Consider the following 57671-nt stretch of genomic DNA (forward strand, 5'->3'; position numbering starts at 1 on the left):
AGGGTGTGTTCGGGGCGAGGTTCGGGCATGCGGGGCCTCCGGGAGGGGAGCTGGGGCATCGGTCAGCCCTTGACGGCGCCGGCGGCGAAGCCGGAGGTGACATGGCGCTGGAGCAGCAGGAAGACCACCAGCGCGGGCAGGGCGAACAGGGTGGAGGCGGCCATCGTGGCGCCCCAGTCGGTGCCGAAGGTGTTCTGGAACGAGGACAGCCAGACCGGCAGGGTGCGGCTGTCCTGGTGCTTGATGATCAGGAAGTTGGCGTACGCGAACTCGTTCCAGGCGGTGATGAAGCCGAACAGCGAGGTGGCCATCAGACCCGGCGCGAGCAGCGGCAGCGCCACCTTCCGGAAGGCGCTGGTCCTGGTGCAGCCGTCGACCTGCGCGGCCTCCTCCAGCTCCGGCGGGATCGTCCCGATGAAGCCGCGCAGCACGATCACCGAGAACGGCAGCGTCACCATGAAGTAGACGAGGGTCAGGGTGGGCAGCCGGTCCAGCATGTCCGTGTCGCGGGAGATGATGTAGATGGGAATGATCAGCGACTCCCAGGGCGCCATCTGCGCGATGAACACCATGAGCATGAACTGCCGCCGCCCCTTCCAGCGCAGCCGGGCCACCGCGTACGCCGAGGCCAGCGCGACCACCAGGGCCAGCAGGATCGAACTCACTGTCACCAGAAGGCTGTTGCGCCAGAACATCCCGAAGCCGTCGGCCTGTACGGCGGTACGGAAGTGGTCGAGGGTCCAGGTGTGCGGGAAGAGCTGCGGGTCGGTCGACTGGATGTCCTTGGACGGCTTGAACGCGGTCGAGATCATCCAGTACACGGGGAACAGACAGACCAGGACGGTCAGCGTGGCGGCGGCGTTCAGCGGCAGCCGCCGCAGACGCGCGGTACGGGCACGGCTCATCGGATCTCGTCCTCCTGGCGGAGCATCTGGCGGAAGTAGAGGACGAGCACCCCGGACATCAGGACCACGGTGACCATCGAGGCGGCCGAGCCCAGGTCGTAACGCTGGCCGGCGAGCGCGGTCTGCACCGCGTACACGGGCAGGATCGTGGTGGCGTCACCGGGGCCGCCCCGGGTCATCACCCAGATCTGGACGAACGCCTTGAACGTCCAGATCACCTCCAGCGAGAACACCAGCAGGAAGATCGGCCGGAGCACCGGGAGGGTCACCGAGCGGAAGATCCGGGCCGCGCTCGCCCCGTCCAGCCGCGCCGACTCGTACAGCTCGGCCGGGACCGTGGTCAGCGCGGAGTAGATCGTGATCGCCGCGAACGGCACCGACTGCCACACGACCAGCAGCACCAGGATGGAGAAGGCGGCGGTGCCGTGCGCGAACCACGGATAGCGGTCGAACGAGGAGAAGCCCGCACCGGTCAGCAGATGGTTGACGATGCCGAACTCGGAGTGGAACAGCCACTGGAAGACCGTGGTGGCCGCGATCACCGGCATGGCCCAGGCCAGCACCAGCGAACTGAGCACCACCGTCCGGGCGATCTTGCCCAGCCGCTCGGTCATCAGGGCGACCAGCGTCGCGATCGCCATGATCAGGACCACGTTGACCGCCATGAACAGAAAGGTGCGCCGGACCACCTCCCAGAACCGCGGATCGGTCAGCAGCGTGCGGTAGTTGCGCAGCCCGACGAACTCCGCATCCCCCGTGATCAGCTGCCGCAGCCGGAAGTCCTGGAGCGAGATCAGGACCGCCCGCAGCAGCGGATAGACCAGCAGGTAGAGCATGCCGCCGACCGCCGGAGCGATCAGGGCGTACGGCCACAGGCCGCGCGGTTCCCCGGACCGCCGCCGGCGGGGCGGCGGTCCGGACGTGCCGGGAACGGCCCGGCGCTTGGGACTGGGGGGTGCGGTCCGTTCCCGGATGACCGACACGGCACGCCTCCTCTCGGGGGTCTGGACGGATGAGCGGATGGGGGGATCAGGAACCGGAGTTCATGGCCCGGGTGATGTCGGCGGACGCCTTGGCGGCCTCCTTCGCCGGGTCGCCACCCGTGAGGACGGCGGTCATGTAGTCCTTGATCGGGTTCTCCGCCTCGACCGCCGCCCAGCTCGGGGTGTTGGGCGTGGCGTGGCCGTTCGCGGCGCCGACCGCCATCGCGGCCGCGCCCGGGTCGCCGGCCACCGCGGAGGCGAGAGTGGTCCGGTTCGGCACGTAGCTCATGGCGACGGCGAGCTTCTTCTGCCAGGCGTCACCGGTGAGTTCCTTGATGAAGGTGAGCGCGGCGTCCTGCTTGCCGGACGCGGTGGGGATCACCAGATCGGAGCCGCCGGTGAAGACGGCTCCCGGGGTGTCCGCCGTCTTGCCGGGGATCGGGAAGAAGCCGAGCTTCCCCTTGAGGTCCGGGTTCTTCTCGATGACCACGTTGGCGCCGCCCGGGGTGGAGATGACCTGGGCGACCTTGCCCTGGGCCATCACATCGGCCTGCGGCGGGTCGGCCTCGTCGGCGTCCTTGGGGCCCTTGCCGAGCGCCTGGAGCTTCCCGTAGAACTCCATCCCGCGCAGCGCCTCCGGGGTGTCCAGGGCGCCCTTCCACTTCTCCCCGGACTCGGTCGCGAGGTCGCCGCCCTCGTCCCAGACGAAGCCGGCCAGGGCGTACCAGGTCTGGCCCGGCAGGTAGATGCCCTGGTTGCCGCCCTTGTTGAGCTTCTCGGTGGCGGCGATCCACTGGTCGCGGGTCTTGATGGTCTTCGCGTCGATACCGGCCTTCTCGAAGAGGTCGGTGCGGTAGATGACCACGCGGTTGGCCGCGTAGTACGGGATGCCGTACTGCTTGCCCTCGTACGCGCCCGGCTCGGCGAGGCCCTTGAGCCAGTCCTTGCCGTTCAGCTCGTCGACCTTGTCGCTGAGGTCGAGCAGCCCGCCGCTCTCGGCGAACTGGGCCACCTGGGTGTTGCCGCTCTCGATGACGTCGGGGGCGTCGTTGCTGGCGAGCGCGGCGGTGATCTTCTCGCCGATGCCGTCCCACTCCTGGATCTGGACCCGGGCCCGGATGTCGGGGTGCGCCTTCTCGAAGCCCTGGACGAACTCCTTCTGGAACTGCGCCGAGACGCTGTCGCGCATCAGCCAGACGTCGATGCTGGTCCGGCCGTCACCGGACGCGTCGGACGAGTCGTCGGACGAGCCACAGGCGCTGAGGACGGCGGCCAGCACGAGCGCGGACCCACCGGCAAGCAAGCGGTACTTCACGGTTCACCTCTGGGAGAACAGGACCTGACCACCTGACCAGTGAAGGCCGCTGGACAGCTCACCTCTTGTTGGTGGATGAAGGTGGCATAGACCTTTGGGAGCGTCAACCCCCTTGGTATCAAGGGATTTTTGCGATCTTCCGGAAAGACTGCTTGGAACCCGGAGTGCGATTGCGGTTACAATCCACCTGACCAGTGGCCAAGTTGGTTCGCCCGATCGGGCAAGTGGTCAAGGAATCAGGACGTCAGGAGGGGGCAGCACATGGACGCCGACGCATCGGGGACGGTGCTCAAACGGGAGCGGGCCCGTGACGCCATCCTGGAACTGATCGAGTCCCGGCGCCCCGGTGACGCCATCCCCTCGGAGCGGTCCCTGTGCGCCACGCTCGGCGTCTCCCGCCCCACGCTGCGCGCCGCCGTCGACGAGCTGGTGGCCGCCGGGCTGCTGGTGCGCGAGCACGGCCGGGGCATGTTCGTCGCGCCCGAGAAGATCACCCAGGAGCTGATATCGGCCGACCTCGCCCTGTCGGTCCCGCAGGCGGCCGGGGCCTGGTCGAGCCGGCTGCTGGAGTTCACCACGCTCCAGGCCGGCGCCCGGGTCGGCCGCAAGCTGCGCATGTCACCGGCCGCCGACATCGTGTACGTCGCCCGGCTGCGCCTCGTCGACGGCGCCCCCATGGCCATCGAGCATCTGCACATCCGTGCGGAACTGGTGCCCGGACTCTCCGCCGAGGAGCTGGAGAACGGCGACCTGTACGAGCACCTGCGCGAGCGGCACGACGTGCACGTCCACGAAGCGGTCCAGGCCATCGAGCCGACCGTGGTGACCCGGGCCGAGGCCCGTCTCCTGGACGTGCCGGAACTCTCCCCGGCCCTGCTCTTCGAGCGGCTGACCTCGGACACCACGGGCCGCCCCGTCGAGTACGTGCACTCGCTCTACCGGGGCGACCGCTACCGCATCGTCTCCCGGCTGGCGCTCGGCCCGGCCGCGGCCGTGGAGCCGGTGGAGGGCGGCCACCATCCGGGCATCCCGCCGGGCGACTTCGCGCAGCGCGAGCCGATCACGTCCTCGACGCGGGGGGACATCCAGTCCGGGGACTGAGGGGGAGGGCGGGGCGGTGGCCCGCCGTGCGCAGAGCCTCGCCGCCCAGGGGCGCCATCGCGTTGCGCCCTGTGCAATGACCGGTGCACCTCTTGCGGTGGCCCCCGGGGAGGGCCACTGTGGCTGACACATCCGACGCTACCGACCCCACGAGGTGCCTCGCATGACGTCCCCCACCAGCCGCCGCACCCTGCTCGGCGCCCTCCTCGCGGGCGGCGCCCTCGCCGCCGCCCCCAGCCTCCCGCGCCTGCCCTACGACGACCCCGCCACCTACCTCTCCCACCAGCTCTCCTGGCAGACCTGGCCCTACCAGGCCACCGTCACCCTCCACGAACCCGCCGACGCCGTCGCCGAGCGCCTCTGGCCCGGCATGGGCGTCCTGGAGGCCATCGACCCACACACCTGCCTCCTGCGCCTCGGCGCCGACACCATCCCCACCCTGGTCTGGATGATCACCTCCGTGGACGCCGACTTCACGCTCACCCACGGCCCACCGGAACTCGCCGACGCCCTGCACACCCAGGCCACCCGCTGCCTGAACGCCGTCCAAGGGCCCCCGCACACCACCTGACAACCTGAGCACGGCCCATGCCGAGGTGCTCGGAGTGCCGCGACCGCACGAAGAAGGGCCGGCACCCCTCACCCGCCACCGTCATGCGGATGCTGCGCGTGCCCTGTCCGTAGCCAAGGCACGGACCGGGGCTTGCCGCGTACTGCGGCGAGTTCGGCCTCGAGCGGGTTCGGGGGTACCACGAGGACGGGGCAGACCGCGTGGGTCAGGCAGTAGCGGGCCGCCGGCGCTCTCAGCCCGGGGAGCCATCTGCCGCGTGTGCCCGTACCCACGACCAAGAGGTCGTCGGTCGACTCGGCGGCTTCGACGAGTACTGCTCCCGGTTCGCCGCGCATGGCGAGCGCGGACAGGGGGACGCAGGGCTTCGCGACGGCGAACGCACCGCTGAGAACTGCACACAGCTCTCCGACAGCAGCCTCCTCGCACTCCCGGAGCAGGTCGGGGCCATGGACCGTGCGGCTGCCCAGTCCACCGCCGGGCAGTTGCCAGGCCAGCACGGCGCACAGGGCGGCGTCGCGTTCCTGAGCCTCGATGACGGCTCGGTGCAGGGCTGCCAGGCTTCCGGTGGAGCCGCTCACACCGACCACGATTCTCTGCCGCATTGTCCAGTCCCCCCATCGGTTCACTGTTCCGGATTTCATTGAACGGTGGCCGTCGTGCCGTGGGTGTCAGCGATCCGTATGGACTCGTCCCCCGCCGTCAGAGTCGCGTCAGGCGACAGGGCGGTGCGAGCCGTGACGGGCATAGCTTCGACGTCAGGCGCCGGGCAGTTGCCCGGCGCGGGCGCCTTGGAGGAATGCCATGTGTCTCTTCTCGTACGACGATGATCCCGACCCCGATGAACAGGCCCTGGCCGGGCTGCTCCTGTACGTGCCCGTCCGGCCGGAGGGCGCGGGCTCCGTGCTGAGACTGTTCCGTACACCGCTGGGGGAGCGCACCGCCGTCGGGTTCACCCGCCGGGACCTGATGATCGCGACGCTGGGTCCGGGCCAGCAGGCGATGGTGCTCGCCGAGCCGGCCCTGCGCGCGTTGACGGTGCCCCTGGGGGTCGGCCGGCTTGTCGTCGACCCCGTCCTCTCGGCTCGGGCGGTCACCGCGGAGTCGGTGGACGTGCCCGTCCGCGCGCTGTGACCGCGCTCCTTCCCACGCCTGCCCAGGAGTCCCGCCATGTCCGCACCCCTTCTCGCCCGCCTTTCCGCCGGTCCGGACGATCTGACCGTCTGGCCGGCCTCCACCGCCCGCCTTCCACAGGGCCACGTGAGCGTCGGCGGGGTGTCCCTCGCCGACGTGGCCGACTGCTTCGGCACCCCCGCCTACGTCGTGGACGAGGGTGAGATACGCGGACGGTGCCGGATGTACCGGGCGGCCTTTCCGCAGGCTGACGTGGTGTACGCGGCCAAGGCATTCCTGTCCCGGGCCATGGTCCGGTGGATCGACGAGGAGGGGCTGGGGCTGGACGTCTGTTCCGCCGGCGAGCTCGAACTCGCCCACCTCGCCGGGTTCCCGCCGGAGCGGATGGTGCTGCACGGCAACGCCAAGTCACCGCACGACATCGAGACGGCCCTGCGCGTCGGCGTCGGGCGGATCGTCGTCGACAGCCCGTCGGAGATTGCGAGGATCGCCGCGCTGGTGGGTCCCGCCGGGAGGCAGAAGGTGATGGTACGGGTGGTGCCCGGGGTGTCGGCCGGGGGGCACGAGAAAATACGTACGGGTACGGACCGGCAGAAGTTCGGCCTGTCTCTCACCGATGGGTCCGCCCAGCATGCCATCGCCCGGGTGCTCGGCCAGTCACAGCTTCAACTCACGGGTCTGCACTGCCACATAGGCTCCCAGATCACCGACATCAAGCCGTACCTGGTGTCCGTGCGGCGCATGGTCGGCCTGATGGCCCGAATCAAGGACAGTCACGGCGTCACCCTCCCCGAACTCGATCTGGGCGGCGGGCACGGGGTCGCCTACCGGCCGGGAGATCCCGCGCTCGACCCGACCGCCCTCGCTCGCCGTCTGAACGCGGACCTCGCCGCGAGCTGCGCGGTGGCCGGGCTGCCTGTGCCCAGGCTGGCCATCGAGCCGGGGAGGGCGATCGCGGGCCCTGCCGGGGTGGCGCTGTACCGCGTCCTCGCCGTCAAGCACACCGGCCCGAACATGTTCGTGGCTGTCGACGGTGGCATGAGCGACAACCCCCGGCCCGCCCTGTACGGCGCCCGTTACGCACCCCGTCTGACCGGCCGTGTCAGCGGCGCCGAGCCTGTGACGGCCATGGTCGTGGGGCGGCACTGCGAGGCCGGTGACGTGATCGCGAGCGATGTCCTCCTGCCCGGGGACACACGTTCCGGCGATCTCATCGCCGTGCCCGTGGCGGGTGCCTATCAGGTGTCCATGGCCTCCGCCTACAACCTCGTCGGCCGCCCGCCGGTCGTCGCGGTGCACGGGGGAGTGGCGCGCCTCCTGATACGGCGAGAGACGCAGGAGGACTTCCAGCGGCGCGATGTCGGCGCATAGGCTCGAAGGGAGGGCAGGACGCTCCGCGGTCGATGGTCAAAGGTGTGGGAGGCCTTCCAGCCGGGGCTGCTCGCCGGGCAGCATCCGAGTGTTCCGCCTACGGCACCGGTTGCCTCACGGGTCCTGCGTCCGGGCTGCTGATCACGTAGTTTCCGGGGCCGGGCCCACCCTCAGTCCCGGTTCGCCGTGCCCACAGGTCACAATGGAAGGGCTTCCATAAATTGCTGCGAGGGAAGGCCCACGACCATGGCTGAGGAACTGGCGCATCGGCACGCCACGCTTGACGAGGTGGCCGCGCTGGCCGGTGTGTCGCGGTCGGTGGCTTCCCGGGTGATCAACAATGCTCCCCATGTCAGCCGGGTCAAGCGTGAGTCCGTCGAGAGGGCGATCAGGAAACTCGGCTACGTTCCCAACCCGAAGGCGCGTGCTCTGGCCACGCGCCAGGCGGGGGCGGCCGCGCTCGTCATCTCGCGGGACGACCCGGAGGTCTTGACCGACCCGTTCTTCGCGCAGGTCATCGCCGGGGTGGCGGGCGGCCTGGAGGAAGCCGACCTGCACATGATGCTCTGCGTGGCTGCTACGGCGCGCGGCCGGGAGCGGGTGGAACAGCTCGTGCGCTCCCGTGTCGTCGACGGGGTGATGCTGATGGCGTTGCACGAGGGCGACCCCTTGGCCCGGATCGCCCAGGAGAGCCGGCTGCCGGTCGTCTTCGGCGGGCGCCCGGTGGACTTCGAACCGCGCTGGTACGTCGACATCGACAACGTCGGCGGCGCGCGGGATGCGACGGATCACCTGCTCGCGCGTGGGCGGACGCGGGTCGCCACGATCTGCGGTCCGCTGGACACCGAGGTGGGTGATTCCCGGCACCGTGGCTACCGGGAGGCCATGATGCTCGCCGGCCTGACACCTCTTCCGCCGGAGGAAGGGGACTTCTCCGAAGCCGATGGGGCTGCCGCCATGGCGCGGCTGCTGGAGGCGCATCCGGATCTGGACGGGGTGTTCGCGGCCAATGACAACATGGCGGCGGGCGCGTTGCGCGCCCTGCGTGCAGCCGGCCGGCCGGTGCCTGGGGATGTGGCCGTGGTGGGGTTCGACGACCTCGCCGTCGCGCGGATCGCCGATCCCGCACTCACCACGATCCGTCAGCCCATTCGGGATCTCGGGCGCGAGATGGCCCGGATGCTTGCCGGGCTCATCGCGGGCCGTACCGCCAGCCCGCTGATCCTGCCCACCCAGTTGGTGAAGCGTTCCAGCACCTGAGGGGCCTTACGAGCCGTCCTCCGGGAAGCGGCAGTGGGATGTGAACGGGGTGTGAGTGGCGCGCGGCCGGCAACCGCCGGCCGCCGGAGGCGGCCGTGGCGGGGAGTGAGTGTCGGCTGCCTGCCCGGAGGCGGGCCGCGCGCCACCGTTCATGGGTGATCGCCAGGATTCGGCTTCCGGGCCGGATCACCTGTTGTGCGGCCCGGTGAGGGCCCGTTCATCCCTTGACTGCGCCGTGCATGATGCCCCCGACGATCTGCCGTCCGAGCAGGCCGAAGACGACCAGGACGGGCAGGGTGCCCAGGAGGGTGCCCGCCATGACCACGGACTGGTCCTGGACGTAGCCGCCGCCGAGTTGGCGCAGGGCGACCTGCACGGTGGGTTCCTGGGAGGAGAGCGCGATGATCGGCCAGAAGAAGTCGTTCCAGGCCGTCATGAAGGTGAGCAGTCCGAGGACGGCCATCGCGGGGCGTGCGATGGGCACGACGATCCTCCAGAAGATCCGCGCGGTGGAGGCGCCGTCGACGCGGGCGGCCTCGATGAGTTCGTCGGGCAGCGACTGAGCGATGTACTGCCGCATGAAGAACACCCCGAAGGCGGAGACGAGGCTCGGAAGGATCACCGCCTGGAGCTGATTGGCCCACTCCAGCTTCGCGATCACCATGAACAGGGGGATCACACCGAGCTGCGGCGGAATCATCATGGTGCCGACGGTGAACGCGAGCAGCCCGTTGCGTCCCTTGAAAGGCAGCTTGGCGAAGGCGAACCCCGCGAGGGTCGAGCACAGCACGGTACCGACGGTGATGGAGCCCGACACGATCAGGGAGTTGAAGAGGGCCTTGCCGATATCCGCCTGTTCCAGGGCCAGTTGGAAGTTCTTCAGCAGATTCGGCCCGGGGATCAGCGTCGGTGGGGTCTTCGCGATGTCCGCGTTGGAGCGGCTGGCCGCCACGATCGTGTAGTAGAAGGGGAAGGACGAGACCAGCACGGCGAGGATCAGGAAGCCATAGGTGGGGCGGCTGCCGTGCATGGTGCGTCCGGCGCCGCGCTTGCGCCCTGCGGGCCGGGACCCGGTGGACGCGGACGGCCGCGTGGGGTTCGCTGATTTCGGATCGGCGAAGGTGGTCATCGGCCGGCCTCCTTCGCAAGGCGTCGGCGCGCGAGCAGGGCGTTGGCCCCGACGAGCAGCAGGATGAGCAGGAACATCACCCAGGCGATGGCAGCGGCCCGGCCCAGGTGGAAGAAGGACCAGCCCTGCTCGTACATGTACAGGCCCAGAGTCTGGTACTGGTGCGTGATGCCGCCGCCGGGATTGCCCTCGAACAGGAGCGGCTCGCCGAAGAGCTGGGTGGCGCCGATGGTCGACATGATGACCGAGAAGACGATGGTGGGCCGCAGCCCCGGCAGCGTCACGTGCAGGAACTGCCGCCAGCGGGAGGCGCCGTCCATTTCGGCCGCCTCGTACAGATCGCTCGGGATGGACTGCATGCCCGCGAGGAAGATCAGTGCGTTGTAGCCCGTCCAGCGCCAGACGACGATGCACGAGATGGCGATCTGGGAGGCGATGGTCCCCGTCTGCCAGTCGACCGGACTCACACCGACGAGCCCGATGACGTAGTTGATCAGCCCGAAGTCGTGGCCGAAGAGCTGGGCGAAGACCAGTGTCGCGGCGGCCACCGAGGTGGCGTACGGCATCAGCATCATGGTGCGGAAGAAGGTGCGTCCGCGCAGCTTGTAGTTGAGCAGGTGCGCAAGGCCCAGCGCGATCATGAGCTGGGGGACGGTGGACAGCACACCCAGGGTGAAGGTGTTGCGCAGGGCGCCCCAGAAGAACGGGTCGGTGAAGATCGCGGTGTAGTTGCCGAAGCCGCGCCACTCCATGTCGCCCGGCGTCTGCAGCTCGATCCGGTACAGCGAGATGAACGCGGTGTAGATCAGCGGGAAGAGACCAAAGGCTCCGAACAGCAGGAAGAACGGGGCTATGTAGGTGTACGGCGACAGGGCGCGCCAAGCGCGGCGCCCGGGTGGAAGGTGTGGGTTGCGCGCCTGCCGCGCCCTGTGCAGTGCCGGGACGGGCGCGGCAGGCGAAAGGCGTGAAGCCGGGGGCCGGGCCGGGTCAGGCACGGCCCGGCCCCCGGGGCTCGGTCAGCCGATGGCGTTGTCGATGCCCTTCTCGGCGTGCTCCCAGGCCGTGTCCGGCGACGTGCCCTTCTTCTCGACCTCGAACAGCGCTGCGGCGAACTGCTCCTGGATGTCCATGTCGTGCACTCCGAGCACCTGCACCGGAGCTTCCTTGGCGGCGTCACCGAAGATCTTCCCGATCGGCGCGCCCGAGAAGTACGGGTCCTTGGTGCCCGCGACCTTGGCGATGGCCGGGACGCTGGAGGGGAAGTTTCCGATCTTGTTGAACAGCTTGGCCTGCTGCTCGGGCGCGGTCAGCCACTCGATGAGCTCGTAGGCTTCCTTCTTGTGCTTGGCCGCCTTGGGGATCGACAGATAGGAGCCGCCCCAGTTGCCCGCGACGCCGGGCATCTTCGCGATGTCCCACTTGCCCTTACCGGCGTCGCCCGCCTGGCCCTTGATGTAGCCGAGCATCCAGGCCGGGCACGGCAGAGTGGCGAACGAGCCCGCGGCGAACGCCTGGTTCCACGGCGGCGTCCACTGGGCCAGCTTGGCGCTCAGGCCCTCTTGTTCGGCCTTGACCGAGAGGTCCCAGGCTTCCTTGACCGCCGGGCTCCTGTCGTAGATGAGCTCGCCGGAGGAGTCGTAGTAGCGCTCCTTGTACTGGCCGGCCACGTTGGTGTAGATGCTGCGGACGCTGTCGATCCAGGCGGTCTTGGCGGGAGCGTTCTTCATGTACTGCTGACCGAGGTCAAGGTAGCCGTCCCAGGTGGACCACTTCTTGGCGAGTTCCTCGCGGTCGGTGGGCAGTCCGGCCTTCTTGAGCAGGTCGGTGCGATAGCAGATGGCGCCGGGCCCGTTGTCCGTGCCCAGGCCCATGATCTGGCCGCTCTTGCTGGTCGCGGCGCCCCACTTGGCGTCGGTGAAGTTCTTCTTGAGCTTGTCCGCCCCGTACTGGGTGAGGTCCTCGAACTTGTCGCTCTGCTGCTGGGCGACCGAGGCGATGCGCCCGACCTCGATGCCCTGGACGTCGGCGAGGCCGCCGCCACCGGCGAGGCGGGTCTGCAGCGCCTTCCAGTAGTTGCGCTCCTCCTGGGTGTCGCTCTGCTTGATGGTGATGTTCGGGTGGCTCTTCTCGTACTCCTTGTAGAGCCCGGCCTCCTTGAAGCCGAACGTGCCGAACAGGTCGACGGTCAGGGTGACCTTGCCGTCGCCGGCCTGGTCACCGGTCGAGCCCGATCCGCAGGCGGCAAGCAGTGTGCCTGCCACTGCGACAGCGCCCAGGCGGACGAGGGTCCTTCTCGCGGCTCTTGCTATGGACATGGGAAGCCTCCTAGGACTTCGTCTCGGGTGGGTGTGGAAGCGCTCCCAAACGCTGGTGCACTCAAGACGTGATGAAGATGCGGGTGGGGTGGAGGAGATCTAGCGCCCGCGGTGGGCGTTCGCGGCGTCCCGCAGCCACAGCGCACTCTGCTTGGGAGTGCGGCGCTGGGTCGCGAAGTCGACGTGGACGATGCCGAAGCGCTTGTCGTAGCCGTAGGCCCACTCGAAGTTGTCCATCAGCGACCAGGCGAAGAATCCCCGGACGTCCGCTCCGGCCTCGCGGGCCCGGCCCACCGCGGCGAGGTGGCCGGCCAGGTACACGGTGCGGTCGATGTCCTCGATGCGGCCGTCGGCATCGGTTCCGTACACCGAGTCGTCGAAGGCCGCCCCGTTCTCGGTGATGTAGACCGGGATGCCGGGGTAGTCGCGGCCGATGCGTGTGAGCAGGTCGGTCAGGCCCTGGGGGTGGATCTCCCAGGACATCGCGGTGACGGGCCGGTCGGGCTGGGGGACCCGGGTGGTCCGGCCCGGCTCGTCCCCGGCGGCGACGACGTCGCTGAGGTAGTAGTTGATCCCCAGGAAGTCCAGTGGCTGCGCGATGACGTCCAGGTCCCCGGCCTCCACCGGCACGTTGACGTCGAGCCCGGCCAGGTCGTCGAGCACGTCCTGCGGATACTGCCCGCGCAGCACCGGGTCGAGGTAGATGCGCGCACCCATGCCGTCCGCCCGGCGGGCGGCGTCCAGGTCGGCGGCCGAATCGGAGGCCGCGTACACCTGGGACGGGTTGAGGGTGATGCCCACCCGCACAGGCGTGGGCACCACGGAGCGGATCCGCTGGACGGCGAGGCCGTGTCCGAGGTGCAGGTGGTGCACGGCACGGATGGCGGCCCCGAAATCCTTGCGGCCGGGCGCGTGGCAGCCGATGTGGTAGCCGAGTATCGCCGAGCAGAACGGCTCGTTGAGAGTGATCCAGTGGCGCACCCGGTCGCCGAGCCGTCCGGCCACGAGCTCCGCGTAATCGGCGAAGCGGTGGGCGGTGTCGCGCTCGGGCCAGCCGCCGGCGTCCTCCAGCTCCTGCGGCAGGTCCCAGTGGTAGAGCGTGGCCCAGGGGGTGATGTCCTGGGCGAGCAGTTCGTCCACCAGGCGGTCGTAGAAGTCGAGGCCCTTGTCGTTCGCCGGGCCGCGGCCGCCGGGCTGGACGCGGGGCCAGGACAGCGAGAAGCGGTAGGCGTCCAGGCCGAGGCCGGCAAGCAGCCGGACGTCTTGCGGCATCCGGTGGTAGTGGTCGCACGCCACGTCGCCGTGGTCGTCGTTGTCGATGACGCCGGGGGTGTGGCTGAAGGTGTCCCAGATCGACGGCGTACGCCCGTCGATGTCGACCGCCCCTTCGATCTGGTAGGCCGACGTAGCGGTTCCCCAGACGAAGTCCGCCGGGAGGCCGGGAAGTTCGAGGGCGGGAAGGGGCTGGGGAAGGGGCCGGCCGGAATCGGCCGGTCGCAGATCGATGCTCATGGGGTGCTTCTCCAACAGCGGTGAGGAACGGAGGGGGCCGCCGAGTTCGTGGCTTCAGAATGGGCGGCAAGTTGGGAGCGCTTCCAGAAAGATGGGGCGAGGTTCCTCCTTTGTCAAGGGCCTGTGTGTGGGCATTCGTACCCTCGCCGACTCGGGACCCACGGGATCGGGCGACCAGTTGTGCCTGTTCATCCCAGGTTCTCGCAGGGCACATCCGGGGGTGCCTGCTGGATCGACTTCACCTTCATGAATCGCTCGCGGCTTGACACCGTCGGATCGCCTACGCATTCTTTGGGAGCGCTACCAGAAGAGCGCCCTGTGAAAGCCGGTTCACGGCCCTCAACCCAGCCGCAGCATGGCGCTCACCGCCGCGCGGCCCGCCCTGCTCTTCCCCACAAGGAGTGCGTCGTGCCCGAACCGTCCGCGACCGGCCGCCCGACCCTGGAAGCGGTCGCCGCCCACGCGGGAGTCTCCCGCTCGACGGCATCCCGCGCCATCAACGGTGGAACCGGTGTGCGTCCGCAGGTCATGGTCAAAGTGGAAGAGGCCATCAGAGAACTGGGATACATCCCCAACCGGGCGGCCCGGACCCTGGTCACCCGGCGCACCGGGAACATCGCGGTGCTCATCGCCGAACCGGAGGGCCGCATCTTCTCCGATCCCTACTTCGGGCTCCAGATCCGCGGCATCAGCAAGGAACTGGTCGACAACGACCTCCAGCTCGTCCTCCTCCTCGCCGAAGGCGCCGGCGACCACGAACGGATCGACCGCTATCTGGCCGCCGGTCACATCGACGGGGCGCTGGCCTTCTCGGTGCACCGTGACGATCCGCTGCCCGGCCTCGTCCGACGCCTCGGCCTGCCGACGGTCTACGGCGGCAGGCCCCACTGGACACCGGTCCCCGGTGAAGCGGCCCTGGCCTACGTCGACGCCGACAACCGCGGCGGGGCAAGGGACGCCGTGCGCTACCTCGTCTCGCAGGGGCGCCGGCGGATCGGCCACATCGCGGGCCCACTCGGCCTGGCAGCGGGGGCCGACCGGCTGGACGGCTACCGGGATGTGCTGTTCGACGTTGACCCCTCGCTCATCGCGCAGGGCGACTTCACCGACGAGGGCGGTGAGCGCGCGATGGCCGTACTCCTGGACCGCCACCCCGGCCTGGACGCGGTCTTCGTGGCCAGCGACCTCATGGCCAAGGGCGCCCTGCGCACCCTGCGCAGACGCGGTCGCACGGTGCCGGGCGACGTGGCGGTCGTCGGGTTCGACGACCTCACCTCCGTGTCCGCCTGCACCGATCCACCGCTCACCACGGTCCGCCAGGACATCGAGGGCATGGGTCGCACGATGGCCCGCCTGCTGGTGCGCAAGCTGCACGAGCAGGACACCGGAACACGCGCACAGACCACCGTCATCACACCCACCACGCTGATTCGCCGCGGGTCGGCCTGACCGGGCGAGTGGGTGGGCGGCGTCCACGACCGGTGAGCCGGCCGGCGCGCATGTGCGGCACACGGCTTCTTCAGGACGGTGGGTGAAACAGCCCGGCCCGCCTTCTCCCACCGAAGGCAGGCCGGGCTTGTCCATGGGGGCGGGCGTCCAACCGTCCGACGCCCGCCGGCCGAGCCCGGCTACCGGCCGGTGTTGAAGGTGAGCGCGGGCTTCGCGTTCCTGGCCAGGGTGTGCGCGAAGTCCGGCCACCACGCGCCGGCCGCCGGGTCCTCGATGCCGTACTCCGGGTCGACGGGGCCCGCCGTGCCCCGGCGGCAGCTTCCGTCCGACTCCCCGATGGTCTTCACGTACAGGTAGGCGTCGGCCAGTGGCCGGCCGGTGTCGGCGGTGGGCCGCGCACCGATGCCGCGTCCGGGCGCGTTGCACCAGGGTTCGGCGTCGGAGTACTTGCCCGCCGGCGGGATCCAGGCGCCGAGGCCGTTGCGGCTGTTGTCCAGGACGTAGTGCGTCAGGTTCTTGACCGGGGGGCGGCCGACGGTCCGGTCGAACCAGGCGTCGGTCCACTTCCAGGTGGACGGATCGTAGAAGTCCACCGCGTTGCCCGGCTGCCCGTCATTGGGGGCGGCCGCCGAGTAGTACTGGCTTGCACACGTATCGGTCCTGCCGCGTGCCTCCTCGGGGCCCTCGGTGGTGTACCAGACGCACTTGGAGACCCAGGTGGCATACCGGTTGAGCTGGTCGGTGGGCTGGTAGTTGGAGACGTTCAGGGCGAAACCCTGGGTCTTCTCCAGGCCGGCCTTCACCAGCCGTCCGGCCAGTTCGCCGACCGGCTGCCAGTTGCTGCTGCCGCCGTCCAGGTACACGGACGTCCTGGGCTCGGCCTCCATGAGGTCCACCGCGGTGCGGATGTTGGCGTACCGCTCCTCGGTGCGGGTGCCGTCCGCGTCGCCCTCCGGGCAGTCCTTCGGCAGCAGCGCGAGCCCGTCGGGCTCGACCACGACCACGGCACGGCCGGTGCCGATGCCGTCGGCCACGCCCTGGACCCAGTCGCGATACTCCTCGGGGCTGTCCGCCCCGCCGGACGAGTAGAAGCTGCAGTCGCGGCCGGTGACGTTGTAGAGGACGAAGACCGGAACGGTGCCGGTGACCTTGGCCGCCCGCATCTTCTTCCCGACTACCTTCTGGATTTCGGCGGGTGTGCCGTAGTCGAGCCAGATCGCCTGCGGCCAGGAGGCGAGCTTCGCCATCCGCAGGGCGTCGTCGACCTTGCCGGCCTTCAGGTCCGCGACCGCCTGCTGGGCGGCACCGGCCTTGGGGTCGACGTAGAAGCGGGTGTCCTTGGGCAGCGTATGGTCCGCCGCCGGAGGACGGGGCGCGGCAGTGGCCTCGCCACCGGCCAGGGCGCCGGCGGTCAGTGCGGCGCAGGCGACCGGGACGAGCAACCGTCGCACTCTGCTCATGGGGTGAAGTCTCCTTCGTGCGGGAGGGTGAGCTGATCTTTGGTGTGTGGGTACGGAAGCGCCGGGCGAAGGACCGGCTGTACGGGCTCTCTCAGCGTGACGCGGGCCGCGGCACGGACGGTGGCGCAGGACGGGCGAGTACGCCCTACCGGCACCGCCAACTGGGAGCGCTTCCAGAACGGAGTGCATGCAGCACTCCCGGGGCCACATGCTGGGGCCGGTGTCGCGGATATGTCAATAGACGTTCCTTCCCTTGCCGTTCAGGCCTCTCTGACGTGCCGGTACTGTGGAAGTGGTGTTCGCGGAGCGGCACTTGTCCGGCCTGTCTGACGTCGCCTGAGGTGCCTCGGCGTGAACGGAAGGTTTCCTCCGTACTTCACCGAGCGGCCCCGGTCTCTTGTCGTGCTGTTGATGCGCTGCTACTTTTTGGAAGCGGTACCAGTACCCCCCGCTCACGGCGCGCCACTCATGCGCCGAATGCACATGCCAGGCGTTGTCCGGGTGTCAGCTGCGCCCTGTTCACCGCCGGCGGCCTGTGCCGCACCGCGTCTCTCGGGTCCCCACCGGTGGCGCACGGAAGATCGTGGTCGAGCGGTGCACTTCCCAGCACCACCACAGGCGTCCTCCCCCCGCACAGTTGTGCCGTCAGTGGACGCCGAGCCTGTCCCGCACATGGGTTTCACGGCACATGCTCCGAGCCGCACGCCTCGATGGATGGTGCGCCCGGATTCTGACTGCCGCATTCGCGCCCCAAGGAGGCCGAAATGCAATCACGCAGAACATCCCGCCGGTTCCGCAGGTACAGCTGGCTACTCGCCCCGCTCGCCACCCTGGCCCTGATCCTGAACCCGCTGTCCAGCCCCGCGTACGCCGCCGGCGGCAGCTTCACCGACAACTTCGACTCCTACAACACCGGCCTCTGGAGCAAGTCCGACGGCTGGTCCAACGGAGGCATGTTCAACGCCGGCTGGCGTGCCGACCACACCTGGTTCAACGGCGGCGTCATGGGCCAGAACCTCGACACCGCGAGCTGCCCCTCCGGCTGCTCGGGCAAGCCCTACGCCTCCGGCGAGTACCGCACCAACGACCTGTACTCGTACGGCCGTTTCGAGGCACGACTCCAGGCGGTCAAGAGCTCGGGCACCGTGACCGGGTTCTTCACCTACACCGGACCGAGCGACGGTCAGCCCTGGGACGAGATCGACGTCGAGATCCTCGGCAAGAACACCACCCAGATGCAGACCAACTACTTCACCAACGGCGTCGGCGGCCACGAGACCCTGATCAACCTCGGCTTCGACGCCTCCGCCGGCTACCACGACTACGCCATCGAATGGTGGAACCAGGGCACCATCAACTGGTTCGTGGACGGCAAGCTCGTCCACCAGGAGAACGGTTCGCGTGGCCCGCTCCCGACCCGCCCGATGCGCATCATGGCCAACCTGTGGCCCGCCACCGGGGTCGACAGCTGGACCGGCCCGTTCACCTATCCGGGCGCTCCGCTGACCGCCCGCTACGACTGGGTCAAGTACACCAAGTACTGAGTCCGGGGTGCATGAGGTGAGGCCGGCACGGGATGTGATGTCCTGTGCCGGCCTCGCTGCCGGCTCACCGGCGGTGCCGGGCCGACGGACTCCGTGTCCCGGCGGCCGGCAGCCCGGCGAGCGTGTCCAGGGCGTCCGCGACCGGGGTGGGGTCCAGAGGGCCGACGTGTGACGCCCCGGGGAAATCGTGTACGCGGAAGCGGTTGCCGGGTGTGGACGCGTCGGCTTCCGCGATCATCCGGTCCTGGAGCGCGGTGGCGATCGTACGGTCCCTGCCGAAGCGCAGATATGTGCGGGGAACGCGTCCCCAGTGGCCGGCCCGGCCGACCGCCCGGCCCGCATAGGCGGCGACGGGCTCGTCGGTCTGCATACCGGCCAGGATCCGGCGGAAGCCGGCGTCGGGGTGGTCCGCGCAGATCATCTCCTTCAGGAGGGCCAGCTCACCGCTGACACCCGTACGGAAGTTCAGCCGCAGTACCCCGAGCCGGTCCGGGTCGCCCACCGTCAGTTCCACCGGGCTGACGGCGTCCGCGTTCTCGGGTGCCGCCGTGCAGGCGTCCGCCGTGGGCAGGACGCGGCTGGGACAGAAGGCCGCCATATAGCAGATGTGGTGAAGCAGGTGCGGAACGGCATCGGCGACACGGCTGACCGACACGCCTCCCAGGCTGTGCCCGACCAGCACCACCGGGCCGTTGCGCGCGGCCTGCCGCACGACGCCCGTGACGCGCGCCTCGTAGTCGTCCAGACCGAGGCCCTTCAGCGGGGAGGGCTCGACCGCCATCGCCGCGAGGTCCTGCCGCTGGTACGACTCCGCCACGAAAGCCTCCGCGCCGTGCAGTGGCTGGTCCACCATGACGACGCGGTGGCCGCGCAGCGCCAATTCCCGCGCGATCGGCATCCAGAACGCGCCGGCGCTGTGGGTGCCGTGCACCAGCACGTAGGTCACGGGTCCGCCGCGCGGGGCCGACGCGGCCGGCGAGGTTCCGAGGCCGGTGGCCAGCGCCACGCCCCCTACCGTGAGTCCCAGCCCACGCAGTGCCGTCCGCCGGGTGGCGCCTTGTCGTTCTTCGTTCGTGTGATGCGTCATGAACACCACGCTATGAAGGGCCTGTTCGGCCCACCAGCGGTTCAGCACCCCAGCGGGGGTGGACCCAGAACCACCCTGAACCTCCGGCGGCGGAACGAAGCCGAGCGGACCATGACCGGCCGGTTCACCGACGATGCGGAGGCCGCGTTCCGCATCGGCGGGATCGCGGACGCGGAGGACCCGTCCCTGGTCGCCGCGGGGCCCCGGCCGGGCGCCTCATCCGGTGACGATGCCCATGACGAGGTTGATGACCGTGGCCAGGATGCTCGCCCCGAAGACGTAGGACAGCAGGCAGTGCCGCAGCACGATGGCGCGCAACCGCGCTGTGGAGACGTTGGTGTCGGAGACCTGGTAGGTCATGCCCAGGTTGTAGCTGAAGTAGAAGAAGTCGCTGTAGCGCGGTGACTGCCGCGTGTTGAAGTCGATGCCGCCGCCCGGCTCCGCGTAGTAGAGGTACGCGTAGCGGGTGGCGTACATCAGATGGAGCGCGGCCCAGGCCATGAAGACGCCGCACAGCGCCGTCGCGGCTCCCGCGTGGCTCAGGCCGGAGTCGCCGACCAGGAGCAGCAGCACGATGGCGACCAGGCCACCGAGCGCCGCCGCCACGACGGCCACTTCCTCCAGGACCGGCCGGAACTCCTCACGTCCGGCGTTGCGCCGGGTGGCGGCGGCGTCCATCGGCCACAGGACCAGCCAGCCCGCCACGACGAACAGCGTCAGCGCGGTGGCGATCCCGGCGAGGGCGCCCAGCGGCACGCCCGAGGCCACGGCGACGCCCGCCCCGACGCCCGCGCCGACCACCGCGGCGCAACTGAGACGGGGAACGGCGGAGAGCAACGGCTGACGGTTCACGACCTCGTCCCAGCCCTCGTGGAGGCACGGCCCGGCGCCGCCCCTGACGTCAGACTTCAGGAGACAGGGCGGCGGAGAGGCCTGCAAGCCGACTGCGCCGAACGGGACGCCACGGCCTCCGTACTCCGGGCGGGCCGCCGGCCGCCCGGGGCGCGGTGCCGTCCGGGGTGTCGGGCCCCGCGCGGCCCGGCCGCCTGCCGCAGGATGGGCGTCGGGCGGGCGATCGCCTGTTCCCATGAAGCCCGGAAGGACCGAAGCCCCGTGCCCGAGTCGCAGCCCGTCGTTGTTCCGCCGGCCAGAGCCACCGTCTTCCTCGTCGCCACCGTCGAGCCGGGCGGTGAGCAGACGGTCCGGGGCGTACTGGAGGACGTGTCGGCTCTGCGGCGCTCGGTCGCGTTCCGGTCTCCCGGTGATGAGCTGACCTGCGTCGTGGGCATCGGCTCGCAGGCCTGGGACCGGTTGTTCAGCGGTCCCAGGCCGCGCGATCTGCATGAGTTCTTCGAGCTGAACGGTGAGAAGCACCGGGCGCCCGCCACCCCCGGCGATCTGCTCATCCATATCCGTGCCGAGCGTGCGGACCTCTGTTTCGAGCTGGCCCGGCTGTTCATGGACCGGCTGCGAGGCCAGGTGTCCGTGGTCGACGAAGTGCATGCCTTCAAATACTTCGACGAGCGCGATCTCCTCGGTTTCGTCGACGGCAGCGAGAACCCGGAGGGCCGCCTCGCCGCCGAGGCGGTGTTCGTCGGGGACGAGGACCCCGAATTCCGGGGCGGCAGCTACGTGACGATCCAGAAATACCTGCACGACCTCACCGCGTGGAACCGCCTCCCCACCGGCGAACAGGAAAAGGCCATCGGCCGCACCAAGGCGGACAACGTGGAATTCCCCGACGACCTCAAACCCGAGGACGCGCACATCGCGCTCAACACCATCACCGACGAGGACGGAACCGAGCGCAAGATCGTCCGCGAGAACATGGCGTTCGGCACGGTGGGAGAGGGGGAATTCGGCACCTTCTTCATCGGGTACGCACGGACCCCGGACGTGACGGAGCACATGCTCCGCAACATGTTCCTCGGTACGCGCCCCGGCCTGCACGACCGGATCCTCGACTTCTCGACCGCCGTCACGGGGTGCCTCTTCCACGTCCCGACCGCCGACTTCCTGGACGACCTGCCGCCGGCCCCGTAGGCGTCACCTCTCCGAGCGCGGTTGCGAGTGCCGGGGCGCCGCGTTTGGCTGGTAGGAAACGCCGCGCATTGGAGTCGCCATGTCGATGTCCTCGTTCGGATTCGGTTCGGCAGATCCGTTCAGTGAAATGTTCAACCGTTTCTTCGGTACATCTCCCGCATCGTCGCCGCCCGCGGTTCAGCGCGTACCCATAGGGCGTCTGCTGTCCGAGTCCTCCCAGGAACTGCTCAACCTGGCCGCCGGAAAGGCGATCGAGGACGGGACGTCCGACCTGGACACGGAGCACCTCCTGTGGGCGACGACCAAGGTCGACCCCTCGCGGCGCATCCTGGCTCAGGCGGGGGTCGATCCGGATGCCTTCGCCGCCGAGATCGCCAAGGTTCTGCCACGCGAGTCCGTCGAACCGTCCTCGGAGCCGGGGCTGACACCGGCGGCCAAGCGCACGCTCACCGCGGCCTACTCCCACTCGCAGGCCGCCGGCGTGTCCTACATCGGGCCCGAGCACATCCTGGGCGCGCTCATCGCGGACCCCGACAGCGGCGCGGCCCAGCTGCTGGACGCCGGCGGGCTCGACCCGCGCAAGCTGGCCGGTGCCACGGAGCAGGCGGACCGGGCGGACGGCCCGGCCGGCGGGCAGGCGCCGTCCACGACCCTCGACGAGTTCGGCCGCGACCTCACCAAGGAGGCCAAGGCCGGCAAACTGGACCCGGTGGTCGGGCGGGCCGAGGAGATCGAGCAGACCGTCGAGATCCTGTCGCGCCGCTCGAAGAACAACCCCGTGCTCATCGGGGAGCCCGGTGTCGGCAAGACCGCCATCGTGGAGGGCCTGGCCCAGCGCATCGTGGCGGGTGAGGTGCCCGACACCCTCAAGGACAGGCGGGTCGTCTCGCTCGACCTGTCCGGCATGGTCGCCGGTGCGCAGTACCGCGGCCAGTTCGAGGAACGGCTGAAGAAGGTCATCGAGGACGTCCAGAACGCGGGCGGCGACATCATCCTGTTCATCGACGAACTCCACACGGTCGTCGGAGCGGGAGCCACGGGCGAGGGCTCCATGGACGCGGGCAACATGCTCAAGCCCGCGCTCGCCCGTGGGGAACTCCGGGTCGTGGGCGCGACGACCATCGACGAGTACCGCAAACACGTGGAGAAGGACGCGGCGCTCGAACGGCGCTTCCAGCCCGTACTGGTACCCGAGCCCTCGGTCGAGGAGACCGTGCAGATCCTGGAAGGGCTGCGGGACGCCTACGAGGCCCACCACCAAGTCCGCTTCGCCGACGGCGCTCTGGCCGCCGCCGCGGAACTCTCGGACCGCTACATCGGCGACCGCTTCCTGCCCGACAAGGCGATCGACCTCATGGACCAGGCCGGCGCGCGGGTGCGGCTGCGCAGCGCGAGCCGTTCCACGGAGGTGGTCGGCCGCGAGGACAGGCTCGCAAAGCTGAACCGTGAGAAGGACCAGGCCATCGCCGCGGAGGACTTCGACAGGGCCTCCGAGCTGAAGCGGGAGATCGCCGAGGCGGAGGGCGAACTCGCCGGGATCGAGGAGCGGCGCGAGGGCGTCGTCTCCGTCACGGCGAGCGACATCGCCGACATCGTCTCGCGCCGCACCGGCATCCCCGTCTCCCAGCTCACGGCGAGCGAGAAGGAGAAGCTGCTCAAGCTGGAAGAGGAGATGCACGCCCGTATCGTCGGCCAGGACGAAGCCGTCACCGCGGTCTCCGAGGCGGTGCGCCGCAGCCGTGCGGGCATGGGCGACCCGAACCGGCCCGTCGGCTCGTTCCTCTTCCTCGGACCGACCGGCGTCGGCAAGACCGAACTCGCCAAGACCCTCGCCGAGCTGCTGTTCGGCGACAAGGACCGGATGATCCGCTTCGACATGAGCGAGTTCCAGGAGAAGCACACCGTCGCCCGGCTCGTGGGCGCGCCTCCCGGATACGTCGGCTACGAGGAGGCGGGGCAGCTCACGGAGAAGGTCCGCCGCCACCCGTACAGCGTGGTCCTGTTCGACGAGGTGGAGAAGGCGCACCCCGATGTCTTCAACACCCTGCTGCAGATCCTCGACGACGGCCGGCTCACCGACGGCCAGGGCCGCACCGTGGACTTCCGGCACTGCGTCGTCATCATGACGTCCAACATCGGCGCCCACCGCATCCTCCAGCACGAGGGGGACGCGGCCGAGCTCAAGGACGAGCTGATGGAGGAGTTGCGGGGACGGTTCCTGCCGGAATTCCTCAACCGCATCGACGACATCATCGTCTTCCACAGCCTCACCGAGAACGACCTCGACCGCATCGTGGACCACCTCCTGGCCCGGAGCGAGCACCGGGTGCGCGCCCAGGGCATGGAGCTGGAGGTCACTGGGGCCGCGAAGAAACTGCTGATCGCGCACGGGCACCAGCCGGAGTTCGGAGCCCGGCCGCTGCGCCGCACGATCCAGACGGAACTCGACAACCGCATCGCCTCCCTCCTGCTCAGCGGCGACGCCGGGCCCGGGGACACGATCGTCGCCGACGTCGAGAACGACTCGCTGCACTGCACCGTCCGGCCGGGACAGACCGCCGGGAGCGGACAGGAGGACGCGGAACAACCGGCCACCACCGACTGACCCGCCGGTCCACCGCCGGCGTCGCACACACGGAGGAACCATGAGCCACCACAAGTCCAACCGCAAGGTCGAAGGGGACCCGGACCGCGACCACGGCCGCGGCATGCCGAGGCGCCCCGACGAGGAAGAGCTCCAGGAGATGACGGAGGAGGACCGGCGGGACGTCGGTCTGCCCACCGGCACCGAGCGCCGACGGGACGAGGACGACACTCTGTGAACGTCCCCGAGGAGGACCCGGGCGCGCTGGAGCCCCGTATCGGCCCCGCCCCCGGGGGGAAACCCGAGTCCCGCCCGTACCACCACCCCGCGGCGGGCTGGGGCGCGGCCAAGAGCGTGACCAAGTTCCTGGTGCGGGAACGCGAACTGGTCGACGGCCCGCGCGCGATCGTCAGGATGAACCACGAGAACGGCGGCTTCGACTGCCCCGGCTGCGCGTGGCCGGACGACCTCAAGGGCCTCAAGCTCGACATCTGCGAGAACGGCATCAAACACGTGACGTGGGAGATGACGCGCAAGCGGGTCGGCCGGGAGTTCTTCGCCGAGCACTCGGTGAGCGAGCTGTCCCGGTGGAGCGACTTCGAGCTGGAGGACCAGGGGCGCCTGACCGAGCCGATGGTGTACGACCCCGAGTCGGACCACTACGAGCCGATCAGCTGGAAGGACGCCTTCGCACTGGTGGGCCGCACCCTGAGGGAGCTGGACAGCCCGCACCAGGCGTCGTTCTACACCTCGGGCCGGCTCGGCAACGAAGCCACGTTCCTCTACCAGATGTGGGCCCGCGAGCTGGGCACGAACAACCTGCCCGACTGCTCCAACATGTGCCACGAAGCCAGCGGACGCGCCCTGCAGGCCGCCCTCGGCACCGGCAAGGGCACCTGCGACCTCAAGGACTGGGAGAGCGCGGACGCCCTCTTCATCATGGGCGTCAACGCCGCCTCCAACGCTCCCCGGATGCTGACGGCCCTCGCCGAGGCCTGCCACCGCGGTGCGCAGGTCGTCCACGTCAACCCGCTCGTCGAGGCCGCCGCGACCCGCACGATCATCCCGCACGACGTCATGGACATGGCGTTGTTCAAGTCGACGCCGACCAGCACCCTGAACCTCCAGGTGCGCATCGGCGGGGACATGGCCTTCCTGCGGGGGATCGCCAAGGCGGTCCTGAAGGAGGCCGAGACGGACCCGAAGGCCCTGGACGCGGAGTTCATCGACCGCTACACGGAGGGCTTCGAGGCCTACCGCGCGGTGTGCGAGGAGACCACCTGGGACGAGATCGAGCACCAGGCCGGCCTGAGCCGCGACGCCATCCTCAAGGCGGCGCGCGTGTACAGCGAGGCCGACCGCAGCATCATCAGCTGGTGCCTGGGCATCACCCAGCACGACCACGGCGTCGACACGATCCGCGAGATCGTCAACGTCCTTCTGCTGCGCGGCAATCTGGGCCGCGAGGGAGCGGGCCCCTCGCCCGTGCGCGGGCACAGCAACGTGCAGGGCAACCGCACCTGCGGGATCGACCACCGGCCGCCCCCGGAGTTCCTGGACCGCCTGGCCGACGCCTGCGGGATCGAGCCGCCGCGCGAACACGGCCTGGACACGGTGGGCACGATCCGGGCGATGCACCAGGGCGACGTGAAGGTGTTCGTCGGCATGGGCGGCAACTTCGCCCTGGCCGCGCCCGACACCGCGTACACCTACGAGGCGCTGCGCACCTGCGAGCTGACCGTTCAGGTGAGCACCAAACTCAACCGCAGCCACCTCGTCCACGGCCGCAAGGCGCTCATCCTGCCGTGCCTGGGCCGCACCGAGAAGGACCACCAGCGCGGTGGTCTCCAGTCCACCTCGGTCGAGGACTCGATGAGCATGGTGCACCTGTCCGTCGGGATGAAGCGTCCGGCGTCCCGGCACCTGCTGTCCGAGCCGGCCATCATCGCGGGGATGGCCCGCGCCACGCTGCCCGGCAGCGACACCCCGTGGGAGTGGTACGTCGAGGACTACGACCGCATCCGCGACTCCATGGCCCAGGTCATCGAGGGGTTCGAGGACTGCAACCGCCGCGTACGCCTGCCCCTCGGCTTCCGTATCCGGCAGCCCGCCCGTGAGCTCGTCTTCCTGACCCCGTCCGGCCGCGCCGAGTTCTCCACCGCGCCCCTGCCGGACGTCGTCCCGGCGCCGGGCACGCTCTCCCTGGGCACGATGCGCTCGCACGACCAGTGGAACACCACCATCTACTCCGACAACGACCGCTACCGCGGCATCAAGAACCTGCGCACTCTCGTCTTCATGAACAAGGACGACATGCGCGAGCGCGGCGTCGGGGATTTCGACCCCGTCGACATCACGAGCACCGCCAGGGACGGCAGCAGGCGGCGTGTGGAGCGGTACCTCGCGGTCCCGTACGACATCCCCCGGGGCTGCGCCGCCGGATACATGCCCGAGATGAACGTCCTCTGCGCGCTCGTCGACTACAGCACCCAGAGCGACCAGCCCCTGATGAAGCACGTGAAGGTGACCATCACACCGTCGGGCTGAGCGGTTCCCGCCCCGGTCCCGCCGGCGGGACCGGGGCGGGAGGCCGGGCGGATCAGCGCGGCTCCGGCCGGGGTGCGCGGGTGTAGCGGTGCTCGGGGCGGCCGGCATCGCCGTACCGCAGGGACAGTTCGAGTGAGCCGTTCTCCTGGAGGTGGCGCAGATAGCGCTGCGCCGTCGAGCGGCTGATGCCCGCGCGGGTCGCCACGTCCTGGGCGGACAGGGGGCGGTCGGCGCCGGCGATCACCTGGCGGATCAGCTCCACCGTGGGACCCGACCAGCCCTTGGGGGGCACGGAGGGCGTGATCGCCGGGGTGCGCACGGAGCCGAAGATGCGGTCGATCTGCTGCTGCCCCGGGGTCGTCCCCGCGCCGGCCGCCCGCAGGCTGCGCCGCAACTCGGTGTAGCTGTTCAGCCGGGAGCGCAGGCCGTCCAGCGTGAACGGTTTGACGAGGTAGTGCAGCACGCCGTACCGCAGGGCCGCCTCGACGACCTCGACGTCCTGCGCGGCCGTCACCATGATCACGTCGCTGCGCAGGCCCTTCTGCCGCATGTGGCGTACGAGATCCAGGCCCGCCCGGTCGGGGAGGTAGTGGTCGAGCAGCAGCAGATCGACGTGGAGGGTCTCCAGCATCTGTAGGGCGTGCAGGGCGGTATGGGCCGTGCCGACGACGCGGAAACCCGCCGTCTTTTCCACGTAGGCCTTGTTGATCGCCGCGACGTGGAAGTCGTCGTCGACCACCAGAACGTCAATCACGGTGCTTCTCCTGCCGGGACGGGCTGTTCAGGGGTCAGGGACCGTGCGGCGATGTCGGGGAACGTCACGGTGAACACGGCGCCGCCCCCGGCCCGCGCGGCGATGCGGGCGGTGCCGCCGTAGCGTTCGGCGAGGCTGCGCACCATGGCCAGACCGAGCCCGCGGCCGCGGTGGTGCGGGGATTCCTTGGTGCTCCAGCCCTCCTCGAAGACGGTCTCGCGCAGTTCCACGGGCACCCCCGGTCCGTTGTCGCTGACGCGGGTCACGACCGTGTCGGCCTCGACGAAGATCTCGACCTCGACCTCGGGACGCGCGCTGCCTCCCCCGACGACGTCGAGGGCGTTGTCGATGAGGTTGCCCAGCACGGTCACGACGTCCCGGGCGTCGATCAGCCGGCTCGGCAGCCGGCTGCGGTCCGAAAGCCGCAGGGTCACGCCGCGCTCGGCCGCGACGGCCGCCTTTCCGACCAGGAGGGCCGAGACCATGGGGACACGAACACGGTCCGCGAAGTTGTCCGCCGTCGCGCGCCGGGCGTGGGTGAGGCCGGCGACGTAGGAGCGTGCGCTGTCGGGCATGTCCAGGTCGAGGTAGCCGAGCACGGTGTGGAGGCGGTTGGCGTGCTCGTGGTCCTGGGCGCGCAGTGCGTCCAGCAGGCCCTTGGTGGAGTCGAGTTCGCGGCCGAGGAGTTCGACCTCCGTACGGTCCCGCAGGGTGACGACCGCGCCTCCGTCGGGGGTGGGCATCCTGTTGGCGATGAGCACCCGGTTCTCCCGGACGGTCAGCAGATCGCGGCCGGTGACGTGCCCCGTGAGGACGTCGCGGGAGCGGCCGGGCGGCAGCACCTCCTCCAGATCGCGGCCCTCCGCCTCGTCGCGGAGCGAGAGCAGCCGGGCGGCCTCGTCGTTCACCAGCCGTACGCGCTGATGCTCGTCGAGGGCGATGACACCCTCCCGTACAGCGTGCAGCATCGCTTCCCGTTCCGACAGCAGCGCCGTGATGTCCCTGAGGGAGACGCCATGCGTGCGCTTGCGGAAGACACCGGCCACGAACAGGGCGGCGCCCGCCCCCACCGCGAGCGCCGCACCCGCGTAGCGCAGCAGTCCGGGCAGGGCCGCCAGGAGTCGTTCCTGTACGCCGGAGTAGGCGATGCCGACCGACACCGCCCCGATCACGGTGCCCGCGCCGTCCCGCAGCGGGACCTTGGCCCGCGCCGACGTGCCGAGGGTGCCCCGGTCGATCTCCAGGATGACGTGGCCGTGCAGGGGAGTGGACGGGTCCGTCGACACCCGGTGGCCCACCTGCCGCACATCCGTGTGGGACCAGCGGATCCCGCGCGGATCCATCACCACCACATACAGCGCGCCCGTCGCCTCCCGGGTGCGTTCGGCCTGCCGCTGCACCGGTCCCGCCGGGTCCGGTTCGCTCGACAGCAGGCCCGCGGCGATCTCCGGATCGGCCGCCGTGGTCTGCGCGATGGCCAGGGCCTGGTGCTCGGCCTGGTCGTCGAGCTGTGTGCGCAGCGGTTGCAGGAAGAGGCCGGTCAGCAACAGCAGGACGCCCGTGGTGATCAGCAACTGCGCGATCAGCACCTGGGCGAACACCTGCCTCGGCCAGCCGATGCGCAAGCGGGCCACGGGAGACACCTGCTTTCGGGAACATGCCCGTGCGGCCGGGAGTTCCGCCGGGACCAGCGCACCGTAACCGCAGCCGATTCGGCCGGGGAAGGGCTTGGACGACAGTGCCCGTCCATGCGGTCGGCACAATGCGCAGAATTCCGCTTACGGGAAGAACCCGTGGTTGCGGGCCAAAACTTCCCGGCCCGCACGGCCCTTTCCTAACGTCCCCGGCATGACAAGCCCTTCGAGCCCGGCCATCGAACTACGCGGTGTCCGCAAGGCATTCCGAACGCCGTCCGGCGCGTTCCACACCGCTGTCCATGATCTCGATCTGACCATTCAGCAGGGCGAGTTCGTCGCCGTCGTCGGCCCCACCGGCTGCGGCAAGTCCACCACGCTCACCCTCGTCAGCGGACTGGAGGAGCCGACTGAGGGCGAGGTGATGCTGTCCGGCACGCCGGTCCGGGGCATCGACGACAAGGTCGGCTTCGTCTTCCAGCAGGACGCTACGTTCCCCTGGCGGACCGTGCTGTCCAACGTCATGGCCGGGCCGCGCTTCCGGGGCGTCCCCAAGGCGGAAGCGAGGGAGCGAGCCCGGGAGTGGCTGGCCCGCGTCGGGCTGAGCGCGTTCGAGGACCGGTACCCGCACCAGTTGTCCGGCGGCCAGCGCAAGCGGGTCGCCCTGGCCTCCACGTTCGTCAACGACCCGTCGATCCTGCTCATGGACGAGCCGTTCTCCGCGCTCGACGTCCAGACCCGCGCCCTCATGTCCGACGAGCTGATGGAGCTGTGGGCCGGCACCGGTTCCTCCGTCGTCTTCGTCACCCATGACCTGGAGGAGTCCATCGCGCTGGCCGACAAGGTGGTCGTCATGACGGCGGGCCCGGCCACGGTCAAGGAGGTCTTCACGATCGACCTCCCGAGGCCGCGCCGTGTCGAGTCGGTCCGGCTGGAGCCCCGGTTCGTCGAGATCTACCGCGAGATCTGGTCCTCGCTGGGCGAGGAAGTCCGCATCACCCGCGAGAGGGGTGCGCAGCATGTCGCCTGACGTCACCGCCGAGGCGGCCGTCGCCAAGTCCGCCGCGACGCCGGATCCGGGTGAGGCCACCGCATCGGCCCGCACCGAGGAGCGCGCACGGGCCGCGCGGCGCCGGCGCGGCATCGTCCTGCTGGCCCGCGCCGCCGTGCTCGTGTTCGTCCTCGGTGTCTGGGAGTGGTTCTCGCGTGCCGGGATCATCGACCCGTTCAACTTCTCGATGCCCTCGAAGATCTGGGACCAGATCCAGCAGTGGGCGCTGCACGGCACCCCGCAGGGCTCGCTGCTCGAACAGATCTGGTACACGCTCTACGAGGCGCTGCTCGGCTGGGTCGTGGGCGTCATCGCCGGTGTGGTGCTCGGTATCGCGCTCGGCCGTGTCCGCTTCCTGGCCGACGTGCTGGGCCCGTACATCAAGGTGCTCAACGCCCTGCCCCGTATCGTCCTGGCCCCGATCTTCCTCATCTGGTTCGGCCTCGGCCCGGCGTCGAAGGTCGCCTCCGCCGTCGTCCTCGTCTTCTTCCCGGTCTTCTTCAACGCCTTCCAGGGCGCCCGGGAGGTCGACCGCCACCTCATCGACAACGCCCGCATCCTCGGGGCCCGTGACCGCCAGGTCACCTTCCAGGTCGTCATCCCCGCCGCGACCTCGTGGATCTTCACCAGCCTCCACGTCAGCTTCGGGTTCGCCCTGATCGGCGCCATCGTCGGCGAGTACATCGGCGCGACCAAGGGCATCGGCCTGCTCGTCTCCGCCTCGCAGGGCACCTTCAACTCCGCCGGGGTGTACGCGGCGATGGTCATCCTCGCCGTCGTCGCGCTGCTCGCCGAAGGCGTACTCACCTTCCTCGAGAACAAGCTCTTCCGCTGGAAGCCCGCCGCCGATGAATCCCGCTGAACCCTTCCGCCACCGCAGCACGTCCCGCCCCCAGGAGCCGCACATGCCCCGCCGTCATCCGGCCGCCCGACTCGCCGCCCTCACCGCCACCATCGCCGTACTCGCCGCCCTCGGCGGTTGCGCCGACGAGGTCTCCTCCCACGCCTCCGACGGTGGTTCGGGCGGGAAGGGGCCCAAGGTGAAGATCATGGTCGGCGGGATCGACAAGGTCATCTACCTGCCCGCGATGCTGTCGCAGCGCCTGGGCTACTTCAGGGACGAGGGCGTCAACGTCGAGCTGCTGAGCGAGCCCGCCGGCATCGATGCCACGACCTCCCTGGTCGCCGGGAACGTCCAGGGTGTCGTCGGGTTCTACGACCACACCCTCGACCTGCAGACCAAGGGCAAGTCCGTCGAGTCCGTGGTGCAGCTGGCCCAGACGCCGGGCGAGGTCGAGATCGTCTCCAACAAGGCGGCGGACGGCCTCAAGTCGCCCAAGGACTTCGCCGGCAAGAAGCTGGGCGTGACCGGGCTCGGTTCCTCCACCGACTTCCTCACCAAGTACCTGGGCGTCCACGACGGGGTGGGCGTCGACAAGTTCACCAATGTCGCTGTCGGCGCCGGCCAGACCTTCATCTCCGCCCTGCAGCAGGGATCCATTGACGGCGGTATGACCACCGACCCGACCGTGGCGCAGATCCTCGACAAGAAGATCGGCAAGGTGCTGGTCGACATGCGCACCCCGGAGGGCTCCCGGCAGGCGCTCGGCGGGCTCTACCCGTCGTCGAGCCTGTACATGAACACCGACTGGGTCGACGGGCACAAGGACACGGTGCAGAAGCTCGCCAACGCCTTCGTACGCACCCTGAAGTGGATGTCCACGCACAGCGCGAAGGAGATCGCGGCGAAGATGCCCGGCGACTACGCGCAGGGGGGCGAGGGGCTCTACGCCCAGGCCATCGAGAGCACGCTGCCGATGTTCACGAAGGACGGCACGATGCCGGCCGACGGCCCCGCGACGGTGCAGCGCGTACTCAAGGCCTTCAACCCGAACCTGAAGAACGCCACGATCGACCTGGAGAAGACGTACACGACCGAGTTCACGCGGAAGGCCCGCTGACCGGCACGATCGCGCCACGAGCCCGCCGGGCCCCGAGAGGGGACGGCGGGCTCGTGGCGCGATCGTGCCGCCGGGAGGGGCTTCCCCCGCCCCGTGCCGATTCCGTGGACAACGTTCGCATAAGGTGAGGCTCGCCTAATCTTTCAAAGGTGAACAAAACGAGGAGACACACTCATGTCATATCGGCGCCGCGGTTCAGCCGCAGTCGCTCTGGCCGTCGCTGCCGCCCTGTCACTGGCCGCGTGCGGCGCCGATTCCTCCGGCAAGGACGGGAACGCGTCCTCGCAGGGCTCGGGCAAGGAATCGAAGTCGGTCGCCAAGGGCGGCAAGGACTTCGGCGACGCGGCCGCGAAGACCGCGGCCCTCGGCACGGACGCGAAGCCCGGCCAGTGGCCGCGTACGGTCAAGCACGCCATGGGCAGCACCGAGATCAAGGAGCAGCCCAAGCGCGTGGTCGTGCTCGACGTCGGTGAGCTCGACAATGTGGTCTCACTGGGGGTGAAGCCCGTCGGTCTCGCCCCGACCGAGGGATCGCCGGAGCTGCCGTCGTACCTCAAGAAGGACGCGGGCACCCCGAAGAACATCGGCACGATCAACAGCCTCAACCTGGAGGCGATCGCCGCGCTCAAGCCCGACCTGATCCTGGGCAGCCAGCTGCGCGCCGCCAACTCCTACGACGAGCTGTCGCAGATCGCGCCCACCGTCTTCTCCATCCGGCCCGGCTTCACCTGGAAGGAGAACTACCTCCTCAACGCCGCCGCGCTGGACCGGACGGCGCAGGCCGAGGCGAACCTCGCCGCGTACAAGAAGAAGGCGAAGGCCCTCGGGGACGAGCTGGGGGCCCACAAGCCCACCGTGTCGATGGTCCGCTACCTGCCCGACGGCCTGATCCGGCTCTACGCCAACGACTCCTTCATCGGCACCATCCTCAAGGACGTCGGCATTCCGCGCCCCGAGAACCAGGACATCGCCGACCTGGCCGCCGAGGTCAGCGCCGAGAACATCGACCAGGCCGACGCCGACTACATCTTCACGGGCGTCTACGGCGACGCGAAGGCCACCGACAAGAGCAAGGCGCAGGCCAACCCGCTCTGGAAGAACCTGAAGGCGGTCAAGGACGGCCACGCCTACGACGTGCCCGACGAGACCTGGTACCTGGGACTCGGTGTCACTGCCGCCGACGTGGTGCTCGACGACCTGAAGAAGTACCTGACGGCCTGAGGGCCCGGGACAGCCGAGAAGAGAGAGTGAGCCCGGTGCATGCCGCCCCCTGACCTCAACCGCCGACGGGCCGCCTGGCTGCTGGCCGGCGTGGCGATGCTGCTGCTCGCCGTACTCCTGAGCCTCACCGTCGGCAGCCGGCAGGTCGCGCCGGGCGACGCGCTCCAGGCCCTGTTCCACGACGGCGGGAGCGACGACGCCCAGGTGGTGCGTGCGCTGCGCGTACCCCGGACGGTGATCGGTGTGCTCGCGGGCGCCGCGCTCGCTCTCGCGGGCGCGGTCATGCAGGGCATCACCCGCAACCCCATCGCGGAACCCGGCATCCTCGGCGTCGGCCAGGGCGCCTCGGTGGGCGTGGTGACCGCGATCGCGTTCTTCGGGGTGCACTCGCTGAACGGCTACGTGTGGTTCGCGTTCGGCGGCGCCGCGCTGGCCGGGGTGGCGGTCTATGCCGTCGCCAGCGGCGGCCGGGGCGGCGCGTCGCCCGTCAAGCTCGCGCTGGCGGGGGCCGCGATGAACGCGTTCCTCGCCTCGCTCGTGTCCGGGATCGCCACCACCAACGCCCGCGCCCTCGACGAGTTCCGCTTCTGGCAGGTCGGCTCGCTCGGCGGGCGCGACGGCGAAGTGATCCGTCAGGTGTGGCCGTTCATCCTGATCGGAATCGTCCTGGTCGCGGCGCTCGCCCGCGGCCTGGACGCGCTCGCCCTCGGCGACGACGCCGCGCGGAACCTCGGCAACAACGTCGGACGCCTGAGGATCCTCGGCGCGCTCGGGGCGACCGTGCTCACCGGGGCCGCCGTGGCCTCGGTCGGCCCGATCGCCTTCACCGGTCTGGCCGTTCCGCACATCGCCCGCGCGCTGGTGGGCACGGCCCACCGCTGGGTACTGCCGCTGGCGGCCCTGCTGGGCCCGGTGATGCTCCTCGGCTCCGACGTGCTCGGCCGCGTCCTCTTCCCGCCCTCGGAGGTGCCGGTGGCCGTCATGACCGCCCTGATCGGTGTGCCGTTCCTGATCGCGCTGGTCCGGCGCCGGACGGTGGTGGCCGCGTGAGCAAGCTCGAAGCCGCCGTCGCGCCGCGTCTGCGCCCCGTCGGGCATGCCGTGCTGCGGCGCGGGCGGGCGAGTTTCCTCGTGCACCGCCGGGCGGCCGTCGTCGCCGCGGCGCTCACGGTGCTGCTGGCGTGCGCGGTCGTGGCGTACCTCTGCGTCGGTGAGTCGTTCGTGACGCCGTCGGAGGTTGTACGCGTCCTGCTCGGCCGCCCCAGCCCGGACGAACTCGTCGTGGGCACCCTGCGGTTGCCGCGTCTGGTCGTGGGCCTCCTCGCGGGCGCCGCGTTCGGTGTCGCCGGGGCGCTGGTGCAGACCGTCGCCCGCAACCCGCTCGCCAGTCCCGACGTCATCGGCGTCACACACGGGGCGGGGGCGGCCACGGTGGCCGCACTGAGCTTCAACGCCGTCGCCGCCGACGCGCTGCCCTACGTCTCCGTCGCCGGCGGCCTGGCGGCGGCCCTGCTCGTGTACGTCTTCGCCTGGCGCGGCGGGCTGCACTCCTCCCGCTTCGTCCTGGTCGGCATCGGGGTGTCGGTAGCGCTCGGCTCGCTGACCCAGCTGCTGCTGACCAAGGGCGACTATCTGGTGGCCCAGCAGGCCAAGGTCTGGCTGACGGGCTCGCTCAACAGCCGGGGCTACGAGGAGGCAGGGCCGCTCGTCGTCGTCCTTCTGGCGGGCATCCCGGCGGCCGTGTGGGCGGCGCGGGCACAGCGCAGCGCGTCCTTCGACGACGACACGGCCACCGCGCTCGGCGTGCGCCTGGGCCGGGTCCGGCTCGGGCTGACCGCACTCGGCGTCGTCCTGGCGTCGGTGGCCACCGGCGCGGTGGGACCGGTCGACTTCGTCGCGCTGCTCGCCCCGCAGATCGCGCGCCGGCTCACCCGCACCGCCCAGACCCCGCTGCTGTCCTCGGCCCTCGCCGGGGCGCTGATCGTCGTGGTCGCGGACCTGCTGGCCCGCCGTCTGTTCTCCCCGATCGAGCTGCCGACCGGGGTCCTCACCGCCGTGGTGGGCGCCCCGTACCTGATGTGGCTCATCGTCCGTACCCGCAGCCGTTACGGAGGCACCTCGTCATGAGCCGTCCGCCCGCCAGCCGCCTCTCGGCGCACGATCTGACCTTGGCCTACGAGGACCGCACCGTCGTCGAGGGCCTGGACATGGAGATCCCCGACGGTAGGGTCACCATCGTCGTCGGGCCCAACGCCTGCGGAAAATCCACCCTCCTGCGGGCGCTCGGCCGGCTCCTCAAGCCGCGGCGCGGCACCGTACTGCTGGACGGCGCCGAACTCGCCGGGCTCCCGGCCAAGGAGATCGCGCGGACCGTCGGCGTGCTGCCGCAGTCGCCCACACCGCCCGACGGCATCACCGTCGCAGACCTCGTTGCCCGGGGCCGCCAGCCGCACCAGAAGTGGTGGCAGCAGTGGTCGGACGCCGACGAGCACGCCGTGGGCGAGGCTCTGGAGCGTACGAACACGGCAGGACTCGCCGACCGGCCGGTGGACGAACTCTCCGGCGGCCAGCGCCAGCGCGTGTGGATCGCCATGGCCCTGGCGCAGGACACCGAAATTCTGCTGCTCGACGAGCCCACGACGTACTTGGACGTCGCCCACCAGGTGGAGGTGCTGGACCTGGTACGCCGTCTCAACCTGGAACGCAGGCGCACCGTCGTCGCCGTGCTCCACGACCTCAACCAGGCGGTCCGGTACGCCGATCACCTCGTCGCGATGAAGGACGGGCGCATCGTCGCGCAGGGGGCGCCGGACGAGGTCGTCACCACGGAGATGGTCCAAGAGGTCTTCGGGCTGTCGTCCGTCATCATTCCGGATCCCGTCACCGGCGGCCGCCTCGTCGTGCCGGGCTACAGCTGGCAGCCCTCGCCCCCGCCGACGGAGAAGACGCACGCCCACTGACCGGGATGGGCAGCCCCGGTTTCCTGGGCCGGCAGGAGGGCGGGACATAGCTCCGGGGCCTGCGCGGCCCCCGGTCCGCGCCGTGAACCGGGGGCCGCCATCGCGTCGGTGGCGAGGAGGAACACTCAGCAGAGTGCCAGCCCGTCGAACTGCGGCGCGAGGCCGCGCTTGGTCTTGAACTTCTGTCCGGGCTTGAGGGTGTTGCAGTCGGAATCGGGGGCGAAGGACCACACGACCTTGACCCGCTTCGTCGTGGAGCACTTGTTCGTCACATAGGCCGTCTTCGAGATGGTGCCCTTGTCGACGTTGACCTTGACGCAGGTGGGGGCCGCTGCACTCGCCCGGACGGCGGGGGCCGCGGCGTGAGCCGTACCACTCGTGGCCAGTAGGGCGGCGCCGGTCGCCGCCACGGCTATGAATCGCTTTGCACGCGAGGGAATTCGCACTCGACAACTCCAGGATCGTTGCTTGTCGGGACTGCTGAGCACTGTAGGCCACCCGTGGGGTCCGGTCGCTTGATCGTCCCGGTGCGGGGTAGCGAAGGGACATGGCCACTGAGAACACATCCGCTGCCGCCGGCGGCTACGTACAGCCCGAGGTCGACGTCCGGGCGCTGACCGAGGTGCTCGACGGCGACTACGCCGGCATCCGCGAGCTCGTCCGGACCAATCTGGTGGCGTACGCCTCCGTCCTGGAGGAGGCCGAGGAGCTCGGCATCGACGCCTTCCGCGAACGGGTGCGGGAGATCGTGGTCGAGATGGCCGCGACCGGCCAGACCGGGATGGGGTTTCCGCAGGAGTACGGCGGGGGCGGCGACGTCGGGGCGTCCATCGCGGCGTTCGAGACGCTGGCCTTCGGTGACCTGTCGGTGCTGGTGAAGGTGGGGGTGCAGTTCGGGCTCTTCGGCGGCGCGATCCTCCATCTGGGCACCGAGCGCCACCACGAGGCGTACCTGCCGGACCTGATCACCGGGCGCCTGATGGGCTGCTTCGCGATGACCGAGACGGGACACGGCTCCGACGTGCAGTCGCTCGGCACGGTCGCGGCGTACGACCCCGACGCACGGGAGTTCGTCCTCACCACCCCCGGCGACGAGGCGTGCAAGGACTACATCGGCAACGCCGCCCGCCACGCGGAGCTGGCGGTGGTCTTCGCCCAGCTGGAGGTGGCCGGGAAGGCGCAGGGGGTGCACGCCTTCGTCGTACGGGTCCGGCAGGACGGCCGAGTGGTGCCCGGCGTCCGGATCGAGGACGACGGACGCAAGATGGGCCTCAACGGCGTGGACAACGGCCGCATCCGCTTCAAGGGCGTACGCGTGCCGCGCGAGGCGCTGCTCAACCGGTTCGCCGACGTCACCGCCGACGGCGTCTACGAGAGCCCCATCGAGAACCCCGGACGGCGCTTCTTCACCATGCTCGGCACCCTCGTCCAGGGCCGGGTCAGCGTCGCCGGCGCCGGGGTCGGCGCGGCCAAGGTGGCCCTCGCGATCGCCGTCAAGTACGCCGTGCGGCGCCAGCAGTTCGCGGCGGCCCCGGGCACGGACGAGCAATTGCTCCTCGACTACGGACTGCATCAGCGCCGGCTGCTGCCGCTCCTGGCCCGCACCTACGCGCTGCACTTCGCGCAGGACGTCGTCCGCACACAGCTGCACGACGTCTTCTCCGGCATCGAGGACGACGAACAGGCGCGGCGCCTGCTGGAGTCACGGGCCGCCGGCACCAAGGCGCTCGCCACCTGGCACGCCACCCGGGTCGTCCAGGAGTGCCGCGAGGCGTGCGGCGGCGCCGGCTACCTCAGCGTCAACCGGTTCGCCGCGCTCAAGGCCGACAGCGACATCTTCACCACGTTCGAGGGCGACAACCACGTTCTGCTGCAACTCGTCGCCAAGGGGCTGCTCACCCATTACGCGAGCGAGTTCGAGGACCTCGACCAGCTCGGCACGGTCCGGCATGTCGCCGGGCTCGCCGTCGAGACGGTCATGGAGAAGACCTCGGTCCACAAGATGCTGGAGCGGGTACGGGACCTGCTGCCGGGCGGCGACGAGTGGGACCGCGAGGCCGGGCTGCTCGACTCCGAGTACCACCTCGCCATGGTCCGCTTCCGCGAGGAGCACATGCTCGCGGGGGTGGCCCGCAGGCTCAAGCGCGGCATCGACGAGCACCGCGACCCCGGCGCCGTCTTCTCGTACGTGCAGGACCACGTCATCGCCCTCGCCCGCGCGCACGTCGAACGGCTGGTCCTCGAAGCGTTCGTCGAGAAGGTGCGCGCGCTGCCCGAGAGCGGCGACAAGCGCGCGCTGGGCCTGCTGTGCGACCTGTTCGCCCTGTCGACGATCGAGGCGGACCGCGCCTGGTTCATGGAACACGGCCGGCTGACCGTCCAGCGCTCCAAGGCGATCAGCCGCGAGGTGAACGACCTCTGCCGCAAGGTCCGCCCGCTCGCGGTCGATCTCGTCGACGCCTGGGGCATCCCGGACGAGATGCTGCGCGCGCCGGACCTGGTCGGCTGAGCCCGCGTCAGGCGGTGGTGCGTACGGCCGAGGTGGCCAGCGTCGTGTACTGCATGGTGAAGCCGCCCCCGAGGGCGTCGATGGCCTCGCCGACCGCGGACAGGACAGCGGCCAGCCGTTCGGGACGTAGCCGGGTGAGGCCCCCGGTGGTCGGGAGCAGGTTCAGCCACTCGTCCCGGGTGTAGGGCCGCTCCCAGTCGAACTGCCACTGCTCCGGTTCGTGGAACCGGCCGGTCGCGCGCACCTGGTCGGCGTTCTTCGCGTAGCCCGCCCGGTACATGTCCAGCGGGCGCCGCGCCGGCCGGCCGCTGAACGGTGAGCCGGGCGCCACCCGGCGGTAGGCCGCCGCGAACGCCTCGGCCACCTCGGCGGGCGGTTCGAATACGTGGCCGAAGACGGCCAGGCGTCCGCCCGGACGCAGTACCCGGGCCGCCTTGGCGGCGCCGACGGCCGGGTCCACCCAGTGCCACGACTGGGCGGCGGTCACCACGTCGAACGTGCGGCCGGCCGGGTCCCAGGCTTCAAAGGACGCCACCTCGACCCGCAGGCCATGGGCCCGCGCGAGGTCCGCCATCCGGGCATCGGGCTCCACGCCGAGCACGGTGCAGCCCGCCGACCGGAACTGGCGGGCCGCGATCCCGGTCCCGCAGCCCACATCGAGAACGTCTCGTCCAGGACTCCCGGCGACGATGCGGTCCACCAGGCCGGCGGGATAGGAAGGGCGCGCCTCGTCGTAGCGCCGCGCGTCCGCACCGAAGGATTCGGCCGTCCGCCGGGCCTCATGGGGCTGCGGCGGTCCGGGCTGCTCTCGCGGTAAAGTGGGCATGCGTTCACCTTAGTGGGCGCATGCCCACATGCCAACACGGCGGCGTGGACGCGGACGAGGAGAGGACGGATACGTGCCGACCGGAGTGCACCTGCGCGACCCCCGGCAGCACCTGTTCGACGCCGCCGAGCGTGTGTTGCTGCGGGACGGTGCGAACGGGCTGACCAGCAGGGCCGTCACCGACGAGGCGGCCTGTGCCAAGGGCGTCCTGCACCGGCACTTCACCGACTTCGACGCCTTCCTCGTCGGGCTCGTGCTCGACCGGGCCGCGCGGATCGAGGAGCAGGCGCAGGCGCTGCGCGGGAGTGCCGGAACCAGGACGGTGGCAGGGAACCTCGCGGACGCGCTGACCACTCTGTTCGGGCCGGTTCCCGTGGCGATCATCCCGCTCATCACCTTCCGGGACGAGTTGCGCGCACGGCTGCGGCAGGCCACGCCCGGCGGCGGCATCGCCGTCCTCGCCCAGATCACGGCGGCGGTCTCCGGCTATCTGACCGAGGAGCGCGCGCTGGGCCGCGTCTCCGCCGACGCGGACATCGACTCGCTCACCCTGTCCCTCGTCGGGGGCGGGCACCTGCTGTTCGCCGACCGGGAGCCGGGTCCGCCGGAAGCGGCGGCGGTCGGCAAGCTGGTGACCTCGGCGCTCGCGGATGTCGTACAGGGGCCCTGACCGGGGCGCCGCCCGTCCGGATACACACACCGGATGAGTACGACCGCTCAGCCGCGCGGCTGTCGCGCCCGGGACGATGGAACCCGTCCCGAGTGAACCGGAGAATCCCATGCTCAGCCGCCTTGCCGGTCAACTGGTCCCCGCATTCGGGCGGTTGACGCTCACCACCGACGAAGGCGCCGCCCTTCCCCCGGCCGGGATCATCGCCGCCAACCACACATCGCTCGCGGACCCCGCGATCGTCCTGGCGGCACTCCTCAGCCTCGGCGCCCGCCCCGTCGTCATGGCGACAGCGGGTCTCTGGCGGGTGCCCCTGCTCGGCCGCGCACTCGCGCGTGAGGGGCACATCCCCGTCTACCGCGGCGACCCCCGCGCGGCCCGGTCGGTCGACCTCGCCCAGGAGGCGCTGGAGCAGGGCCGGCACATCCTGATCTACGCCGAGGGCGGCCTGCCCCTCCGCACGGACGCGGCCGAGGCCGAGCCGGGTGCGTTCCGGCGCGGCCTCGCCCGGCTCGCGCACCGCACCGGCGCGCCGGTGATTCCGGTGGGCCAGGCCGGGGCGCGCCGCGTCACCTCCGGCTCGGCCGTCAAGCAGCTCGCGGGCCTGGCCACCGCTCCGCTGCGGCGGCCCCGCCTCCACGTCCACGTCGGGCAGCCGCTGCTGCTCGACGGCGACGGAGCGGCGGCCACCGCGCGGGCGCGCCTCGCCGTCACCGCCGCCTGGCGGACCGCGGCCGCCCGGCTGGGCGAGCCCGCGGCCCTGACCGCCTGAGGTGCGGAGCGCCGGGGGAGCGGGCGGGGCCCTCCGGCGCGGGCTCCGACGGACCGGGCCGCGGCTCTTCCACGTAGGCGCTGATGGGCCGTCAGGGGCGGGCGGCGCTCTCCTGCGCGGGTGCTACGGACCGCCGGCCGACGGGCTTACAGCTCGGCGCCCACCGCGCTCAGGAAGGTGCGGAACTTGGCGGCGGTTTCGGCGGTTTCGGCCTCCGGCTCGGACGCCGCGACGATGCCCGCTCCGGCGTAGAGGCGCAGCATGCGCTCCTCCGCCTCGGCGCAGCGGATCGTGACGACCCATTCGCCGTCGCCGTGCGCGTCGCCCCAGCCGACCATGCCTGTGAAGTAGCCGCGGTCGAACGGTTCTGTCTCCGTCAGCACCTCCCGGGCGGTGGCCGTCGGCGTGCCGCACACCGCGGGGGTGGGGTGCAGCGCGCAGGCCAGAGTGAGGGCCGAGGTGTCCGGGTCGGTGAGGGTGCCCGTGACCGTGGTGGACAGGTGCCACATGGTAGCGGTGCGGATCAGGGTCGGCCGGGGCGGGACGGTCATCCCGGCGCAGTACGGGGCCAGGGCCTGGTGTACGGCGTCCACGACGACGGCGTGCTCGTGGAGGTCCTTCGCGGACTCCAGGAGCGCGGCGGCCCGGCGGACGTCCTCGGCGAGGTCGTCGCTGCGCGGGGACGAGCCGGCGAGGGGGTTGGCGACCACCTGGCGGCCCCGGCGCGAGACGAGGAGTTCGGGGCTGGCGCCGATCAGGGTGCGGCCGGGGCCGGTGGGGAGCGCGAAGGTGTAGCCGGAGGGGTCGCGCCGGGCCAGGCGCTGGAGCATGGCGGGCACGTCCAGCGGTGCGGGGGAGGTGAGTTCGAGGGTGCGGGCGAGGACGACCTTGCTGAACTCGCCGCGCCACATCCGCTCCACGGCCGAGGCGACGCCCTTCGCGTAGACCTCCGGCTCCGGCACCGGGCGGATGTGCCAGTCGGGGGAGTCCGCCCCCGCCGAGGGCAGCGCGATGAGCGGGTCGGAGGCGAGGGGCGGGGCGGTGCGCAGCGTCGCGGGAACGCTCAGGGCGGCCGGCGCGGTGTGGTCGAACGGGATCGCGCCCATCACCACCGGCGTCTCCTGCCCGGCGTCGGCGGCCTCGGCGAGGGCGGCCGAGACCCGTTGGTCCACCGGCTGTGTGCCGTGCGGAACCGGGCGTGCGGGGCCGTGGGCCAGCAGGGTGCGCCGGGGGGTGGCGAGGAAGCGCGCGCCGGGCGCGTAGGCGTCCAGGAGGGAGGTGGCTGCCCCGGTGGCCGGGTGGGCCACGGGTATGTGCGTGGCGACTCGGGATGCCGTCGACACGGGGACTCCGTTCTCGATGGCCCTGTAGGAGGGGCCGGATGAGGATGGGCGGAGGAGCTGCGCCGACAGGGCGCGGCGGACTGGCCGCCGCGGCCCTTCACCCGGAGCAGCCCCTGCGCTAGGTTAGGTGAGGGTAACCTAAGTTTGCCTCGGCGCGCAGAGGGTCGGTGGGTCGCACGTCAGGGGGGTCCGGTGTCTGAACTGCGCACATGTGCCGTTCGGTTGGCGGATGGGTTGCTTACGTCGGGCTTGCCGATGTTAGGTTAGCCTTGCCTGGGCCTGAGGGGGACTGTGTGTGGGCGAGGAATGTGGGGGACGCCGGTTTTTTCCGGCATCGGGCGCGTTTGCGCCACACGTCCCTCGACAGGGGCCGCACACGCGGTGCCGGGCCGCGTCCATGACGTCCCGCCGTGAGCCGCCGCGCTCTTCCGGTGGGCCGGGTCGCGCCGCCACCGCCCTTCCTTGTCCCGTGAACATCGCCGCCCCGGGCGGCTGTTCGCGCGCGCATTCCCTTGCCGGGCCCCGTGAAACACCGCCACTGTCGCTCCGACCCCCTGTCGGCGCCCACCCCCGAAGGAGTACTCCGATGAGCCAGACCTTGTCGCCCGACCGTGTCAGGGCCGACATCGCCGAACTGCTGGGCTGCGAGCCCGGCGAGATCGCGCCCGACGACAATCTGGTCGATCTGGGTCTGGACTCGATGCGGATCATGGCCCTGGTCGAGCGCTGGCGTGCGGCGGGCGCGACCACGCTGGAGTTCCCCGACCTGTTCGAGCTGCCCGAACTCGGGCACTGGCAGGCGCTGCTGGCGGGTGAGGCCGCATGAGCCGCGTCGACCACCGGGACAGGTACCTGGAGCGCATCGCGGAGGTGCGGGCCGGCCGGCATGCCGAGAAGGTCGGCTACCCGATCGGCATCCGTGAGGTCGAGGTCGTGCGTACGGCCACGGTCGGCGCGGGTCTGCTGCGGGTCACCCTGGGCGGGCCCGGGGTCGAGGGATTCGAGGCGCACGCGCCCGACGAGCACGTGAAACTGATCTTCCGGGAGCAGGACGGCAGCCTGCGGCTGCCCGAGCGCAACGGGACGATGCTGCGCTGGCCGAGGCCGGTGCCCACCTCGCGCGAGTACACCGTGCGCCGCTACGACCCCGTCGCCGGCGAGATCGACATCGACGTCGCCGTGCACGAGGGCGGACTCGCCTCGGACTGGGCCGGCAAGGCGCAGTCCGGCGACACGATCCATGTCGCCGGACCGCCCGGCGGGCTGATCGTCCCGCACACCTACGACCGCTACCTGCTCGTCGGGGACCTCACCGCGCTGCCCGCCGTCGCGCGGTGGCTGGAGGAACTGCCCCGGACCGCCAGGGGCTGGGCGTTCATCGAAGTCACGGGCCCCGACGAGGAGATCGAGCTCTCCGCCCCCGAGGGCTTCGAGGTCCGCTGGCTGCACCGAGGCGACGCGCCCGCGGGATCCGGTGACGCGCTGGTCCGGGCCGCGACCTCGGTCACCGTTCCCGAGGGGGAGCGGGCGTACGTGTGGGTCGCGGGGGAGGCGGGGCAGATCAAGCCGTTGCGGCGCTGGGTCCGGGACGAACTGCGCCTGGAGAAGGCCGATTACGACATCACCGGCTATTGGAAGCGGGGTGTCGCGGACTTCGACGAGGACGACCACGACCACGAGCCCGGTCACGACCACGACCACTGATCCACCGGCCGGACCGGGTGCGACCACCCGCGAGTTGTCCTGTCGAAAGGCCATCAACTAAGGTGAGCCTTACCTAAGTAGCAAGGAGTTCGGAAATGTCCATACGCAGATCGTCCGGTCTGGTCGGCGCCCTCGCGCTGGCCCTCGTTCTGACCGGATGCGGGTCATCCTCGGACGGCGGGTCGGACTCCGCCTCGGAGAGCAAGACCCGGGTGTTCACCGCGGACAACGGCAAGATCAAGATCCCGGCGAACCCGAAGCGTGTGGTGGCCACCGGCTATGCCGTGCCCGCGCTGATCGAGGCAGACGCACCGCTGGTCGGCATCTCGTCGTGGAAGCGCGGCGAGCCGATGATGAACAAGGAAGACCTCGCCACCTACAAGAAGCTCAAGAAGGTGGCCGGCGAGCAGGCGGCCGAGACCAACTACGAGGCCATCGCCGAGGCCGAGCCCGACCTGATCGTCATCGGTGTCCCCGCGCCCGTGCTCGGGGACATCGACATGAAGCGGCTGAAGTCGATCGCCCCCGTCGTCGCGATCGGCCCGAGCCTGCCGTCCGCCTGGCGCGACCTCTCCCGCAAGCAGGCCGACGCCGCCGGTGCGGTCAAGCAGTTCGACGCCCAGAAGAAGACGTACGACGACAAGGCCGCCGAGCTGGCCGCCAAGTACAAGGACGTCCTGCCGAAGCTCAAGCTCGGCCACGTCGGTGCGTACGGTGACGCCGCCAAGGGCACCTTCCAGCGCGAGTTCAACGGCTCCTGGGGCACCAACATCGCCGAGGACCTGGGCGCCACCTACTACGGCAAGGTCAAGAAGGCCGGTCCGGGGTCCGCGGCGGTCAGCGAGTACCCCTCCATCGAGGAACTGCCCGCAGCCTTCCGCGAGGCCGACGTTCTGACGTACTCGGTCAGCGCCGACGGCAGCGTCCCGCCCTCCGTCAAGTACGTCCTGGACTCCAAGCTCTGGAAGAACCTGCCCGCCGTCAAGGCCGGCAAGGTCTTCCCGTACCGCTACACCGAGGCCGCCACCTACGGTGAGGCTCTGTTGACCCTGGACGCGATCGACAAGTCGCTCGCTCCGCTGCTGAAGTCGTGACCGTCGCGGGCCGCGCGTCCGAGGCCGCGGGAAAGAACCGGCGGGCCGTCCCGCAGACCGCCCTGCTCGTCGGCGGACTGATCCTGCTGGTCGTTCTCGCCGTACTCAGCATGGGCGTCGGGGCCCGCCACGTCGCCCCCGGCGAAGTCGTGCGCGCACTCTTCGACTACCAGGGGACCGACGACCACGTCGTCGTACGGGACGTGCGGGCACCGCGTGCGCTGCTCGCCGTCGCCGTCGGTGCCGCGCTCGCCGTCGCGGGCGCGCTCATCCAGACGCTCGCCCGCAACCCGCTGGCCGAGCCCGGCATCCTCGGGGTCACCGCGGGCGCCGGGTTCGCCGTCACCCTCGGGTCGGCGGCGGGCCTGGCCGGCGGCCAGGCCGGCGAACTCGGCTTCGCGGTCGTCGGATCCGTGGCCGCGGCGTTCCTGGTCGCCGCGGTCGGCCGCACCTCGCCGCTGCGCCTGGTCCTCACGGGCGTGGCGGTGACCGCGGTGCTCAACGGCGTCGCCCTCGGGCTGCGCCTCATGCTCCCGGACACCTTCGACCTCTACCGGTTCTGGTCGGTGGGGACACTGGCCGGGCGCGAACAGGCCGCCCTGTCCTGGCCGTTGACCGCCATCGCGGTGTCCCTGGCCGGTGCGCTGCTGCTGAGCCGGGCGCTCAACGCCCTGACACTCGGCGAGAACGTGGCGCACACCCTGGGCGCCAACGTGGGCCGGGTCCGCCTCACCACCCTCGTCCTCATCACCGTGCTCAGCGGCGCGGCGACGGCGGTGGCGGGCCCCATCCTGTTCGTCGGCCTGATCGTGCCCCACCTGGTGCGCAAACCGGCTTCCGGATCGGTGCCCTGGCTGATCGCCTACACCATGGTCCTCGGGCCCGTCCTGCTCCTCGCCGCCGACATGGCCGCGCGGGTCCTGCTGCCCACCGGTGAGGTGCCGGTGGCCATCGTGACCGCCTTCCTCGGCGGCCCCATGCTGATCTGGGCGGTCCGCCGCTACGGGGCGGGGTCCCTGTGAACGTGCTGAAATTCCACTTCGAACGGCGTACGGCGATACTCGTCGTCGTCCTGGTCGCCCTGATGCTGGGGCTCGGCCTGCTCGGGCTGTGCTACGGGGCGTCATGGGCCCCGCCCGGCAAGGTGTTCGCCGTCCTGACCGGCTCCGAGCACTCCGTGGTGATCCGGGACTGGCGTTTGCCGCGGGTGCTGGCCGGCCTGGTCTTCGGCGCCGCGCTCGGCGTCGCCGGCGCCATCTTCCAGAACCTCACCCGCAACCCCATGGGCAGCCCCGACGTCATCGGGCTGGACGCCGGCGCCTACACCGGCGCGCTGGTCGCCCTGACCGTACTGTCGGGCACGTCCGCGCAGCTCGCCACCAGCTCCGTGATCGGCGGACTGGCCGTCGCGGCCGCCATCTACCTGCTGTCGCTCGAACACGGCTTCTCGGGCCTTCGGCTGGTCGTGATCGGTATCGCCATCAACGCGATGATGACCGCGGTCAACTCGTGGATCGTGCTCCGCGCGGACCTGGAGGTGGCGATCGCCGCCGTCGGCTGGAGCGCGGGCTCGCTCAACGGCGTGGGCTGGGAGGACCTCGGTATCCCCTTCACGGTGATCGCCGTCCTGCTGGCCCTGATGACCACCAAGGCCCACGCCATGCACCAGGCGTCGCTCGGTGACCCGATCGCCGTCACGACCGGCGTAGGACTCGACCGGCTGCGCCTGCTGATGGTCCTGGTCGGCGTCGGCTGCACCGCCACGGTGACCGCCGTGGCCGGGCCCATCGCGTTCATCGCGCTGGCCGCCCCGCAGATCGGCCGCCGGCTCGCCGGCGCTGCCGGGATCCCGCTGCTCCCGGCAGCACTGACCGGGGCGGTGCTCCTCCAGGGCGCCGACCTGGTGGCCCAGATGCTGCTGGCGCCCGTCGCGCTGCCCGTGGGCGTCGTGAGCACCGCGATCGGCGGTTGCTACCTGATCTGGCTGCTGACCAAGGAGGTGAGGCGCGCGTGACCGCACGCCTGACAGCGCGGGACATCACCCTGCGCTACGGAGACCGGGTCGTGTCCACGCGGCTGACCCTCGACATACCCGACGGCGCGTTCACCGCCATCGTCGGCCCCAACGCCTGTGGCAAATCAACGCTGTTGAGCGCCCTGGTACGGCTGCTCAAGCCGCACTCCGGACACGTGGAGTTCGACGGGCGCGAGGTCGGCGCCTTCGGCACCAAGGCGCTGGCCAAACAGCTCGGGTTCCTGCCTCAGGACCCGATGGCGCCCGACGACATCAAGGTCCGCCAGCTGGTGGCCCGGGGACGCTTCCCGCACCAGTCGATGCTGGCCCTGTGGTCGCCCGAGGACCAGAAGGCCGTCGACGGGGCCATGGCCGCGGCCGGCGTCTCGGACCTCGTCGACCGGCCCGTACAGGAACTGTCCGGCGGACAGCGCCAGCGGGTCTGGATGGCCATGGTGCTCGCCCAGCAGACGCCCTATCTGCTGCTGGACGAACCCACGTCGTTCCTCGACATCACCCACCAGTACCAACTGCTCGGCCTGCTCGCCAGGCTGCGCAACGAGGGCCGCACCGTCGTCGCGGTCCTGCACGACATCAACCAGGCATGCCGGTTCGCCGACCACCTGGTGGCCATGAAGGCGGGTGCCGTGGTCGCCGAGGGCGACCCCGGGGACATCGTGGACGCCACGCTGATCAAGGACGTGTTCGACCTTCCCAGCGTCGTCGTCCCGGACCCTGTGACCGGCACTCCGATGGTCGTTCCCACACTGCAAGGAGAGTAAGTTGACCACCGCGAGCGTGTCCCAGGACGGCCTCCTTCCCCTGACCGGCGCCCAACTGGGCATCTGGAACGCCCAGCGCATCGAACCCGACTCGCCGTACTACGTCGTCGGCGACGTGATCGAGATATCCGGCGGCGAACCGGTCGACACGGACGCGCTCGCGCAGGCGGTCCGGGCCACCACCGAGGAGGCCGAGAGCCTGCGGCTCAGGGTGTACGAGACCCCCGAGGGCCCGCGCCAGGCGGTCGGTGACGAACCCGTCGCCCTGCCCCCGCTCGTCGACGTCAGCGCCGAGGCCGACCCGGCTGCGGCGGCCCAGGCGCTCGTCGACGCCGAACGCGCACGCCTCGCCGAGGCCTGCCGCGGCATGACGGACCGCCCGCTGTACTCGCGTACCGTCATCAAGCTCTCCGACCACGAGGTCTGGTACACCCAGCTCGGCCACCACCTCGTCTTCGACGGCTACACCGCCGCCCAGCTCGCCCGGCGCACCGCGGCCCACTACACCGCCCTGGTGCGCGGCACCGAGCCGCCCCGCTCCACGTTCGGCGCGTTCGCGACGCTCGTCGCCGAGGACACCGCCTACCGCACGAGCGAACAGGCCGCCGAGGACCGTGCGTACTGGGTCGAACGCTTCACCCCGCTGCCCGAGGTCGACGCCGAGGACGGCCCCGGCAGCGGCGGCGCCCCCGCCCGCACGCTCACCGCGCGGGCCGCCCTCACCTCCGAGGAGACCGCCGCCCTGCGCGCCTTCGCCGATGCCGAGGGCGTCGCCTGGGGCCAGGCGCTCATCGCCTGCTACGCGGCGTTCCTGCACCGCATGCTGGGCCGCACCGACGTGGTCTTCGCGCTGCCCCTGATGTGCCGGACCGGCTCGGCCGCGCTGCGCACCCCCTCCATGGCCGTCAACGTGCTGCCGATGCGGGTCACCGTGCGCGGCGGCGACCGGCTCGGCGAGCTGAGCCGCCAGGTCGCCACCGCCATGCGCGAGATGCGCGACCACCAGCGCTACCGGGGCGAGGACCTGCCCCGCGACCTCGGCGTGCCCGGCGCCGGCGCGCTGCTGCACGGGCGCGGGATCAACCTCAAGGCGTTCGACCTGACACTCGACTTCGCCGGGGCGGCCGGCGTCATGCGCAACGTCGCCGGCGGACCGCCCGAGGACATGGGCCTGAGCGTCCTGCCGACCCGCGACGGAGGGCTCCTGCTCGGCTTCGAGGTCGACGCCCGCGCCAAGGACCAGGCCGCCGTCGACAGCCTGATGAGCGGGCTGCGCGCCCTGCTGTCCGGGCTGATGGAGGGCCGGCCCGTCGGCCGGATCGCCCTCACCGCCGACGCCGGCGGACTGCTCGCCCAGTGGAGCCCGGCCGCCCTGCCCGGCACCCCCCTCGACGTACCCGCCGCGTTCGACGCGATGGCCGCCGCCGGACCCGATCGCACCGCCCTCGTCTGCGGCGGCGAACGGCTGACCGCCGCCGAACTCGCCGACCGGGTGCACCGGGTGGCCCGCGCCCTGCGCGCCCGGGGCATCGGCGCCGAGGACATCGTCGCGCTCGCCCTGCCGCGCTCGGCCGACGCCGTCGTCGCCCTGCTCGCGGTGCTCGACGCGGGCGCCGCGTTCCAGCCGCTCGACGCCGCGCACCCGCCCGAGCGGCTGCGCGAACTCATCGACGACACCCGCCCCGCCCTCGTCCTCACCGACGGCACGGTCGAAGGACTGCCCTGGAAGGCGCTCCTCGACGAGGCCGCCGGCCTGTCGGGCGCCCCCCTCACGGCCGCCGAACTCTCCCGGCCCCGCGACCCCGGACACCTCGCCTACGTCATCCACACCTCCGGGTCGACCGGCCGGCCCAAGGGCGTACTCGGCCGCACCGGCGGCCTTGCCTCCCTGCTGCACCACCAGCGCTCCACGGTCGTCGCGGAAGCCGAACGGGCCACCGGCCGACAGTTGCGCGCCGCGCACACCTACTCCTTCGCCTTCGACTCCGCCTTCGAACACCTCGTCTGGCTGCTGTGCGGCCACGAACTGCACGTGTACGACGCCGACACCGCCCGCGACGCCGACGCCCTGCTCGCCGCGTACGCCCGCGACGGCATCGACATCGTCGACACCACCCCCTCGATGGCCACCCCGCTCATCGACGCCGGGCTGCTCGACCTGCCCCCGGCGCTGCTGCTCCTGGGCGGCGAGGCCACTCCGTCCGCGCTGTGGCGCCGGGTCGCCGCGTCGGGTATCCCCGCGCGCAACATGTACGGGCCCACCGAGGCCACCGTGGACGCCACCACCGCGCGCATCGACGACGGCGAACCGACCATCGGGAACCCCCTCGCCGGCACCCGGGTCTACGTCCTGGACAACGCCCTCCAGCCGGTCCCGTACGGCACGGCCGGCGAACTGTACCTGGCCGGACCCCACCTGGCCCGCGGCTACCTCGGCCGGCCCGGGGCCACCGCCGAACGATTCGTCGCCGACCCGTTCGGCGCGCCCGGCGAGCGGATGTACCGCACCGGCGACCTCGCCCGCTGGGTGCCCGGCCGGGGCCTGGAGTACGGCGGCCGGGGCGACGGACAGGTCAAGATCCGCGGCCACCGCGTGGAGACCGGTGAGGTCGAGGAGGCGCTTGCCGCCCTGCCCGGCGTCACCGCGGCCGCCGCGCGGGTCCTCTCGTCCCGGCTTGTCGGCTACATCGTGTCCGCCTCCCTCACCGGCGACGAGGCACGCGCCCTGCTCGCCGAGCGGCTGCCCGAGCACATGGTCCCCGCCGCCGTCGTCGTGCTGAGCGGCCTGCCCGTCACCCCCAACGGCAAGCTCGACCGGGCCGCCCTGCCCGCCCCCGCCCTCGCCGGCGGCGGCCGGGAGCCGGGCACCGAACGCGAACGGCTGCTGTGCACCGTCCTCGCCGACGCGCTCGACATCGAACGGGTGAGCGTGGACGACGACTTCTTCGCCCTCGGCGGGGACAGCATCACCGCGATCACCGTCAGCAGCCGGCTCCGCGCCCTCGGCCTCGGGCTGCGCCCCAAGGATCTGCTGGCCCGCCGCACCTTCGCGGCGCTCGCCGCCTCCGCCGAACAGCTGGGGGAGACGGCCGGCCCGGCGGACGAGCCGGTCGGCCCGGTCCCGGCCCCGCCCATCGTGCGCGGCCTGCTCGACCCGCACCCCGACATCGACACGGTCGCCGGATACGCCCAGTGGACCGCCCTGCATGTCGACGCACTCACCCTCGACGAGCTGACCAGGGGCGTGCAGACCCTCATCGACCACCACGACGCCCTGCGGCTGCGCGTGGCCGACGGACCGGAGATCCTGCCCCGGGGCACGGTCCGCGCCGCCGTCGAGGAGGTCACCGGCGACGAGGTGACCGCCCTGGCCGCACGGCTGGCCGGTGCACTCGACCCGCGCACCGGCGACCTGGTGCGCGCCGCCCTGCTGCGCACGGAGGAGGGCACGGCGGACCGGCTGGTCCTCGTCGTGCACCACCTCGCCATGGACGGCGTGTCCTGGCGCATCCTGCTCCCCGACCTCCACACCGCCTGCGCGGGGGGCACCCCCGAACCCGTCGGCACGTCCTGGCGGCGGCACGCCCAGGTCCTCGCCGAGCAGGGCAGCACCGGCGCCCGGCGCGGCGAACTCGACCACTGGCGTACGGCGTTGGGCGCATCGACCCGGCTGGGCGCCCGCCCGCTGGACCCCGTACGCGACACCGTGGCCACCGCCCACCGCTCGGTCACGACCGCCTCGCCCGAGGCGACCGAGGCCCTGCTGACCACGCTGCCCGCCGCCTACCGGGCGGGCGTCGACGAGGTCCTGCTCGCCGCCCTCGCCCTCGCCCTGCGCGGCTGGGGGCTGCGCGGCGACGCCCTCACCGTCACCATGGAGGGCCACGGCCGCGAACATCTCGACCTGGCACGCACGGTCGGCTGGTTCACCAGTGAGTACCCCGTCCGCGTGCCCGCCTCCGACGACGTCCGTGAGACGCTGCGCGCCGCCAAGGAGGCCCGCCGCGCCGTCCCCGACGGCGGCGTCGGCTACGGAGTGCTGCGCCACCTCGACCACGAGGCAGCGGCGGAACTCGGCGCCGTCCCGCCGCCCGACGTACTGCTCAACTACCTGGGCCGGTTCGCCCCGTTGACCGCCGACGGCTGGCGGCTGCCCGACCACGACGCCTTCTCGGTCACCGAGCCCGGCGCCAAGGCCCTGGAACAGGTGCTGGCCCTCAACTGCTTCGTCCACGAGGGCCACGAACCCCGGCTCGCCGTCGAGTGGACCGCCGCCGGCGAGGTCCTGGGCACCGACGCCCTGGCCGCCCTCCAGGACGCCTGGGCCTCCGCGCTGGACGCGCTGGCCGCGCACGCCCTGCACACCACCGGCGGGCTCACCCCCTCCGACCTGCCGCTGGTCGCACTCGGCCAGGACGCCATCGACGCCCTGGAGCGCACCGGCCGGGTCAGCGACGTGCTGCCCGCCACCCCGCTCCAGGTCGGCCTCTCCTTCCACACCCTGGTCCGGGACGACGCGGACGCCGACGTCTACGTCGTCCAGGCCGTGACCAGCCTGTCCGGGGAGCTGGAACCCGCACGGATGGAACGCGCCGCCCGCGAACTGCTGCGCCGCCACCCCGCCCTCCGCGTCCACCTGGGCACGGCCGGGGACGACGTGGTGCAGGTGATCCCCGCCGACGTCACCCTGGACTGGCGGGAGGACGACGACTTCACCGAGGCGGCCCGCGTCGACCTGGAGCGCCCCTTCGACCCGGCCCGGCCGCCGCTCATCCGCTTCCTGCTCTCGCGCGTCGGGCCCGGCGAGCACAAGCTCGTCATCACCAACCACCACGCCCTGCTCGACGGCTGGTCCATGCCGATCGTCGGCCGCACCCTGCTCGCTATCTACGCCGAACTCGGCGGCGGTCCGGCGGCCCCCGTCTCGCCACCGCTGTCGGAGTACTTCCGCTGGCTGGCCGGCCGGGACGAGGAGGCGTCGCTCACCGCGTGGCGCGAGGCGCTCGCGGGCGTCGACGACGCGACCCGGCTCGCGCCCGCGAGCACCGGCACCGCCGTCGAGCGGCCGGGCCGGGAGACCGTCGCCCTGAGCCGCGAGTTCAGCGACCGGCTGCGCGCCTTCGCCCGCGAACAGGGCATCACCCTGACCACGGTCCTCCAGACCGCGTGGGGCCTGCTGCTCGGCAGGCTCACCGGCCGCCACGACGTCGTGTTCGGCTGCCCGGTCTCCGGCCGGCCCGCCGAGGTCGACGGCGTCGAGTCGATGATCGGCCAGCTCGGCACCACGATCCCGGTCCGCGTCCGGTACACCCGGGACCGCACGGTGACCGACCTCATGGCGCAGGTGCACGCGGAGAGCGTCGCCCTGGCCGAGCACCACCACGTCGGACTGCCCGGCATCCAGCGGGCCGTGGGCATCGGTGAACTCTTCGACACCATGCTCGTCATGGAGAACTTCCCGCTCTCCAGCCGCACCCGCACCCCCCTCGCCCCGGGGCTCGACCTCACCGGCGTGGACATCACCGACGCCACCCACTACGCCCTCACCGTCATCGTGATCCCCGGCGACGAGATCACCATCGGCCTCGGCTACCAGCCCGGCGCCTTCGACGCGGACACCGTGCGCGACTACGGCCGCTGGCTGCACCACCTGCTGCGCGAGATCACCGAGGACCCGGCCCGGCCCGCGCTCGTGCTGCCCGCCCTCGACGCCGGCGAGCGCGCGCGCATGCTGCGCACCGGCACCGAGATCGTCGCGGCGAAGGAACGCGGCCACTGGCTGGAGGAGTTCGCCGCCTGGGTCCGGCGCAAGCCCGGCGCCGAGGCACTGGTCTGCCGCGACCGCAGCCTGTCGTACGACGAACTCGACCGGCAGGCCAACCGGCTCGCCCACGCTCTGATCGCCCAGGGCGTCCGGCCGCAGGACCCGGTCGCGGTCCTCATCGGCCGGGACATCGAGATGACCGTCGCCCTGTTCGGCGTGGCCAAGGCGGGCGCGGTGTACGTGCCGATGGACGCGAGCTACCCCCGTGAACGGCTCGCGTTCATGTTCGACGACATCTCCCCGGCCGCCGTCGTGACGACCGGCGCCGAACTGCCCGTCGACCGCGACGTCCCCGTCCTGCGCCTCGACGACCCGGCCACCCTCGCCTCCGTACCCGACACCGACCCGGCTGACGCGCGCGCCCGGCTCACCGACGACGCCCTCGCGTACGTCATCTACACCTCGGGCACCACCGGCCGCCCCAAGGGCGTCGGCGTCACCCACCGGGGCGTGCCCGACCTGATCGCCCTCCAGGAGGAGGTCGTCGGCGTCAGCGAGCACGACCGCTATCTGCACTTCGCGTCGACCAGCTTCGACGTGGCGTTCTGGCAGACCATGGTGCCGCTGCTGTCCGGCGGTACGTCGGTGATCGCGCCCGAGGAGGTGCGCGTACCCGGCGACGAACTCCTCGACTACATCGTGGAACACCGCGTCACCGGCGTGAACCTGCTCCCCTCGTTCCTCGCCGCGATGCCCGACGACCGCACCGTCGACTCCGACGTGTTCTTCGTCGTCGGCGCCGAACGGCTCGACCCGGAGCTGGCCCACCGCTGGGGCCGGGGGCGCCGGGCGCTGTTCAACGCCTACGGGCCCACCGAGGTCACCATCAACTCCACCACCTGGCACTACGACCCGGACGACGAGGGACCGCTGCCCCTCGGCCGCCCCGACCCCAACGTCCGCGCCTATGTGCTCGACGGCGGACTCCAGCCCGTGGGCGTCGGCGTCACCGGCGAGCTGTACCTCGGCGGCCCGAGCCTGGCCCGCGGCTACCTCGGCCGCCCCGGGCTGACCTCCGGCGCGTTTGTCGCCGACCCGTTCGGCCCGCCCGGCACCCGCATGTACCGCACCGGCGACCTGGTGCGCTGGCGCCACGACGGGCAGCTGGTGTTCCTCGGCCGCGCCGACCACCAGATCAAGGTGCGCGGCTTCCGCGTCGAGCTGGGCGAGATCGAGACCGCCCTCACCGGCCACCCCGACGTCCGCGCCAGTGCCGTCGTGATGCGCGAGGGCCGGCTCGTCGGCTACGTCATCCCGACCGACGACGCCGACCTGGACACCGCCGCGGTGCGCGCGTACCTCGCCGAGTCGCTGCCCGACCACATGGTGCCGACCGCGCTCGTCCCGCTCGACCGCCTGCCGCTGAGCCCCAGCGGCAAGCTCGACGCCTCGGCGCTGCCCGCCCCGGCCACCGTGTCCGCCGCGCGCCGCGAACCGGCCACCGAGGCGGAGGCGCTGCTGCTCGCCGTGTTCCGGGACGTCCTCGGCCGCGACGACATCGGCCCCGACGACAACTTCTTCGACATCGGCGGCGACAGCATCGTCTCCCTCCAGCTGGTCTCCCGGGTCCGCCGCCAGGGGCTCGGGCTCAGCCCGAAGGACGTGTTCGACGGCGAGACCGTCGCGGGCATCGCCGCCCGTGCCCGCGCCCTGGAGGGCGAGGCCGCACCGGCCGTCGGCGACGCCCCGCTGACCCCGGTCATGCGCGACCTGCTGCACCGCGCCGGGAAGGCCGCCGACGGCTTCTGCCAGTGGGTGGAGGTCTGCGTACCGGCCGGCGGCGACGAGAAGACCTGGACGGCCGTGCTCGACGCCCTGCTGGCCCGGCACGACGTGCTGCGTGCCCGCCTCGGCGACGACGTGCTGCACATCCCGCCGGCCGGCGAGGTGACCGGTGCCGACGTCCTGACCCGCGTCCCGGCGGACGGCGACCCGCGCGCCGCCGCCGACGCCGCGACCGCAGCCGCTCGCGCGGCCATGGACCCGCGCACCGGACCGATGCTGCGCGCGGTCTGGGTGGACGCGGGCCGCGACCGGCCCGGCCGGCTCGTCCTGATCGCCCACCACCTGGTGGCCGACGGGGTGTCCTGGCGCATCCTCCTCGACGACCTCCGGCACGCCCACGACGGCGGAGAGCTGATCCGGCACGGGCAGTCCTTCCTCGGCTGGGCCCGCACCCTGCGCGACGCCGACCGGCGCCCCGAACTCCCGCACTGGCGGCGGATGACCGCGACCGAGCCCCTCGCTCAGCCGCTCGACCCCGCCCGGGACACCGTGGCCACCGCGGCGCACCACGAGATCCGGCTCGACGCGGACGCCACCCGCGCCCTGATCACCACCCTGCCCGCCGCCCACCGCACCACACCGGACGCCGTGCTTCTGACGGCGCTCGCCCAGGCGGTACGCGACTGGCGGGGCATCCCGGAACTCCTGGTCGCGCTGGAGAGCCACGGCCGCCCGCGCGAGGTCGACCTCTCGCAGACCGTCGGCTGGTTCACGGCCATCCACCCGGTCCGGCTCGACGCCGCCGACGACGTGCGGGCGGTCCGGGAACGGCTGCGCGCCCAGGGCGACGGCCTCGGCCACGGCATCCTCACCACGGCCGGCCTGACCGACCCGGTCCGCCCGGAGGTCGCCTGGAACTACCTCGGCCAGTACCCCGGCGCCCCGGAGACGGAGACGCCCTGGCAGCCGGCCCCGGACGCCGACCCGCTCGGCTCCGACGGTTCCGGCCCGATGCCCCTCCCGTACAGCCTCATGGTCAACGCCCTGGTGCGTGACGACGCGCTCGGGGTGCGGATCACCTGGCCGGAAGCGCTGTTCAGCGGCGCGGAGATCGAGGAGCTGGGCCGGCACCTGAGGGCCGCGCTGCTGCGGGTCGCCGCCGCGCCGGAGATCAGCGCGCTCGGGGACCAGCCGGTCGCCGCCGTGCAGCCGCTCAGCCCCTTGCAGGAAGTGATGCTGCGGCACGCGCGGACCGAGCGCCCCGACCCGTACACCGTGCAGTCGGTGTTCTCGCTCGCCGGCCCGCTCGACACCGGGGCGCTGCGCGGCGCGGGCGACGACCTGCTGGCCCGGCACCCCAACATGGGCGCCGTGTTCCCCGCCTCGCTGGGGGTCATTCCGGAATCGCCCCGGCCGGAGTTCCGCGTCACCGACACGCCGGCCGACGACGTGCTCGCCGCCGACCTCGCCGAACCGTTCGACCTGGCCCGCGGCCCGCTCTACCGGATCACCGTGATCCAGCTCGGGCCCGAGCGCGCCGACCTCGTCCTGACCAGCCACCACGCGCTCTCCGACGGCTGGTCGGCCCCGCGCATCCTCGGCGAGCTCTTCGCCCTGTACACCGCGCGCACCGAGCACCGCGCGCACGGCCTGCCGGACCCCGTCCCGTTCTCGGACTACCTCACCTGGTGCGCGGAGCACGAACCGGACCTCGACGCGTGGGCGGCCGAACTCGACGGACTGCCCGAGGGCGACTACCTGGGCGGCGGCGAGAGCGGCCCGGCCTGGCAGGAGCCCGAGGTCATCACGTTCGACGCGGCGCTCGTGGACGGGCTCACCCGGCTCGCCGCCCGGCGCGGCCTGACCCCCAACACCCTGGTCCAGGGCGCCTGGTCGGTGCTGCTGGCCCGTCGCTCCGGCCACCGGGACGTCTGCTTCGGCGCCATGGTCTCCAGCCGTCCCCCGGAGCTGGAGGGCGTCGAGGAGATCATCGGCCTGCTCGCCAACACCGTGCCGGTACGGGCGAGGCTCACCGGCACCCTGGCCGACGCGCTGACCGGCCTCCAGGCCCGCCAGCGCGACCTGGTCGAACACCACCATGTGGCCCTGGCCGACCTGGAACGGATCACCGGGCGGCGCCGGCTGTTCGACAGCATGGTGGTGTTCGAGAACTACCCGGTCGACCCGGACCGCCTGCGCGAACCCGCTCCCGGGCTCACAGTGCTGGGCACGCGCTTCAGGGAGTCCACCCACCACCCCGCCACTCTCACCGTCATGCCCGACGGCGACGGCTGGACCGGCGTGCTCGCGCACCGGGCCGGCACGGACACCGAGGGGCTCGCCGGCCAACTGGTCGAGCTGCTGCAGACCATGGAACAGCACCTCGACGCGGACGTGCGCGGCCTTCTGGAGGACCGATGAGCGGGCAGAAGACCGCACCACCCGCCGATCGTGTGGACGGAGAACTGCTGCGGATCGCGTTCATCCTGGTCCTCGGCACGTTCATGGCCTCGCTGGACGC

45 protein-coding genes (1 of these 45 running past the window's edge) are annotated in these 57671 nt (G+C 71.3%); 29 read left to right on the forward strand and 16 right to left on the reverse strand.

Translation table 11 applies throughout. The features are described 5' to 3' along the window. Positions 1–62 precede the first annotated feature (62 nt). Genes EAO73_RS14975 through EAO73_RS14985 form a run of 3 tightly spaced genes read right to left on the reverse strand, consistent with a single transcriptional unit; the run spans position 63 to position 3203 of the window. On the reverse strand, positions 63–905 hold the full coding sequence (locus tag EAO73_RS14975; protein ID WP_147972038.1) for a carbohydrate ABC transporter permease: 843 nt from the start codon (positions 903–905) through the stop codon (positions 63–65). Continuing rightward, on the reverse strand, positions 902–1888 hold the full coding sequence (locus EAO73_RS14980) for a carbohydrate ABC transporter permease (RefSeq protein WP_147972039.1): 987 nt from the start codon (positions 1886–1888) through the stop codon (positions 902–904). Before EAO73_RS14980 ends, EAO73_RS14975 begins: the two co-directional genes overlap by 4 nt. A gap of 46 nt (positions 1889–1934) precedes the next feature. Next, positions 1935–3203, reverse strand: coding sequence for an extracellular solute-binding protein (locus EAO73_RS14985; RefSeq protein ID WP_147972040.1), 1269 nt, complete (start codon positions 3201–3203; stop codon positions 1935–1937). Positions 3204–3464: 261 nt separating this feature from the next. On the opposite strand from EAO73_RS14985, the gene EAO73_RS14990 reads away from it, so the two are divergent. Both EAO73_RS14990 and EAO73_RS14995 read left to right on the forward strand, forming a co-directional pair. Further along, positions 3465–4304, forward strand: coding sequence for a GntR family transcriptional regulator (locus EAO73_RS14990; RefSeq protein WP_147972041.1), 840 nt, complete (start codon positions 3465–3467; stop codon positions 4302–4304). A 163-nt stretch (positions 4305–4467) separates the two neighbouring features. Beyond that, the gene (locus EAO73_RS14995; protein WP_191134081.1) at positions 4468–4875 is read left to right on the forward strand and encodes a WYL domain-containing protein; all 408 of its coding nucleotides are present in this window, start codon (positions 4468–4470) and stop codon (positions 4873–4875) included. A 68-nt stretch (positions 4876–4943) separates the two neighbouring features. Here the strand turns inward: EAO73_RS14995 and EAO73_RS15000 are convergent, their stop codons facing one another. Further along, positions 4944–5477, reverse strand: a complete 534-nt coding sequence (locus tag EAO73_RS15000) for a universal stress protein (protein WP_147972042.1) — start codon at positions 5475–5477, stop codon at positions 4944–4946. Positions 5478–5676: 199 nt separating this feature from the next. Between EAO73_RS15000 and EAO73_RS15005 the strand changes: the two genes are divergently transcribed. The 3 genes from EAO73_RS15005 to EAO73_RS15015 all read left to right on the forward strand — a co-directional run bounded on the left by EAO73_RS15005 (position 5677) and on the right by EAO73_RS15015 (position 8637). Beyond that, a complete protein-coding gene (locus EAO73_RS15005; RefSeq protein WP_147972043.1) occupies positions 5677–6006 on the forward strand; it encodes an SAV_915 family protein in 330 nt (109 codons plus the stop codon). A gap of 36 nt (positions 6007–6042) precedes the next feature. Continuing rightward, positions 6043–7377, forward strand: a complete 1335-nt coding sequence (gene lysA, locus EAO73_RS15010; RefSeq protein WP_147972044.1) for a diaminopimelate decarboxylase — start codon at positions 6043–6045, stop codon at positions 7375–7377. A 246-nt stretch (positions 7378–7623) separates the two neighbouring features. Further along, positions 7624–8637 (forward strand): LacI family DNA-binding transcriptional regulator, encoded by a 1014-nt coding sequence (locus tag EAO73_RS15015; protein WP_147972045.1) that lies wholly within the window; start codon positions 7624–7626, stop codon positions 8635–8637. 217 nt (positions 8638–8854) lie between these two features. Here the strand turns inward: EAO73_RS15015 and EAO73_RS15020 are convergent, their stop codons facing one another. The 4 genes from EAO73_RS15020 to EAO73_RS15035 form a co-directional block, all read right to left on the reverse strand. Next, the gene (locus EAO73_RS15020) at positions 8855–9766 is read right to left on the reverse strand and encodes a carbohydrate ABC transporter permease (protein ID WP_147972046.1); all 912 of its coding nucleotides are present in this window, start codon (positions 9764–9766) and stop codon (positions 8855–8857) included. After that, positions 9763–10701: a carbohydrate ABC transporter permease gene (locus EAO73_RS15025; RefSeq protein WP_147972120.1), complete on the reverse strand. Its 939-nt coding sequence runs from the start codon at positions 10699–10701 to the stop codon at positions 9763–9765. The genes EAO73_RS15020 and EAO73_RS15025 overlap by 4 nt, the downstream gene beginning before the upstream one ends. 81 nt (positions 10702–10782) lie before the next feature. Beyond that, complete coding sequence (locus EAO73_RS15030; RefSeq protein WP_147972047.1) at positions 10783–12081, reverse strand: extracellular solute-binding protein; 1299 nt, start codon at positions 12079–12081, stop codon at positions 10783–10785. Positions 12082–12180: 99 nt separating this feature from the next. Further along, positions 12181–13593, reverse strand: a complete 1413-nt coding sequence (locus EAO73_RS15035) for a GH1 family beta-glucosidase (RefSeq protein WP_147972048.1) — start codon at positions 13591–13593, stop codon at positions 12181–12183. A 408-nt stretch (positions 13594–14001) separates the two neighbouring features. On the opposite strand from EAO73_RS15035, the gene EAO73_RS15040 reads away from it, so the two are divergent. Then, on the forward strand, positions 14002–15042 hold the full coding sequence (locus tag EAO73_RS15040) for a LacI family DNA-binding transcriptional regulator (RefSeq protein ID WP_147972049.1): 1041 nt from the start codon (positions 14002–14004) through the stop codon (positions 15040–15042). 179 nt (positions 15043–15221) lie between these two features. Here EAO73_RS15040 and EAO73_RS15045 read toward each other — a convergent pair whose 3' ends face one another. Then, entirely contained in the window at positions 15222–16484 is a 1263-nt protein-coding gene (locus tag EAO73_RS15045; protein ID WP_147972121.1) for a glycoside hydrolase family 6 protein, read from the reverse strand. Between the two features lie 782 nt (positions 16485–17266). Between EAO73_RS15045 and bglS the strand changes: the two genes are divergently transcribed. Continuing rightward, positions 17267–18046 (forward strand): beta-glucanase, encoded by a 780-nt coding sequence (gene bglS, locus EAO73_RS15050; RefSeq protein ID WP_147972050.1) that lies wholly within the window; start codon positions 17267–17269, stop codon positions 18044–18046. 64 nt (positions 18047–18110) lie between these two features. On the opposite strand, the gene EAO73_RS15055 is transcribed toward bglS, so the two are convergent. Both EAO73_RS15055 and EAO73_RS15060 read right to left on the reverse strand, forming a co-directional pair. Beyond that, positions 18111–18983, reverse strand: a complete 873-nt coding sequence (locus EAO73_RS15055; RefSeq protein WP_224756329.1) for an alpha/beta fold hydrolase — start codon at positions 18981–18983, stop codon at positions 18111–18113. Between the two features lie 366 nt (positions 18984–19349). Further along, positions 19350–19985: a DUF1345 domain-containing protein gene (locus EAO73_RS15060; RefSeq protein WP_191134083.1), complete on the reverse strand. Its 636-nt coding sequence runs from the start codon at positions 19983–19985 to the stop codon at positions 19350–19352. Between the two features lie 261 nt (positions 19986–20246). Here EAO73_RS15060 and EAO73_RS15065 point away from each other — a divergent pair, with 261 nt between their 5' ends. The 4 genes from EAO73_RS15065 to EAO73_RS15075 all read left to right on the forward strand — a co-directional run bounded on the left by EAO73_RS15065 (position 20247) and on the right by EAO73_RS15075 (position 26307). After that, the gene (locus tag EAO73_RS15065; RefSeq protein WP_147972051.1) at positions 20247–21176 is read left to right on the forward strand and encodes a Dyp-type peroxidase; all 930 of its coding nucleotides are present in this window, start codon (positions 20247–20249) and stop codon (positions 21174–21176) included. A gap of 79 nt (positions 21177–21255) precedes the next feature. Beyond that, the gene (locus tag EAO73_RS15070; protein WP_147972052.1) at positions 21256–23781 is read left to right on the forward strand and encodes an ATP-dependent Clp protease ATP-binding subunit; all 2526 of its coding nucleotides are present in this window, start codon (positions 21256–21258) and stop codon (positions 23779–23781) included. 40 nt (positions 23782–23821) lie between these two features. After that, the gene (locus EAO73_RS35990; protein WP_191134084.1) at positions 23822–23998 is read left to right on the forward strand and encodes a hypothetical protein; all 177 of its coding nucleotides are present in this window, start codon (positions 23822–23824) and stop codon (positions 23996–23998) included. After that, complete coding sequence (locus EAO73_RS15075; RefSeq protein WP_147972053.1) at positions 23995–26307, forward strand: FdhF/YdeP family oxidoreductase; 2313 nt, start codon at positions 23995–23997, stop codon at positions 26305–26307. Before EAO73_RS35990 ends, EAO73_RS15075 begins: the two co-directional genes overlap by 4 nt. Before the next feature lie 52 nt (positions 26308–26359). Here EAO73_RS15075 and EAO73_RS15080 read toward each other — a convergent pair whose 3' ends face one another. Next, the gene (locus EAO73_RS15080; RefSeq protein WP_147972054.1) at positions 26360–27061 is read right to left on the reverse strand and encodes a response regulator; all 702 of its coding nucleotides are present in this window, start codon (positions 27059–27061) and stop codon (positions 26360–26362) included. Beyond that, positions 27058–28686, reverse strand: a complete 1629-nt coding sequence (locus EAO73_RS15085) for an ATP-binding protein (RefSeq protein ID WP_412074597.1) — start codon at positions 28684–28686, stop codon at positions 27058–27060. Before EAO73_RS15085 ends, EAO73_RS15080 begins: the two co-directional genes overlap by 4 nt. Positions 28687–28909: 223 nt before the next feature. On the opposite strand from EAO73_RS15085, the gene EAO73_RS15090 reads away from it, so the two are divergent. From EAO73_RS15090 to EAO73_RS15120, 7 genes are all read left to right on the forward strand, one after another. Next, positions 28910–29725: an ABC transporter ATP-binding protein gene (locus tag EAO73_RS15090; RefSeq protein ID WP_147972056.1), complete on the forward strand. Its 816-nt coding sequence runs from the start codon at positions 28910–28912 to the stop codon at positions 29723–29725. Continuing rightward, positions 29715–30608, forward strand: a complete 894-nt coding sequence (locus EAO73_RS15095; RefSeq protein WP_147972057.1) for an ABC transporter permease — start codon at positions 29715–29717, stop codon at positions 30606–30608. Before EAO73_RS15090 ends, EAO73_RS15095 begins: the two co-directional genes overlap by 11 nt. A 43-nt stretch (positions 30609–30651) precedes the next feature. After that, on the forward strand, positions 30652–31707 hold the full coding sequence (locus EAO73_RS15100) for an ABC transporter substrate-binding protein (RefSeq protein ID WP_147972058.1): 1056 nt from the start codon (positions 30652–30654) through the stop codon (positions 31705–31707). Positions 31708–31881: 174 nt separating this feature from the next. Then, positions 31882–32928 (forward strand): ABC transporter substrate-binding protein, encoded by a 1047-nt coding sequence (locus EAO73_RS15105; protein ID WP_147972059.1) that lies wholly within the window; start codon positions 31882–31884, stop codon positions 32926–32928. Positions 32929–32967: 39 nt separating this feature from the next. Then, positions 32968–33978, forward strand: a complete 1011-nt coding sequence (locus EAO73_RS15110; protein ID WP_147972060.1) for a FecCD family ABC transporter permease — start codon at positions 32968–32970, stop codon at positions 33976–33978. After that, positions 33975–35054, forward strand: a complete 1080-nt coding sequence (locus EAO73_RS15115) for a FecCD family ABC transporter permease (protein WP_147972061.1) — start codon at positions 33975–33977, stop codon at positions 35052–35054. The genes EAO73_RS15110 and EAO73_RS15115 overlap by 4 nt, the downstream gene beginning before the upstream one ends. Further along, a complete protein-coding gene (locus EAO73_RS15120) occupies positions 35051–35887 on the forward strand; it encodes an ABC transporter ATP-binding protein (RefSeq protein ID WP_147972062.1) in 837 nt (278 codons plus the stop codon). The genes EAO73_RS15115 and EAO73_RS15120 overlap by 4 nt, the downstream gene beginning before the upstream one ends. Before the next feature lie 125 nt (positions 35888–36012). On the opposite strand, the gene EAO73_RS15125 is transcribed toward EAO73_RS15120, so the two are convergent. After that, positions 36013–36297: a hypothetical protein gene (locus tag EAO73_RS15125; protein ID WP_147972063.1), complete on the reverse strand. Its 285-nt coding sequence runs from the start codon at positions 36295–36297 to the stop codon at positions 36013–36015. A gap of 137 nt (positions 36298–36434) precedes the next feature. Between EAO73_RS15125 and EAO73_RS15130 the strand changes: the two genes are divergently transcribed. Beyond that, complete coding sequence (locus EAO73_RS15130) at positions 36435–38396, forward strand: acyl-CoA dehydrogenase (protein ID WP_147972064.1); 1962 nt, start codon at positions 36435–36437, stop codon at positions 38394–38396. 7 nt (positions 38397–38403) lie between these two features. Here EAO73_RS15130 and EAO73_RS15135 read toward each other — a convergent pair whose 3' ends face one another. Continuing rightward, positions 38404–39222 carry a class I SAM-dependent methyltransferase gene (locus EAO73_RS15135; protein ID WP_147972065.1) on the reverse strand — a complete coding sequence of 273 codons (819 nt, stop codon included), beginning with the start codon at positions 39220–39222 and terminating at the stop codon, positions 38404–38406. A 73-nt stretch (positions 39223–39295) separates the two neighbouring features. Between EAO73_RS15135 and EAO73_RS15140 the strand changes: the two genes are divergently transcribed. Next, complete coding sequence (locus tag EAO73_RS15140; RefSeq protein WP_147972066.1) at positions 39296–39892, forward strand: TetR/AcrR family transcriptional regulator; 597 nt, start codon at positions 39296–39298, stop codon at positions 39890–39892. Positions 39893–40001: 109 nt separating this feature from the next. Further along, entirely contained in the window at positions 40002–40664 is a 663-nt protein-coding gene (locus tag EAO73_RS15145; protein ID WP_147972067.1) for a lysophospholipid acyltransferase family protein, read from the forward strand. Between the two features lie 146 nt (positions 40665–40810). Here EAO73_RS15145 and dhbC read toward each other — a convergent pair whose 3' ends face one another. Then, the gene (gene dhbC / locus EAO73_RS15150; RefSeq protein WP_147972068.1) at positions 40811–42007 is read right to left on the reverse strand and encodes an isochorismate synthase DhbC; all 1197 of its coding nucleotides are present in this window, start codon (positions 42005–42007) and stop codon (positions 40811–40813) included. Between the two features lie 586 nt (positions 42008–42593). Here dhbC and EAO73_RS15155 point away from each other — a divergent pair. The 8 genes from EAO73_RS15155 to EAO73_RS15190 all read left to right on the forward strand — a co-directional run. After that, on the forward strand, positions 42594–42833 hold the full coding sequence (locus EAO73_RS15155) for a phosphopantetheine-binding protein (RefSeq protein ID WP_147972069.1): 240 nt from the start codon (positions 42594–42596) through the stop codon (positions 42831–42833). Next, a complete protein-coding gene (locus tag EAO73_RS15160) occupies positions 42830–43711 on the forward strand; it encodes a siderophore-interacting protein (RefSeq protein WP_147972070.1) in 882 nt (293 codons plus the stop codon). Before EAO73_RS15155 ends, EAO73_RS15160 begins: the two co-directional genes overlap by 4 nt. 95 nt (positions 43712–43806) lie before the next feature. After that, on the forward strand, positions 43807–44805 hold the full coding sequence (locus tag EAO73_RS15165; RefSeq protein ID WP_147972071.1) for an ABC transporter substrate-binding protein: 999 nt from the start codon (positions 43807–43809) through the stop codon (positions 44803–44805). After that, the gene (locus EAO73_RS15170; protein WP_147972072.1) at positions 44802–45827 is read left to right on the forward strand and encodes a FecCD family ABC transporter permease; all 1026 of its coding nucleotides are present in this window, start codon (positions 44802–44804) and stop codon (positions 45825–45827) included. Before EAO73_RS15165 ends, EAO73_RS15170 begins: the two co-directional genes overlap by 4 nt. Then, positions 45824–46819, forward strand: coding sequence for a FecCD family ABC transporter permease (locus EAO73_RS15175; RefSeq protein ID WP_147972073.1), 996 nt, complete (start codon positions 45824–45826; stop codon positions 46817–46819). The genes EAO73_RS15170 and EAO73_RS15175 overlap by 4 nt, the downstream gene beginning before the upstream one ends. Continuing rightward, positions 46816–47601, forward strand: coding sequence for an ABC transporter ATP-binding protein (locus tag EAO73_RS15180; RefSeq protein ID WP_147972074.1), 786 nt, complete (start codon positions 46816–46818; stop codon positions 47599–47601). Before EAO73_RS15175 ends, EAO73_RS15180 begins: the two co-directional genes overlap by 4 nt. 1 nt (position 47602) lies before the next feature. Beyond that, positions 47603–57571: a non-ribosomal peptide synthetase gene (locus EAO73_RS15185; RefSeq protein WP_147972075.1), complete on the forward strand. Its 9969-nt coding sequence runs from the start codon at positions 47603–47605 to the stop codon at positions 57569–57571. Beyond that, positions 57568–57671, forward strand: the 5' end (the start) of a protein-coding gene (locus tag EAO73_RS15190) for an MDR family MFS transporter (protein WP_147972076.1). Its footprint extends 1300 nt past the window's final position; 104 of the gene's 1404 nt are visible here — the first part of the coding sequence; it begins with the start codon at positions 57568–57570; the stop codon falls past the right edge of the window. Before EAO73_RS15185 ends, EAO73_RS15190 begins: the two co-directional genes overlap by 4 nt.

The sequence above is a fragment of the Streptomyces sp. col6 genome, assembly GCF_008042035.1.
Classification (GTDB): Bacteria; Actinomycetota; Actinomycetes; order Streptomycetales; family Streptomycetaceae; genus Streptomyces.

Bases quoted from the DNA above. Each gene is read 5' to 3' on its own strand.
- EAO73_RS15035 (WP_147972048.1), bottom strand. From the start codon at position 13,593: ATGAGCATCGATCTGCGACCGGCCGATTCCGGCCGGCCCCTTCCCCAG.
- EAO73_RS15015 (WP_147972045.1), top strand. From the start codon at position 7,624: ATGGCTGAGGAACTGGCGCATCGGCACGCCACGCTTGACGAGGTGGCC.
- EAO73_RS15030 (WP_147972047.1), bottom strand. From the start codon at position 12,081: ATGTCCATAGCAAGAGCCGCGAGAAGGACCCTCGTCCGCCTGGGCGCT.
- EAO73_RS15130 (WP_147972064.1), top strand. From the start codon at position 36,435: ATGGCCACTGAGAACACATCCGCTGCCGCCGGCGGCTACGTACAGCCC.
- EAO73_RS15105 (WP_147972059.1), top strand. From the start codon at position 31,882: ATGTCATATCGGCGCCGCGGTTCAGCCGCAGTCGCTCTGGCCGTCGCT.
- EAO73_RS15135 (WP_147972065.1), bottom strand. From the start codon at position 39,222: ATGCCCACTTTACCGCGAGAGCAGCCCGGACCGCCGCAGCCCCATGAG.
- EAO73_RS15000 (WP_147972042.1), bottom strand. From the start codon at position 5,477: ATGCGGCAGAGAATCGTGGTCGGTGTGAGCGGCTCCACCGGAAGCCTG.
- EAO73_RS14995 (WP_191134081.1), top strand. From the start codon at position 4,468: ATGACGTCCCCCACCAGCCGCCGCACCCTGCTCGGCGCCCTCCTCGCG.
- EAO73_RS15100 (WP_147972058.1), top strand. From the start codon at position 30,652: ATGCCCCGCCGTCATCCGGCCGCCCGACTCGCCGCCCTCACCGCCACC.
- EAO73_RS35990 (WP_191134084.1), top strand. From the start codon at position 23,822: ATGAGCCACCACAAGTCCAACCGCAAGGTCGAAGGGGACCCGGACCGC.
- EAO73_RS15120 (WP_147972062.1), top strand. From the start codon at position 35,051: ATGAGCCGTCCGCCCGCCAGCCGCCTCTCGGCGCACGATCTGACCTTG.
- EAO73_RS15110 (WP_147972060.1), top strand. From the start codon at position 32,968: ATGCCGCCCCCTGACCTCAACCGCCGACGGGCCGCCTGGCTGCTGGCC.
- EAO73_RS15090 (WP_147972056.1), top strand. From the start codon at position 28,910: ATGACAAGCCCTTCGAGCCCGGCCATCGAACTACGCGGTGTCCGCAAG.
- EAO73_RS15070 (WP_147972052.1), top strand. From the start codon at position 21,256: ATGTCGATGTCCTCGTTCGGATTCGGTTCGGCAGATCCGTTCAGTGAA.
- EAO73_RS14975 (WP_147972038.1), bottom strand. From the start codon at position 905: ATGAGCCGTGCCCGTACCGCGCGTCTGCGGCGGCTGCCGCTGAACGCC.
- EAO73_RS15005 (WP_147972043.1), top strand. From the start codon at position 5,677: ATGTGTCTCTTCTCGTACGACGATGATCCCGACCCCGATGAACAGGCC.
- EAO73_RS15095 (WP_147972057.1), top strand. From the start codon at position 29,715: ATGTCGCCTGACGTCACCGCCGAGGCGGCCGTCGCCAAGTCCGCCGCG.
- EAO73_RS15165 (WP_147972071.1), top strand. From the start codon at position 43,807: ATGTCCATACGCAGATCGTCCGGTCTGGTCGGCGCCCTCGCGCTGGCC.
- EAO73_RS14990 (WP_147972041.1), top strand. From the start codon at position 3,465: ATGGACGCCGACGCATCGGGGACGGTGCTCAAACGGGAGCGGGCCCGT.
- EAO73_RS15155 (WP_147972069.1), top strand. From the start codon at position 42,594: ATGAGCCAGACCTTGTCGCCCGACCGTGTCAGGGCCGACATCGCCGAA.
- EAO73_RS15160 (WP_147972070.1), top strand. From the start codon at position 42,830: ATGAGCCGCGTCGACCACCGGGACAGGTACCTGGAGCGCATCGCGGAG.
- lysA (WP_147972044.1), top strand. From the start codon at position 6,043: ATGTCCGCACCCCTTCTCGCCCGCCTTTCCGCCGGTCCGGACGATCTG.
- EAO73_RS15145 (WP_147972067.1), top strand. From the start codon at position 40,002: ATGCTCAGCCGCCTTGCCGGTCAACTGGTCCCCGCATTCGGGCGGTTG.
- bglS (WP_147972050.1), top strand. From the start codon at position 17,267: ATGCAATCACGCAGAACATCCCGCCGGTTCCGCAGGTACAGCTGGCTA.
- EAO73_RS15020 (WP_147972046.1), bottom strand. From the start codon at position 9,766: ATGACCACCTTCGCCGATCCGAAATCAGCGAACCCCACGCGGCCGTCC.